Genomic DNA, 57671 nt, shown 5'->3' on the forward strand with positions numbered 1-57671 from the left:
AGGACGCCATAGGAGTTCCCATGCTGTGCCTGGGGTTCAGCCGTGTCCTCTCCCGTTCTCCGGGCGCCCCCGCCGGGCCGCCCGCGGGTGCCCGGCCCGCGTACGGTCGGCCGGGGCCGCCGTCTCCGGGCCCGTGGGAGGCGCGGCCGCCGGTCGCGCCCGCCGAGCCGCCGCGGCCGACGCCGGGCGGGTTCGCGCCTCCCCAGTGAGCGGCGCGCCTACTGCGTCTGCGGGTTGAGCGCCTTGAGCCGCTTCCCGGCCGCGGACGCCGTGCGCGGGTCCTTGATGCGCAGCACGTCCAGGCCCTTGCGGATGTCGCTGCTGTAGATGTGGCCGTTGTAGTAGTACGCCGACCAGGAGCCGCCGAAGTCACGCGGCGAGACCGGGCCCCGGTCGAAGTAGGCGATCTCCTGGGGCTTGGCGGCGTCGGTGAAGTCGAAGACCGACACGCCGCCCTGGTACCACGCCTGGACCATGATGTCGCGGCCCTTGACCGGGATCAGCGAGCCGTTGTGGGCGACGCAGTTCTCGCCGGTGCCCTGGTGGCGCGGGATCTTGTAGTAGCCCTGCTTGACGAGCTGCCCGTTCTCGACGGTGTAGATGGCGTCCGCGCCGCGCTGCGGGCCGACGGCCTTGGTGCAGACGGCGCCGAGGCCGCCGCCGAGCTCGTCGGTGAAGACCACCTTGTCGCCCCTGGCGTTGAACGTGGCCGAGTGCCAGAAGGCGAAGTTCTCGTCGGTCACCCGCGCGGTGACCTTCGGGTGCTCCCGGTCCGAGATGTCCATCAGGACGCCGTCGCCCATGCAGGCGCCCGCGGCCAGGTTCTTCCTGGCGTACACCGTGATGTCGTGGCAGCCGCTGGTCGGCGCGAGGAGCGTCTCCTGCTGCTCGTTGCCGCCGTCGGGGAAGAGCACCGGCCTGGAGACCACCTTGGCGGCCTTCGGGCGGTCCAGCGGCACCTTGACCACCGAGATGCCGTCGTGGGGCGGCTTGCAGCCGGGGAAGTCGCTCGACGGGCCGTACGAGGACACGTACAGGTAGACCGCCTTACCCGTCTTGTCCGGCACGAGCGTGTGCGTGTGCGAGCCGCACGCGGTCCTGATGGCCTTGATGTACTTCGGACGGGACTTGTCGGAGATGTCGAAGACGCGGATGCCCTCCCAGGCGGACTTGAACGCCGCCGACGTCGGCTCCGCGTCGCACGAGTCGCCCTTGAGCGGCTCGTCCACGGACAGGAAGAGCAGGTCGCCGTGGACCGACACGTCGTTCTGCGCGGCGGGGCAGGAGACGCGGCTCACCACGGCGGGCTTGGCCGGGTTCCGGATGTCGTAGACGGTGAAGCCGTAGTAGTTGCCCTGGTAGGCGTAGTTCCCCTGGAAGGCCAGGTCCGTGCTGAAGGCGTCGGACGCGGCGAACGGGCCCTTCTTGGGGACGGTGGCCACGTGCTCGATGTTCGAGCCGGCCTTGACACCGTCGTCGCGGGCCTGGGCCGGTCCTGTCACGAGAGCCAGCACCGCTCCCGTCAGCACGAGGACGCGGCCGATTCTGGACGCCACTGAGGACCTCCTGGTCGGGGATGAAGTCAGCGGGCCCCACTATGGCAGGAAATATCATCCTTCGCGGCGTACCCGCCGGAAGACCGCGAGGGCCGGCCCGTGGAGGAGACGGGCCGGCCCAGCGCGTGGGGGGATGGTCAGTCGTGGCCCCAGCCGCCGCCGCGGTAGGACTCCTGGGTCTGGACGTTCAGCCGGTCCGTGCGGACCCGCTGGGCGCCGTCGGTGAGCGGGTCACTGATCTTGAGGACGTCGAGCCCCTGGTGGAAGTCGGCCGCGTAGATGTGGCCGTTGTAGTAGTACGCCGACCAGACGCCGCCGCCGCTGCCGTCGGCGCGCGGGCCGCGCTCGAAGTAGCCGATCTCCTTGGGCTTGGTGGAGTCGGTGAAGTCCCAGATCGAGACGCCGCCCATGTACCAGGCCTGGACCATGATGTCCTTGCCCTTGACCGGGATCAGCGAGCCGTTGTGGGCCACGCAGTTCTCGCTGTCGGCCTGGTAACGGGGGATCTTGAAGTAGCTCTTGAAGACGAGCCGGCCCCGGGTGATGTCGTAGATGGCGTCGGCGCCCCGGTTCGGGCCGGTGGCCTCGTTGCAGGTGGCCGCGCCGCCGCCGCCGAGCTCGTCGGTGAAGACGACCTTCCTGGCGTCGTTGCTGAACGTCGCCGAGTGCCAGAAGGCGAAGTTCGGGTCGCTCACCCGGGCGGTGACCTTCGGGTTCAGCCGGTCGGAGATGTCGAACAGCACGCCGTCACCCATGCAGGCGCCCGCCGCGATGTCCTTCTCGGGGTACGCGGTGATGTCGTGGCAGCCGCTGGTCGGCAGGAGCAGGCCGGGCTGGGTCTCGTTGCCGCCGTCGGGGAAGACGACCGGCGTGGCCGCGACCGCCGCCGCGGTCGGGTCGTCCAGCGGCACCTTGATGATGGAGATCTTGTCGTGCGGCGGCTGGCAGTCGGGGAAGGTCGCCGACGGGTTGTACGACGAGACGTACACGTAGACGTTGCGGTTGCGGTCACGGCCTTTGCCCGGGACGAGGGTCAGGGTGTGGGAGCCGCAGTTCGTCTCGACCGACTTGACGTACTTGGGCGCGGACTTGTCGCTGATGTCGAAGATCCGGACGCCCTCCCACGCCTCCTTGTGGTCGGCCGAGAGCCCGGTGCTGTTGCAGGAGTCGTCGCTGCGCGAGCTGTCCACGGCGGCGAAGAGCAGGTTGCCGTGGACGCTGACGTCCATCTGGCTGCCGGGGCAGACGACCGAGCTGACCGGTTTGGCCTGCTTCGGGTCGCGGACGTCGTAGATGGAGAAACCACCGTAGTTGCCGACGTACGCGTAACCGCCCTGGAACGCGATGTCGGTGTTGATGGTCCCGGCGATGGGCGCCGGCTTCGGGATGTTGAGCACGTGGGAGACGTTGGGGCTGGTCACCACGGTGTCAACCGGAGGGATGTCCGCGGCCGACGCGGGCAGCGCCATCGCGCCTAAGGCGACGGCGGCCGCCGCGGCGACGAGACTCCTTCGCAGGGTGAGCACTCGGGCTCCTCTCGGAGGATAAAGCCTATATAAAGAGAACATTCTGACTGGTGTTGTCATATGTCGCCAAGCGAGCAGTGTGTCAAGAAATTTGATGACATGAGGTGTTTACGGAGTGTGCCCGAACCGTCTACAGTGCAACGTCGCAACATCCCGCGGTCAAGCCCTGGGTCAAGGAGGTCGGGTGCGCAGCGCACTCATCGTCGGCGCCTGCGCCTTCCTGCTCGTCGCCGGCTGCACGGAGGCCCCTGCCGCCGCTCCCCCGGCTGCCACGGCCACCGAGACGGCGCCCGTCATCGCGCCCGGCCGGCCGGGCGAGGAGGCCCGCACGCTGTCGCCCAGCGAGGCCGCCACCGCCGTGCCGCCCCAGAAGGCCAACGCGGCCGACGTCCGCTACCTGCAGAACATGATCGTGCACCACCGCCAGGCGCTGGACATGAGCCTGCTGGCCGGCTCCCGGGCCGCGAGCGACGCGGTCAAGCGGCTGGCCTCCCGGATCAACGACGTCCAGGGCCCCGAGATCGCGATGATGACGGACTGGCTGAAGACGGAGGGCCAGCAGGTGCCGGACCACCACGCCGCGCACGAGGGCATGCCCGGGATGGCCACGCCCGAGCAGATGGAGTCGCTGAAGGCCGCCCGGGGCGCCGCCTTCGACCGGCTGTTCGTCCAGCTCATGACCGCCCACCACCAGGGGGCCATCACGATGTCGACGGAGGTCCTGAAGCAGGGCTCGCACCTGCGCGTCCAGGAGATCGCCGAGGACATCTCCGTCAGCCAGGCCGCCGAGATCCGCCGCATGTCCGCCCTGCGCTGACCACCGGAGACGCCGGCGGCCGGGAAAGGGTGGGTCAGGAGCCGGCGCGCCAGGAGTGGAGGTAGGACTCCTGCTCCTCCGTGAGCGCGTCGATGCCGATGCCCGTGGCCGCCAGCTTGAGCCGCGCCACCTCCTGGTCGATCGACTCCGGCACGTCGTACACCCCGGGCGCGAGCCCGGCCCGCTCCCCCGCCAGCCAGGCGACCGCCAGGGCCTGCGCGGAGAACGACATGTCCATGACCGCCGCGGGATGCCCCTCCGCGGCCGTCAGATTCACCAGACGGCCCTCCGCCAGCAGCAGCAGCCTCCTGCCGTCCGGCAGGACGTACTCGTCGGTGTTGGGCCGTACGCCGCGGTGCACCTCGACGGCCAGCTCGTCCAGCGCCCGCACGTCGATCTCCACGTCGAAGTGCCCGGCGTTGGCCAGGATGGCGCCGTCCTTCATGACGGCCAGGTGCTCGCCCCGGATCACGTCGCGGTTGCCCGTGACCGTGATGAACAGGTCGCCCGTCCGCGCCGCCTCCGCCATCGGCCGCACCTCGTAGCCCTGCAGGGTCGCGTCGAGCGCCTTGACCGCGTCGATCTCGGTCACCACGACCCGCGCGCCGAACCCCTTGGCCCGCTCCGCGACGCCCCGCCCGCAGAACCCGAACCCCGCCACCACCACCGTCCGCCCCGCCAGCATGGTGTTGGTGGCCCGCATGATGCCGTCGAGCGTGGACTGCCCGGTGCCGTAGCGGTTGTCGAACATCCGCTTCGTCCGCGTGTCGTTCACCGCCACGACCGGGAAGCGCAGCGCGTCCTCCGAGGCCATCTGCCGCAGCCGGATGATCCCCGTGGTCGTCTCCTCGCACCCGCCACTCACCCCGCCGAGCAGGTCGGTGCGCTCGGTGTGCAGCGTGTTGACCAGGTCGCAGCCGTCGTCGAGCACCAGGTCGGGCGCGATGTCGAGGGCCTGGTGGATGTGCCCGTAGTAGGTGGCCCGGTCCACGCCGGCCCGCGCGTGGACCGCGATCCCGTAGCCGCGCAGCGCCTCGGCCACGTCGTCCTGCGTGGACAGCGGGTTGGAGGCGGCCAGCGCGATCTCGGCGCCGCCCGCCTTGAGCGCGCCCAGCAGGACCGCGGTCTCGGCCGTCACGTGCAGGCACGCCGCGATCCTCAACCCGTCAAGCGGCCGTTCGAGCGCGAACCGCTCACCGATCGCGGTCAACACCGGCATCGAACGAGCGGCCCAGGAGATCTGCCGCTCGCCGCTTTCACTGACGTCCATGGGATGCCTTCAACCGAAGAACACGGCCGGGAACGCGCTCGTCACGGCGAGTGCGCCGTGAGCCTTCACGACCGGCCATGACAGACGGAAGCGACGTCGGCGAGTGCGGGTGACCTGGCCTGCCGTAAAAGATCATGAAACGGATCGGCTCCGAAGGGGGAGAAACCCTCCGGAGCCCCACACGGAAGGATCAGTACCGGTAGTGGTCGGACTTGTACGGGCCCTCGACGTGGACGCCGATGTAGGCGGCCTGCTCCTTGGTCAGCTCGGTCAGCTTGACGCCCAGGGCGTCGAGGTGGAGCCGGGCGACCTTCTCGTCCAGGTGCTTGGGCAGCGTGTACACGCCGATCGGGTACTCGTCCGTCTTGGTGAACAGCTCGATCTGCGCGATCACCTGGTTGGTGAACGAGTTGGACATCACGAAGCTCGGGTGGCCGGTGGCGCAGCCGAGGTTCATCAGGCGGCCCTCGGCGAGCACGATGATCGAGTGCCCGTCGGCGAAGACCCACTCGTCGACCTGCGGCTTGATGTTGTTCTTGACGATGCCGGGCAGCTTGGCCAGGCCCGCCATGTCGATCTCGTTGTCGAAGTGCCCGATGTTGGACACGATCGCCTGGTGCTTCATCTTCGCCATGTGCTCGGCGGTGATGATGTTGAAGTTGCCCGTGGCGCTGACGAAGATGTCGGCGATCCCGACGACCTCGTCCAGCGTGGTGACCTGGAAGCCGTCCATGGCCGCCTGCAGGGCGCAGATCGGGTCGATCTCGGTGACGATGACACGGGCGCCCTGGCCGCGCAGCGCGTCGGCACAGCCCTTGCCGACGTCGCCGTAGCCGCAGACCACGGCCACCTTGCCGCCGATCAGCACGTCGGTGGCCCGGTTGAGGCCGTCGATGACGGAGTGGCGGCAGCCGTACTTGTTGTCGAACTTCGACTTGGTGACCGAGTCGTTGACGTTGATCGCCGGGAACAGCAGCTGGCCGTTCTTGTGCATCTCGTACAGGCGGTGGACGCCCGTGGTGGTCTCCTCGGTGACGCCCATGATGCTCTCGGCGATCCGGGTCCACCGCTTCTCCTCGCCGACCGTGCGGGTCAGCAGGTCGACGATGACGTGCCACTCCTCCGGGTCTTCGGCGGTGGCGGCGGGCACGGCGCCGGCCTTCTCGTACTCGGCGCCCTTGTGGACGAGCAGGGTGGCGTCGCCGCCGTCGTCGAGGATCATGTTGGGGGCGTCACCGCCGGGCCAGGTCAGGGCCTGCTCGGTGCACCACCAGTACTCCTCCAGCGTCTCGCCCTTCCAGGCGAAGACCGGCACGCCCTTGGGCTCGTCGACCGTGCCCTCGGGGCCGACGACGACCGCGGCGGCGGCGTGGTCCTGGGTGGAGAAGATGTTGCAGCTCACCCAGCGCACCTCGGCGCCGAGCGCGACGAGGGTCTCGATGAGGACCGCCGTCTGGATGGTCATGTGCAGGGAGCCCATGATCTTCGCACCGCGGAGGGGCTGCGCGGCCGCGTATTCCTTACGGATCGCCATGAGCCCGGGCATCTCGTGCTCGGCGAGCCTGATCTCCTTGCGGCCGAAGTCGGCAAGTGAAAGGTCGGCGACCTTGAAGTCCATCTGTTACCCCTCGCGTCGGGACGGTGTCGCCGACGAGTTTAGGCGCCCCGCGGGAGAGGTCGCATCCCGGCGCCCCCGAAATTGACGTAAGAATGTAAGGATGCGTATCACGGAGGCCGCGCGGCGGCTCGGCATGTCCCCGCGGATGCTGCGGTACCGGGAGGCGCTCGGCCTCCTGCCCCCGGTCCGCGAGCAGGGCGCCCACCGGCGCTTCGGGCCGGAGGAGCTCGCGGCCGTGGCCCAGGGCGTGGAGCTGGAGAAACAGTTCGACGTCTCCCCCGCCGAGCTGGCGTTCGCGCTGCGCGTGCTCAGCGAGCCGACGGTCGCCGCGGCCGTGCGCGACCTCGGGGTGCGGATCGGGCGCATCCCGGTGCCACGGCGGGCGCTCGACTTCGAGAAGGAGAAGGCGCTGCGGCTGCTTCGAACCAGCGCCCCCGTCCATACGTCAAAGAAATCATGAAAGAGCTCTTGATGGCCTCCGTGCTCGCGCTCTCCCCGGCGCAGGCCGCCTCCCCGGCGGCGCACGCGCCGGACTTCGCGGCCCAGGCCGCCCAGGCCGGCGCGGCCGGTGAGCCCCGCGAGGTCAAGGTGTACTTCTCCAAGGGACACGGCATCCCGGGCAAGGTGGTGGCCGTGACGCGCAAGGCCCCGGACCAGGGGGTGGCCAGGTTCGCCGTCCGGCAGCTGATCACCGGCCCCACCAAGGCCGAGCGCGGGCGCGGCCTGCACTCGGAGCTCACGGGCAAGCTGCGCGGCCGCTCCGACTGCGGCAGCGACTTCGCCATCAAGATCAAGAACGGCACGGCGACGCTGCGCTTCTGCCGCACCGTCGTGGGCGACGGCATCGGCAGCGACGCCCGGGCCCTGCGCACGATCGACAAGACGCTCAAGCAGTTCAGCGGCGTGCGCAAGGTGGTCACCCTCGACAAGAAGGGCCGCTGCCTGTTCGACCAGAGCGAGAGCGGCAGGTCCTGCCTGACGGCCCACGAGTAGGACATCCCGTGCGGTGGCACCCCCGGGCGGGTCACCCGGGGGTGGCGGTCGCAGCCGGAGCCGCGCCGCCGGGGGCGTGGAGCTGCTGAGCCAGCCACGGCAGGGCCTGCGGCAGCTCCCTGTTCCAGGTGTTGAAGTTGTGACCGCCGCTGGGCAGGATCAGTGAGGACGCCTGCATGGGCGGCTTGACCGCGGCCAGGAAGGCGCGCGTGGAGCGGTAGTCGCTCTCCCCCTTCCTGCTGCTGGTGACGAGCACGCTGACCGCGGGCGCGGGCAGCGTCGCCAGCCGCCACATCAGGTCGTTGTCGTGCTCGACCGCCTGCTGCCCGCCGAACAGGTCGCCCGTGGTGCCGTCGATGATCGTCTCGTAGTAGCCCGACAGCGACACCGCCGCCGAGAACGCCTGTGGATGCGTCATGGCGAGCTTGAGCGCGCAGTCCCCGCCGGTCGAGCCGCCGATGATCCCCCAGGACTCCGCGCCCGGCGCCACCCGGTACGCGGTCGTCATGTCCCGCCGCACGTCGTCGGCGAAGTACTTCTGGACCTGCGGCCCGCCCGGGACGTCGACGCACTCGGTGTCGCGCGGCAGCACCACACTCGGCCGCATCATCACCAGGACCGCCGGGGGGACCTGGTGGCGGCTGATGGCGGTCGCGAGCCGTCCGGGCAGGTCCAGCCTGGTCATCAGGTTGCGCGGGTCACCCGGGTAGCCGGTCAGCGCGAGGATCGCGGGAAAACGCCGCCGCTGGTCCCTGAGGTAGGCGGCAGGCAGGAACACGTACGCCTGCTCGCTGAGGTGCGTGGTGGGGCCGGGCATGATGACCTGCTCGATCCGCCCGCCGCGCACCGCGTGGCTGTCCAGCACCTGGAGGCCCTGCCCGGCGATCGTGATGGCCGCCGTGCCGGGGTCGGTGCCGAGCAGGTCGTCCCACGAGCCGTAGAAGCCGAAGTAGTTGTTGACGAGCAGTCCGAGCGCCGCCAGGGTCAGGAGCTGGTCGCCCGCCAGCACCCCGGTCCGCGCCAGCACCGCGGTCCAGCGCCGTCCGCCCGGTCGTCCGGCCAGGCGCGGCCACATCCACACCGTGGCCGTCAACGCGCCGATCGCCAGCACGGCGGCCATGAGCTGGAGGGGCAGCGAGGTGAGTCCCATCCTCCAGATGATTACCCGCCACGCTGTAAGACCGTGGTTAACGCGCGGATTACCACGACGGGCGTTGAATCCGAAGGGTGAAGCAGATCTCGCGCTCCTGGGTGCCCGCTGTCGCGGGCTACGCGGCCCTGATGGTCGGGCTCCTCGACATCGTCAAGGCCGTGGCCCCGCGCCTCGGCCGCAGCGGGGTGACCGCGTGGTCGGAGGCGCTGCCCGGGATCGTGACGACGGTCGCCCGGGCGACCTCCCTGGTGGTGGGCATCCTGCTCATCATGCTCGCGCACGCCCTGCGCCGCAGGAAGGCGCGCGCCTGGCGGGCGGTCGTGGCGCTGCTTCCGGTCAGCGCGATCCTGTCCCTCGTTCATCTCCGCCACCCCGTCACAGCGCTCACGAGCCTGCTCTTCCTCGTGGCGCTGCTCGCGAACCGCCGCGAGTTCTACGCGCTGTCCGATCCGCGCAGCCGGTGGCGGGCGCTGTGGAATCTGCTCGGGTTCGGCGCCCTCGACCTCGTCCTCGGCTATGTGATCGTCGGCCTGCGTCCCCACGCCATCGCGGGGGACCCCGGCGTCCTCGACCGACTCGAACACGTGGTCCTCGGCCTGGTCGGCATCGAGGGCCCCGTGACCTTCACCGCGCCGCGCGTGGGTGACCTGGTCTACTTCTCGCTGCTCGCGCTCGGCACCGTGACCGCCGTCACCACGGCCTACCTGGCCCTGCGCCCCGAACGTCCGGTCTCCGAGCTGACGGAGCAGGACGAGAACCGCCTGCGCGAGCTGCTCGACAGGCACGGCGCCCGCGACTCGCTCGGCTATTTCGCGCTCCGCCGCGACAAGAGCGTGATCTTCTCCCCCTCCGGCAAGGCGGCGATCGCCTACCGGGTGGTCGCCGGTGTCATGCTGGCCAGCGGCGACCCCATCGGCGACCGGGAGGCGTGGCCGGCGGCGATCAGGGTGTTCATGGCCGAGGCGAAGCGGCACGCCTGGGTGCCGGCCGTGATCGGCTGCGGCGAGACGGGCGGCGAGGTGTGGACTCGCCAGGCCGGGTTGTCGGCGCTGGAGATCGGGGACGAGGCGGTGGTCGAGGTCGCCGACTTCACCTTGGAGGGACGGGCGATGCGTAACGTCCGCCAGATGGCCAACCGGACGGAACGGGCGGGTTACACCTGCATGGTGCGCAGAGTCGGCGAACTCACGGAGGACGAGAAGGAACGGATCAGGGCGGCCTCCGCCTCCTGGCGCGGCACGGAGACCGAGCGCGGCTTCTCGATGGCGCTCGGCCGCTTCGGCGACCCCGTAGACGGTCGCTGCGTGGTGGTCACCGCGCACAAGGACGGCGAGATCAGGGCCGTGCTGCACTTCGTGCCGTGGGGGCCGCGCGGCATCTCGCTCGACCTGATGCGCCGCGACCGCGACGCCGATCCCGGCCTCAACGAGCTGCTGATCGTCAAGACCCTGCAGGCGGCGCCCGCGATGGGCATCGCGCAGGTCTCGCTCAACTTCGCGATGTTCCGGGCGGCCCTGGCCCGCGGTGAGCGGCTCGGCGCCGGGCCGGTGCTGCGAGCCTGGCGCGGCCTGCTGCTCTTCCTGTCGCACTGGTTCCAGATCGAGTCGCTCTACCGATTCAACGCGAAGTTCCGCCCGATCTGGGAGCCGCGTTTCCTCGTCTACCCGAACGCCCGCGACCTACCGCGCATCGGCGCGTCAGCGCTGCAGGCCGAGGCGTTCATCACCCTCGGCCGGCCCCGCCTCAGGCGCGCGAGCGCGCGCCTGATCGGCAACAGGGCGGCGCCGCTCACCTGAGCTCCGGCGCCCGAGCCGGCAGGGCCGGACTCCGGTGCCGAGTTGCAGGAGTTCAGGCCGTGGTGGTGCGGGAACGGTCGAGGTCCGGTTCCAGGTAGATGACCCGGGCGATCGGCACGGCCGCGCGGATGCGCCGCTCGGCCTCGTCGATGCCCCTGGCCACCTCCGACGCCGTGTCGTTGTGGGCCACCGCGATCTTGGCGGCCACCAGCAGTTCCTCCGGCCCGAGGTGCAGTGTCCGCATGTGGATCACCCGCTCGACCTCGTCCGCGGCTTCCAGCGCCTCGCAGATCTGGCGCTCCATCTCAGGGGTGGCGCTCTCGCCCAGCAGCAGCGACTTCGTCTCGATCGCCAGGATGATCGCGATCACCGCGAGCAGCAGCCCGATCATGATCGTGCCGATGGCGTCCCAGACCGGATTGCCCGTGATGACCGCCATCGCCACGCCGAACAGCGCGAACAGCAGGCCGAGCAGCGCGCCGAGGTCCTCCAGGAGGATGACCGGCAGCTCGGGCGACTTGGACCGGCGGATGAAGGTGAACCACGGCTGCTTCCCGCGCTGCGGGTTGGCCTCCTTGACGGCCGTGCGGAAGGAGAAGCCCTCCGCCACGATCGCGAAGATCAGCACGGCGAACGCCCAGATGGGCGACTCCACCCCCTCGTCGGAGGAGAGCTTGTGGATGCCCTCGTAGAGCGAGAACACCGCGCCGATCGTGAACAGCACCACCGCCACCACGAAGGCGTAGAAGTAGCGCTCGCGGCCGTAGCCGAACGGGTGCTCCCTGGTCTGCCCGCGCTGGGCCCGCTTGCCGCCGATCAGCAGCAGCAACTGGTTGCCCGAGTCGGCGACCGAGTGGATGCCCTCGGCCAGCATCGACGACGAGCCTGTGAAGAACGCGGCCACGAACTTGGACACGGCGATGGCCAGGTTGGCCGCCAAGGCCGCGATGATTGCCTTCGTACCGCCGCTCGCGCTCACCGGTCTGCTCCGCTCATAAAGATCATGTACTCATTGCCCTGGGGAGGGGTTCTTACTCCGCAATCCTGGCCTTCAGCTCCGTGATGGCCGACACCGGGGTGGGGTCGATGCCGTACCCGAGAGCGAGATAAACACTCGCGTAGTCGGCGAGCCCGATGAGCGAGGCCATCCGCACCAGCGGATGCTCCCCCTCGGCGGCGAGCTCGCTGACCGGCACGCCGCGCTCGTGGGCGAGCCGCGCCGACGCGTCGCGGCGGCGCGTCACCTGGGGATGCTCCTCGGTGTCGCGCACCAGCACCAGGCGCAGACCGTGGCCGGGGTCGTCGGCGAACACGTCGCGCTGGGCCAGCGGCCCGTCGAGGGCGACGACCTGGTTGTGGTTGGCCTCCGGCAGCTCGCCGAAGACCGCCGGGTACTTCGCGTTCTCGTTGAGCTGGCAGGCCAGCCGGTAGGCGGCGACGGCCGACAGCGGCGAGGTGCCCCAGATCATCGGCACGGTCTCGGCCAGCTCCATGGCCAGCGTCTTGCCCGGGTTGATGAACGACTCGCTGGAGGGCCGGCACCGGTGGGAGATGGCCTCCAGCTCCTTGGCCACCTCCTCGAACAGCTCCGCCTCGGCCTGGACCAGGCCGAGCGCGGCGGCGGCCACGATCAGCGGGACGGTCAGCAGCCAGACGTTCGCCCGGGGCTGCCCGGTGGCGGGGACCGCCACGAACGGCGCCGACGCCTGCCTGGCGACCGCCTCCAGCGGCGAGTCCGCGCCGCCCACCGCGAGCAGCTGGCAGCCGCGCCGCACGGCCTCCGTGGCCACGGACAGCGTCTCCTCGGTACGGCCCGAGCAGGAGACGGCGATGACCAGGTCGGCCGCGCCGACCCAGCCGGGAAGCTGGTAGGAGCGCACGGTGACGATCGGCAGCGGGACGCCCCGGCCGCAGACCGCGGCGAGGATGTCGCCCGCGATGGCCGAGCCGCCCATCCCCGCGATCACGACGGCGCGGGGCCGGGCCTGGCCGGCGAGGCCCGGCAGGCCCGCCTCGACGGCGACGCGGTAGCCGGTGCGCACCTGGGCCGCCGACGCGGCGACCGCGAGCAGCATGCCGCCCGGGTCGGCCTCGGTGAGGTGGTGCTGGTCGTCGAGCCGCTCGGGCTCCCAGATCACGGCTTCCTGGCCTCGTCGACGAGCAACACCGGGATGTCGTCGCGGACGGGGTAGACGAGCCCGCAGCCGGTGCAGGCGAGCTCCCCGCCCTCACCGCCGGCCTCGCCCTCGACCCGCAGGGATGACTTGCACGCCGGACAGGCCAGGATCTCCAGCAGCCAGTCGTCGATCTTCACTCTCACACCCTTCTCACGATGGCGAGCACCTCGTCGGTGACCGCCTTCATCATGGTCTCGTCGGCCGCCTCGGCGTTGAGCCTGAGCAGCGGCTCGGTGTTGGACGCGCGCAGGTTGAACCACCAGCCGGAGCCGGTGACGGTCAGCCCGTCGAGCTCGTCGAACTCACCCCTGCCCGTGAATTCCTCGCGCACCCGGCGCAGCGCGGCGGCCTGGTCGCCGACCGTGCTGTTGATCTCGCCGGAGGCGTGGTAGCGGGAGTAGGACTCGACCACCTCGGACAGCGGCCGGTCCTGCTCGCCGAGCGCGGCGAGCACGTGCAGCGCGGCCAGCATGCCGGAGTCGGCGTACCAGAAGTCGCGGAAGTAGTAGTGGGCGGAGTGCTCGCCGCCGAAGACCGCGCCGGTGCGGGCCATCTCGGCCTTGATGAACGAGTGGCCCACGCGGGTGCGCACCGGCCGCCCGCCGTGCTCACGGACGATCTCGGGGACGCCGAGCGAGGTGATGAGGTTGTGGATGACCACGGAGCCGGGGTGCTTGGCCAGCTCCCGCGTGGCGACCAGCGCGGTCACCGCCGACGGGGAGACGGACTCGCCGCGCTCGTCGACGACCCAGCAGCGGTCGGCGTCGCCGTCGAAGGCCAGACCGAGGTCGGCGCCGCTGTCGACGACCGCGCGCTGCAGGTCGACCAGGTTGGCGGGCTCCAGCGGGTTGGCCTCGTGGTTGGGGAAGGAGCCGTCGAGCTCGAAGTAGAGCGGCACCGCCTCGATCGGCAGGCCGTCGAGGACGGCGGGCACCGTGTGGCCGCCCATGCCGTTGCCCGCGTCGACGGCCACCTTGAGCGGCCGGATGCCGGACAGGTCGACGAGGGTGCGCAGGTGGCCGGCGTAGCCCTGGAGGAGATCCTTCTCGATGAGCGACCCGCTCGCCCCGCCGCCGGCGAGCGCGCCGCCGGGCCGGGCGAGCAGGTCGGCGGCCCGGTCGCGGATCTCGGTCAGGCCGGTGTCGCCGCCGATCGGCACCGCGCCCGCGCGGCACATCTTCATGCCGTTGTAGCGGGCCGGGTTGTGGCTGGCGGTGAACATCACGCCGGGCAGGCCGAGGCTGCCGCTGGCGTAGTAGAGCAGGTCGGTGGACCCGAGGCCCGCGTAGACCACGTCGACGCCGCGCGATCGCGCGCCCCGCACGAACGCCATGCTCAGCGGCACGGAGGAGTCGCGCATGTCATGGGCGACCACGGCCGACCCCGCCCCGGTCACCTCCGCGAACGCCGCTCCCACGGCCTCCGCCGCCGGCTCGTCCAGCTCGTCGGGCACCACTCCGCGTACGTCGTAAGCCTTGAAGATCTTGGCGAGGTCGCCCACTCTCCAGCTCCGCCCCTAGGTCTGCTACGTCTGGACGAGCCTACCGGTCACGGTGCTGCTGGGCGGAACGAAGAACGCGCAGATGCCCGCGGCGGCCGACCTCGACGCCCTGTCCGACCGGCTCGCCACCGGCGGGCGTGGGCCGGGCGGCCTCACGGACGGCGTTGGCCAGCGCCTCAAGGTCGTCGGAGCTCGGCGAGGCGCCGTCCGTCGGCAGGCGCACCACCTCCCAGCCGCGGGGAGCGGTCAGCCGCTCGGCGTGTTCGGCGCACAGGTCGTAACAGTGTGGCTCCGCGTACGTCGCCAGAGGGCCGAGAACAGCGGTCGAGTCGGCGTATACGTACGTGAGCGTGAAGACGGCAGGCTGGCTGCAGGCGGTGCGGGAACAGCGGCGGACGGGGCTCACGGAGGGACCGTATCCGGTAAGGGGGCGGGGCGCCACTATCTGAGCGCTCTTAAAGAGCGTGTCGCCACAATTCGGACAGCTGTCGCAGCCTTTCCACCCACATGCACCGATGCCTGCCATCCTCTGCCCCCGCGCCGTGTCCCCTTAGACTTGCCGTGTGACACATGAGCCGGGCCCGAGGCGGCGCGAACGGCGGAGGGATCGGCACGGTCGCGGTCTGCGCGGACCGCTGGCGCCGTCCCACGTGCCCATCGCCCGCTCGCGCAGCGAGCGGTTCGACGACCTGGTGCTCGACGCGGTGGACCGGCTGCGCCCGCAGTGGGGCAAGCAGTTGTCGGCGGTGGAGTTCGCGGTGGAGGACGTGCCGCCGCTCAGCGAGCTGGGCGACGGTCCGGCGATGGGCGCCGAGCCGGTCCCGTTCGGCCGGGCCGAGCCGGCCAAGGGCGCCGACCCCGCGGCGATCGTGCTCTACCGGCGCCCCCTGGAGGCGCGCGCCCGCGACCGCGACACGCTCGGGGCGCTCGTCCACGACACGGTCGTGGAGCAGGTGGCCACGCTGCTCGGCCTGTCGCCGGAGACGGTCGACCCGGGCTACGACGACCGGCGCTGAGCGGGGAGAAGACGGGCATGAGAAAGGGTCACGCGGTGTTCCGCGTGACCCTTTCGACAGATATCCCTAAACGGCCTGGCGCTTGATCCTTCTGCGCTCCCGCTCGGACAGCCCACCCCAGATGCCGAATCGCTCGTCATGCTCAAGTGCATATTCCAGGCACTCTGCACGTACTTCACACGACCGGCAGACCTTCTTGGCCTCTCGGGTGGAGCCGCCTTTCTCCGGGAAGAACGCCTCAGGATCAGTCTGCGCGCACAGGGCGCGCTCCTGCCATCCGAGTTCTTCAGCGTCAAGCTGATCCTGTGCGATGACCAGATCGGTCACTGCACACCTCCCTGCCGCCCGCCCGCAATGGAGCCCCCCATGAACGCCTCCCTATTACCCACCCACGGAGAGGCGTAACAACATGGTGGTAATTACACGCGTGTGCTGTGCGTGACGTCAAGCGGCATGCCGGTATCCGGGGAAAGGCCAGCTCTCGCCCCGGTGTGCATGGCATGTGATGTTCGTACCTGACCTATCACCACGGGTTCCATGGCGTTGGCCTGGCGTGTTCAACGCTGTCAGCGGTCGGAACCGTACCAGGGCGGTATAGAGCCCCGCCCGTGGCCCACCTACTCTCTGGCCTTTGCTTTGCCGCTTTCTTACCTGCGTGGCTCGTTGGGCGTGTAGATCGCCGTGGGGTCGATCGGGTCGTCGCCGTCGCGCGGCTGGTCGGCGCCGCCCGGCGCGTAGTGCTGGTGCTGGTCGAGCCGCACCGTCGACTCCGGGCTCGCCTGCTCCCAGCCCTGCGCCGGGGGCTGCTGCTGGTAGGGCTGCGGCTCGTAGTGCGACGGCTGGGGCTCGTAGCCCTGCGGGGCGGGCTGCCCGTACCCCTGCTGCGGGCCGGCGTGGTGCGCGCCGGTCTGCTGCTGGGGCTGTTGCGGCTGCTGGGAGTGGCCGAACAGGTCGTCGTACGGCTGCCGGGGCTGCTGCCCTGAGTGCTGACCCGGGTGCTGGCCGGTCGGCCGGCCCGGCTGCTGGCCCGTGTGCTGATAGGTCTCGGCCTGCTGGTAGGCGTCGAGGAGCTGCTGGGAGCGCGGGTCCACGGGCGGGTCGGGCTCCTGGTAGGCGGGCTGGGCCGCGTACTCGTGGCCGGAGTAGCCGGTGAACGGCTGGCCGCCCTGCTGCTCGTACGCCGGGCGCTGCTCCTGGCCCGCCGGGGGGTACGGCACGCTCGGGGAGGTCTCGCCGGCGGCGTAGACGGGGTCGACGGGGGCGTTGAAGGCGTTCGGCTGCTGGACCGGGGCCTGCGGCTGAGCCTGGGACTGGGCCTGGGGCTGGTACGCGGCGCCGGTGTCGTGGGCCGGAGGGTACGGGGCGGCGGGCTGGACGCCGCTCGGGGGCTGCGCGCCGTAGGACCCGTACGGGGTGCCGGCCTGGGGGTCCGTGGCGTAGGGGTTCGCCGGGGAGTCGGGGGCCGGGGCGTAGACGTCGGGCTGCGAGTGGGCGGGGGTGTAGCCGCCGGGCCGGGAGTCGGCCGGCGGGTAGCCGCCCGGCTGGGAGTCCGCGGGGGCGTAGCCGCCGGGCTGGGAGTCGGCCGGCGGGTACGGGGCGAGCGGGGTGTCCAGGGTCGGGTACGTGCCGGGGCCGGAGTCGGCCGTGGAGTAGACGTCCGGCGAGGAGTCCAGGGACGAGTAGGGACTCGACTGGCCGTAGGCGCCGGGGTGGCTGTCGGCCGGGACGTACGGGGCCGGCTGGTACTCCGACGGCTGCTGGTGACCGCCGGGCGCGGTGTCGGCCGGGGTGTACGAGGACGGGGCCTGCCCCGGCTGGCCGTAGGCCTGCTGGCCGGACTGCGGGGGGAACGCCTGGGTGGGGCTGGTCTGGCCGAAGCCCTCCTGCTCGGCCGCCTGGCCGTAGGGCGCCTGCTGCCCGCTCTGGCCCACCTGCCCGTAGAGGGGCTGGTCCTGGCCGTACGCCGGCTGCTGGTCCTGGCCGTACGCGGGCTGCGGGTCGGGCTGGCCGAACGGGGCCTGCTGCCCGTGCCGGCTTCCGAACGCGGCGGGCTGCTCCGGCTGACCGTAGAGGGGCAGCTGCTCCGTCTGGTTGGCGAAGGGAGCCTGGTGGTCCGGCTGAGCGCCGTAGGAGGGCTGCTGGTCCGGCCGGCTCCCGAACGGCGACTGCTGGTCCGCCTGACCCGGGAACGGAGGCTGCTGGTCGGAGGGGCCGTAGCCCGGCCGGCCGTGCGGCGGCTGCTGGGCGTCACCCTGGCCGTAGGGGCCGCCCGGCTGGGCGTACGGCTGCTGCTGGTCGCCATGCGCGTACGCGGGCTGCTGGTCCTGGCCAGCCTGACCGTAGGCGGGCTGCTGGTCGCTCTGGCCGTAGGCGGGCTGCTGGTCCGGCTGGGAGAAGCGCTCGTCCTGCTGGGGGTAGCCCGGGTCCGGCTGTGAGAAGCCCGGGTCGGGCTGGGGGAAGCCCGGCTCGGGGTGGCCGTGCGGCGGGGTGTCCTGGCCGGCGTCCGAACGGCTGTCGCCCGGCGCGGCGGGGAGCGCGGCCCGCGGCTGCGGAGCGTGCTGCTGCGGGCCCCCCGGCTGCTGGTAGGGGTCCTGCGGGCCGTAGGGAGCGCCGTCGCCGGGACCGCCGAAGTCCTGCTGCTGCCCGTAGCCGGGCTGGTGCCCGTAGTCGGGCTGCCGGCCGTACGGGCCGGGCCCCTGACCGGGCCGGCCCTGGTGGTCGTACCCGGGGCCGAACGCGTCCGAGCCGCTGCCGTGCGCGGCGTTGCCGTACGACTGCGGCGCGAAGCCGGGCCGCCCACCCTGGCCGCCCGAGGTCGCGGCCAGCGCCTGCGGGAGCAGGTAGACCAGCGCGATGGCCGTCAGGCCGAGCAGCGGCAGGCCGGAGAGCAGGAACTCCACCGTCGAGCGGGGCCCATTGCCCGAGAGCAGGCCCAGCAGCAGCGCCAGCGCGCCGAACAGCGTCGCGAGGCCGAGCGCGCCCGCCGCGCCGAGCGTGACGAACCGGGCCTTGGGCGACGGCGGCCCGAACCGGGTGACCAGCAGCACGGAGCCGATGAGCAGGGCCGCGGTGACGGGGCTGGTGAGGCTGGAGAAGTGCATGAAGGCGCGGTCCATCAGGGACGAGCCGCCGCCGTACGCCGTCGTCGTGCCGATCAGCAGCCTGCCGATGGACAGCAGGACGTTGATCGCGCCCGCGGCCAGCATCAGCCAGGCGGCCGGCTCTCTCAGCCGAGCTGCGTCAAGTTTGCTCACAACTACTCCCATCGGACCCTTTAGCCCGAAGGGAGTTTGCCACATGACCGCCATGGATGACGGGAGTCCCGGCAACCACTTATCCCTCAAAAGCCCCAGATCGCCTTCTATGACGTGATTTTCGGAGGATTGCGGATCGGCAACGCCCAGCCCGGCTCGGGCGTGTCACAGGCCGGTGGAAGACTGGTCCGCATGCACATCGTGTCCCTCGCCGGCGGCATCGGCGGCGCGCGCTTCCTGCGCGGACTGCGCGAGACCGCGCCCGACGCCCGGATCACCGTGATCGGCAACACAGGCGACGACATCACCCTCTTCGGCCTGCGGGTCTGCCCCGACCTCGACACGGTCATGTACACCCTCGGCGGCGGCATCGACGAGGAGCAGGGCTGGGGCCGGGCCAAGGAGACCCACGTGGTCAAGGAGGAGCTGGCCGCGTACGGCGTCGAGCCGCAGTGGTTCGGGCTGGGCGACCGCGACTTCGCCACCCACATCGTCCGCTCCCAGATGCTGGAGGCCGGCTATCCGCTCTCCCAGATCACGCGGGCGCTGTGCGCGCGCTGGCAGCCGGGTGTGGAGCTGCTGCCGATGAGCGACGACCGCTGCGAGACGCACGTCGTCGTCACCGACGAGCGCGGCCGGCGCGCCGTCCACTTCCAGGAGTGGTGGGTACGGCTGCGCGCCTCGGTGCCGGCCGAGTCGATCGCGCTGATCGGCGTCGACAGCGCCAAGCCGGCCCCCGGCGTGCTGGAGGCGATCGAGGAGGCCGACGTGGTGATCCTGCCGCCGTCGAACCCGGTGGTCAGCATCGGCACGATCCTCCAGGTGCCCGGCATCCGCGAGGCGTTGCTGCCCAAGACCGTCGTGGGCGTCTCCCCCATCATCGGCGGCGCCCCCGTGCGGGGCATGGCCGACGCCTGCCTCACGGCGATCGGCGTCGAGACGTCGGCTCAGGCGGTGCTCGACCTGTACGGCCCGGAGCTCGTCGACGGCTGGCTGGTGGCGCCGGAGGACTCCGGCGTCCGGCTCGACGGCGTGCGCGTGGTGGCCCGGCCCATCCTCATGCGCGACCCCGGCACGGGGGCCGACGTGGCGGCCGACATCGCCCGCGCCGCGCTCGACCTGGCCCTGGAGCTGGCCCGATGAGCGCCGGACGGGTCGAGGTCATCCCCGTCACCGGCCTCGGCGAGGTCCGGCCGGGCGACGACCTCGCGCTCCTCCTGCGGGACGCCGGTCTGCGCGACGGCGACATCGTCGTCATCACCTCCAAGATCGTCAGCAAGGCGGAGGGCCGGGTGCGGCGGGCGCCCGACCGCACGGCCGCCATCGAGGAGGAGACGGTCCGCGTCGTCGCCAGACGCGGCGACACCGTGATCTCCCAGACCCGCCACGGCTTCGTGATGGCCGCGGCCGGCGTCGACGCCTCCAATACCGAGCCGGGCACCGTCCTGCTCCTGCCCGAGGACTCCGACGCCTCCGCCCGCCGCGTCCGGGCCGGGCTCGCCGCTCTGCTCGGGGTGCGGACCGGGGTGATCGTCTCCGACACGTTCGGCCGTCCCTGGCGCAACGGGCTGACCGACGTGGCCATCGGCGCGGCCGGGGTCCTCCCGCTGGAGGACTTCCGCGGCGGGACCGACACGCACGGCAATCCGCTGAACGCGACGGTCACCGCGCTCGCCGACGAGATCGCCGCGGCCGCCGAGCTGGTCAAGGGCAAGCTGGCGGGTGTTCCCGTCGCCCTGGTCCGCGGCCTCGCGCACCTGGTCACGGACGAGGACGGACCGGGCGTCCGCCCGCTGATCCGGCCGGCCGACGACGACCTGTTCCGGTACGGGTCGCGGGACGTGGTGTTCGCCCGCCGGACGATCCGCGCGTTCTCGGACGAGCCCGTGGACCCGGAGGCGGTGCGGCGGGCGGTCGGTGCGGGCATCGCCGCCCCGGCGCCGCACCACACGACGCCGTGGCGGTTCGTGCTGGTGGAGTCGGCCGCGACGCGGCTGAAGCTGCTCGACGCCATGCGTGAGGCGTGGATCGCCGACCTGCGCGGCGACGGCTTCGGCGAGGAGTCGATCGCCAAGCGGATCCGGCGCGGCGACGTGCTGCGCGACGCGCCGTACCTCGTGGTGCCGTGCCTGGTGATGGAGGGCTCGCACACCTACCGCGACGACCGGCGCAACGCCTCCGAGCGGGAGATGTTCGTGGTCGCGATGGGCGCGGGGGTGGAGAACCTCCTCATCCAGCTCGCGGTCGAGGGGCTGGGGTCGGCGTGGGTGTCGTCCACGATGTTCTGCCGTCCCGTGGTGCGCGAGGTGCTGGACCTGCCGGACTCGTGGGACCCGATGGGGTGCGTGGCCGTGGGCCACGCCGCCGCCCCGCCCCGTGACCGCGCCCCCCGCGATCCCGCCGACTTCATCGTGACCCGCTGAGGTCTGACAGGGGATGTCAGCGGCCATTTACCGATAGGAAAGTTTCCTTTACATTTGGGGCAACCCCCCACGTAAAGGAGCACTTTCATGCGAAGGACGCTCACGTTACTGGCCGTGGCGGTGATCACGATCGCCGCCACGGTGTTCGTGGCCGAGCCCGCCCTGGCCCACGGGTACGTCAACTCGCCACCGAGCCGCCAGGCGTTCTGCGCCCGCGGTCAGGTGCCGAACTGCGGCGACATCATCTACGAGCCGCAGAGCGTCGAAGGCCCCAAGGGCCTGCGCAACTGCCACGCCAACGTCGCCCGCTTCGCCCAGCTCAGCGACGAGAGCAAGCCGTGGCCCGCCACCTCCGTCGGCACCAGCGTGACGTTCAACTGGACGTTCACCGCCCGGCACGCCACCAGCACGTACGAGTACTACATCGGCAACACCAGGGTGGCGGTCTTCAACGGCAACGGCCAGCAGCCGCCCGCGACGGTCTCCCACACGGTGAACCTCTCGGGCTGGTCCGGCCGGCAGAGGGTCCTGGCGATCTGGAACATCTCCGACACCGCCAACGCCTTCTACTCCTGCATCGACCTCCAGATCGGCGGCGGTGGCGGCAACCCGACGCCCACGCCCACACCCACGCCGACCGTCACGCCGACCCCCACCCCGCCGCCGACCTCGAACCCCGGCGGCACGTGGAAGGCCGGCACCGCCTACTCCGTGGGCGCCGTGGTGACCTACGGCGGCGCCTCCTACCGGTGCCTCCAGGCCCACACCGCGATCGCCGGGTGGGAGCCGCCCAACGTCCCGGCGCTCTGGCAGCGCGTCTGATCCAGCGGCCCCTCCCATGACGAGGCGCCGCCCCGCGCACGCGGGGCGGCGCCTTCCTCACGAACGACCCGACATGTACGCCCCGACAGGAACCGCTACGCCCCGACAGGAACCGCCCGGCAGGTCAGGGCGTCGGCTTGCAGGTGGGGTGGCACAGGCGGCGGGCCAGGGCGGCGAGGAAGACGTCGATGATCTCTCCTGGCTGCTGCGCCACGTGCAGGGAGCCGTTCGTCGCGGCCGTGATCCGGCCCAGGCTGTCGCGGTCCGCGCCCGCCCCGAACGCGATGATGACGATCTGCACGGGCTTGTCCGGCCGCCACTCGTCGTGCAGCTCGTCCACCAGGCTCTGGAGCGACGTGCCGTGCCCGTCGTCCTTGCCGGAGGTGATCACGAGGAGCGTGTTGTTCATCTCCTCGCGGTACTCCCCGGTCAGCGTGCGGAAGCCGCCGAGGATCGCGTCGTAGAGCGAGCTGTCACGGTCGGGGTGCGCGGTGATGGTGCTGGTCAGCTCGTCGAGGACGCTGCGCCGGATCACCTGGCCGGTGTCGGGCCGGGTGATCGGCCCGAGCCCCACCCGCTCCTGGTAGCCCTTGGGCCCGCCCAGCCCGTCGGCGAACTCCCACATGCCCATGTGCGTGGAGTCGGGGAACAGCCGCAGCCCGATCTTGGCGGCCTGGAGGGCGATGGCGACCCGGGTGGTGCCCTTCACCCGCTCGGCCATGTGCCGGGAGGTGTCGGCCAGCACCAGGATGTTGGTCGGCGGGGCGAGCCTGCTCCACGCCTGGAGCGCGTCGTCGATGTCCTCGGGCGACACCGAGGGACGCGCCACCGGCGTCTCCGCCGGCAGTTGCGGCCCCGGCGAGACCGGGCCCCGGGCGCCGTCGCCCGACCAGAACCCGGCCCGCCGCACGAGGTCCTGCGCCTCCTCGCCGCGCAGCCAGTCGGCGAAGGCCCGCGACGCCTCCGCCACGTCCGGGTCGGTGGCGGTCACGACGTACGGGTAGTCGAGGATGATCGTGCCCTCGCGCGGGCGCAGCGCGACGACCGGGTCCGGCGAGGGCTGCTGGTTGTGGCTCCACACCGACTGCTCGGGCACGATGACGACCGGCCGCTTCCAGAACGAGCGGTCGTCCACGGCGGCCATCATCGTGCGGTAGTCGGGCGCGGATCCGGCCTGCGCCCAGCGCACGAAAGCCGTGAGCGCCTTGTCCGCCTCCGGGCCGGTGCCGACGACGTCGCGGGCCGCGGCGACGGTGGCGATGCCCGCGCCGGCCAGGGACGGATCGGGCACGCGGACGACGTCGGGCTCCTGGTCGGTCGGCAGCAGCCGCCCCCGCACGGTCGCGGGGAAGACCATGCGCCAGTTCATCTGCGTGCCGCCGACGGAGAACGTCCGCGCGAGCGAGGACCGGGTGGCGAACACCAGCGGCGAGGTCGCCACCACGCTCTCCCCGGCGGGCAGCGCGCTCGCGCCCTGCTTGCGGGCCAGCCGGATCCAGGCGGAGGAGTCGGCGATCCAGCCGTCCGGCCGCTGGCGCAGCACGCCCGCCCTGTCGCCGATCAGCGTGCGCAGCACCGTGGCGGGCGGCTGCTCGGTGACCTGGACGAGCACGCAGCGGCCACCCGAGGAGGTCCTGGTCTCGTTGAAGCGGGAGGCCGCCCGCATCGCCACGGGGGCCACGTCGACCGCCGCCGCGACATTGACCAGAACAGGCTCTCGCGTAGCGCACAGCGCCCCGCCCCCGCCGAAGAGCACCACGAGCGTGCCCGCGACCAGAGCCACGGCGGTGATCCCGGCCAGCGAACCTCGCTGGAGTGCCTTCCTCCGCCGCAGCTCAGCGCTTAACGCGGCGCGGTGTCGACCCAACCGCACGGTGAACCTCTCTCCACAGGAGTGACGATTCTCCCAGCGCCTCCGGGGCGAGACGCAAGTGCAATCTAGAACATGTTATATCTCCACCGTCGGCAAGACCCTTCGCACGCTCTGGCAGACGCCGTCGCTCGCCGCCGAGGCGGCCAGACGCTCCTCGCCCGGCCGGCCGTACTCGGTGGTCCGCTGCCGGACCGGCCGCCCGGTGGCGCCCGCCATCGCGCGCAGCTCGCTGATGGTCTTGTACGAGCCGTTCTCCGACCCGGCCATGCGGCTGATCGTCTCCTCCATGAGGGTGCCGCCGAGGTCGTTCACGCCGCCGTCGAGCACCTGGCGGCACAGGTCGTCGCCGAGCTTGACCCACGAGCACTGGATGTTGGAGATGGCGCCGTGCAGCAGAATTCTGGCCAGCGCGTGGACGGCGCGGTTCTCCTGCGCGGTGGGACCGGGCCGGGCGATCCCGGCCAGGTAGATGGGCGCGCTGGTGTGCACGAACGGCAGCAGCACGAACTCCGAGAAGCCGCCGGTCTCCTCCTGCAGCCGCCTGATCAGCTTGATGTGCCTGACCCAGTGCCGGTGGGTGTCCACGTGGCCGTACATCATCGTGGAGGTCGTCGGGAGGCCCACCCGGTGGGCCGTGGTGACCACGTCGATCCACTCGGCGGTGGGCAGCTTGCCCTTGGTGAGCACCCAGCGGACGTCGTCGTCGAGGATCTCGGCGGCGGTCCCGGGCAGCGAGTCCACCCCGGCCTCCTTGGCGGCGTGCAACCACTCCTCGATCGACAGGTCGGCCCGGCTGGCGCCGTTGACCACCTCCATGGGGGAGAACGCGTGGACGTGCATGTCCGGCGTCCGCTCCTTGACCGCCCTGGCGATGTCGAAGTACGCCGTGCCGGGCATGTCGGGGTGGATGCCGCCCTGCATGCACACCTCGGTGGCGCCCGCCAGCCACGCCTCCTCCGCCCGGTCGGCGACCTGGGCCAGGCTCAGGGTGTACGCGTCGGCGTCGGTGCGGCGCTGGGCGAACGCGCAGAAGCGGCAGCCGGTGTAGCAGACGTTGGTGAAGTTGATGTTCCTGTTGACGACGTACGTGACGTCGTCACCGGCGCTCCGGCGGCGCAGGTCGTCGGCGATGGCGGCCAGCTCGTCCAGGGCCGGCCCGTCGGCCGACAGCAGCGCCACGGCCTCCTCCTCGCTGAGCCCGGCCGGGTCGCGCTCGGCCTGCCGCAGCGCCTGCCGGAGTCCGGCGGGCGTGCCGCCGCCGGAACCCGCCCCGGTTCCGGCTCCGGCCGTCGCCGCGGGTCCGGTCGCGGCGTCCGGGTCCAGGCGGTCGCGCAGGGCGTCCCAGTCCCCGTAGACGTGGTCGAAGTCGTCGCGCCGGTCGTGGGTGCGGCCCGTGGTGTCCACCTCGACGTGCAGGTCCACCCGGCCCGAGGCGGTGAAGCCGCCGTCCGGCTCCTGCCACGGCAGTCCGCGCGGCGTCACGTCCTCGCGGGCCAGGCCGGTCTCCGGGTCCGCCAGCGCCTGGACGTGGGCGAACAGGCGGGGGTCCAGCCACGGCTCCCCCGCCAGCACGTACTCGGGATAGATGGTCAGCCGCTCGCGCAGCCGGAAGCCGGCCTCGGCCGTGCGGTCCGTGAGCGCGTCGATCTGCGGCCACGGCCGCTCCGGGTTGACGTGGTCGGGGGTCAGCGGCGACACGCCGCCCCAGTCGTCGATGCCGGCGCGGATCATCAGCTCGTACTCGGCGTCGACCAGGTTCGGCGGCGCCTGGACGCGCATGCGCGGCCCGAGCACCAGCCGCGTGACCGCGATCGTGGCGGCCAGCTCCTCCAGGTCGGCGTCCGGCATGCCGCGCATCGCCGTGTCCGGCTTGGCGCGGAAGTTCTGCACGATGACCTCCTGGACGCCGCCGTACTCGCGCGCCACCCGCCGGATCGCGAAGATCGACTCGGCCCGGTCCTCGACGGTCTCACCGATGCCGATGAGGATGCCCGTGGTGAACGGCACGTTGGAGCGGCCGGCGTCCTCCAGCACGCGCAGCCGCACGGCCGGGTCCTTGTCGGGCGAGCCGTAGTGGGCCTGCCCCTTCTCCTCGAACAGGCGGCGCGAGGTGGTCTCCAGCATCATGCCCATGGACGGGGCCACCGGCTTGAGCCGCTGGAGGTCGCGCCAGCCGAGCACGCCGGGGTTGAGGTGCGGGAGCAGCCCGGTCTCCTCCAGGACGCGGACGGCCATGGCCCGCACGTACGACAGCGTGTCGTCGTAGCCGTGCGCGTCCAGCCACTCCCGCGCCTGCCGCCAGCGATCCTCGGGCCGGTCGCCCAGGGTGAACAGCGCTTCCTTGCACCCCATCGCCGCGCCCTGCCGGGCGATCTCCAGCACCTCGTCGGGGCTGAGGAAGGCCGACGGCACCTTGTGCGGCGCGGTCGCGAACGTGCAATAACCACATTTGTCGCGGCAGAGCCTGGTCAACGGGATGAATACCTTGCGGCTGTAGGTGATCACGCCTGGCCTGCCCACCGCCGCGAGCCCGGCGTCCCGTACCCGGGAGGCGTGCTCCAGCAGCGTGTTCAGGTGGTCGCCGCGCGCGTGCAGCAGCACGGCGGCCTCGGTGAGGTCGAGGGCCTTGCCGTCACGGGCGCGGGCGAGCGCGCGGCGGAGCGCGCTGTCACTGACGAGACTCATACGAGGCACACTACGTCGGCCTGAGTTCGCGCCCCGCACCCAGGGGCATGTACGCGCAGGTCAGAAGGACCGGTAGTCGCGGGCGGGCATCCTGGGGCCGCGCGCGGGCGGGCGCAGGCCCGTGAGCATGACGAGGACCGCGGCCCGGTGCCGGTGGCCGGCGTACGGCTCCAGCAGGCGCAGCATCCCGGGGTCGTCGGTCTTCTCGCCCGTCAGCGCGTAGCCGACGAGCTTGGCCAGGTGGAAGTCGCCCACGCTGACCGCGTCGGGATCGCCGAGGGCGCGCTGGCGCACCTCCGCCGACGTCCACACGCCGATCCCGGGCAGCGCCCGCAGCAGCCGGTCCAGCTCCTCGGTGGTGGCGGCGGCCTCCAGCTTGGCGGCGTGCCAGGCGGCCGTGGCGATGGTCCGGGCGCGTACGGCCTCGGCCCCCGCGCGGTGCCAGTGCCACGACGGGATCTGCCGCCACACCTCGGCCTCGGGCACGACCCGCATGCCCTCGGGGGCGGGGCCGGGCGCGGGCTCGCCGTAGCGGTGCAGCAGCCATCGCCAGGCCCGCCACGCCTCGCGGCCGACGACCTTCTGCTCCAGGACGGCCGGCACCAGGGCCTCCATGACGCGGCCGGTGCGCCCGATGCGCAGCCCGGCGTGCCGGCGGGCGGCCTCGGCCAGCACCTCGTGCCGGGCCGCGAACCCGGACGCGTCGTCGTCGGCCCCGAGCCAGGCCGGGAGCATCTCCAGCAGCCATCCGGCCCCGGGGCCCCACGCCCGGCCGAGCACGACGCCGTCGGCGGCACTCATCCGCAGGGTGCCGGGGCCGTCGGGGGTCCTGGAGGTGCGCCACACGGCCCCGTCGGGGGTGCGCCGCCAGGCGGGGTCTCCGGAGCCGCGCCGGTGCGGGGCCAGCGCCAGCCCCACGTCCAGCGGCCCACCGGGCTCCCACCTGCGCTCCACCACCCGTCCAGTGTGCCGCGCCGCGACACGCACCCGCGCCCGGGGGCGCCGGTCGGCGGCCGGTCGGACGCCGGTGGAGCGGCGGGGGGCGGACGCCGGTGGAGCGGCGGCGAGGTCAGACGTCGGTGGAGTAGCGGACGGCGCGCTCGGGGAGCTCGACGCCCGGCCACACGCGCACGCCGTGCTGGAGCTCGTTGCCCGCGCCCACCACGGCCCCGTCGCCGATCACCGCGTCACGCACCACGGCGCCCGCGCACACCCGGGCGCCCTGCCCGATGGCGGAGTCGACCACCGTCGCGCCGGAGTGCACCACGCAGCCGTCGCTGAGCACACTGCCCGACACCACCGCGCCGGCCTCGACGACCGTGCCGGCGCCGATCGCGGAGCCGCCGTTGACCTTGGCCTCCGGCGAGACGCGGGCGCCGTCGAGGGCGAGGTACTCGCCGGGCGGGCCCGGCAGCGCGGGCGAGGCCAGACGGCCGAGCACCAGGTCACGAGAGCCCCGCACGAACGCGGCCGGGGTGCCGACGTCGAGCCAGTAGGTGCGGTCGGCGTAGCCGAGGACCAGCTCGCCCGACTCGATGAGCCCGGGGAACGTCTCGCGCTCGACGGAGACGACCTCGTCGCGCGGGATCCGGTCGATGACCGAGCGGGTGAAGACGTAGCAGCCGGCGTTGATCCGGTTGGTGACGGGATTGGGGGTCTTCTCCAGGAACGCGGTGACCCGTCCATCGTCGTCGGTGGGGACGCAGCCGAACCGGGTCGGGTCGTCCACCTCCGTCAGATGGAGCGTTACAGAGGCGCCCCTGGAGGTGTGGGTGCGCACCTGGTCGCCGATGTCGTGGCCGGAGAGGATGTCGCCGTTGAGCACCAGCACGGGATCGGAGGGGCCGCTGGTGAGGGCCTCGGCGGCGTTGCGGATGGCGCCGCCCGTGCCGAGCGGCGTCTCCTCCGTCATGTACTCCAGGGAGAGCCCGAAGGCCGAGCCGTCGCCGAAGGCGGGCTCGAACATCGACGCCTTGTAGGAGGTCGCGAAGACGATCCGGCGTACTCCGAACGAGCGGGCGCGGGCGAGCTGGTGCGCCAGGAAAGGCACGCCGGCGGTCGGCAGCAACGGCTTGGGCGTGCCGAGTGTCAGCGGACGCAGGCGCGTGCCCTGGCCGCCGACCAGGAGGATCGCCTCGAGGTCTGGCAAAGAGCTCTCCATCACTCCGCGAGGTTACCGAACTATTCGACCGCGCGTTGATAGGAGGCGAGATGCGCCTGCGCCGATGTCTTCCACGTGAACTCGCGGGCCCGCGCGAGGCCCGCCTCCTGGAGCGCCCGGCGCCGCTCGGGCGAGTCGAGGAGCCGGCCGAGGGCCAGGGCGATGCTGTCGGCGTCCGGCTCGGTGTAGGCGACGGCGTCGCCGCCCACCTCCGGCAGCGACGCGCGGTGCGTGGTGAGCACGGGCGCGCCGCACGCCATGGCCTCCAGCACCGGCAGCCCGAACCCCTCGCCGCGCGACGGGAACGCCACCACGAGCGCGCCCCCGAGGAACCCCGCCAGGTCCGGCATGCGCAGGAACCCGGGCCGCACCACCTTCACCGTGGCCTCGACCTCCCGGCAGGCGGTGTCGACGTCGTCCTCGTGGACGCCGCCGCCGAGCACCAGCGCGGGCGGCTCGTCGAGGTTCTTGACGGCGGCGGCGAAGCCGCGGATGAGGTTGGGGACGTTCTTGCGGGGGTCGAGCGCGCCCAGGAAGGCGACGTACGGCCGGCCGTGCAGGCCGAACCGCTCGGCCGCCCGCCTGCGCTCCACCTCGCTCGGCGGGTGGAACAGGTCCTGGTCGACGCCGTGGTAGGCGACGTCGATGCGGGTGGGGTCGGCGGCCAGCACGCGGACCAGCTCGTCACGGGTGGCCTTGGACGGCACGATGAGGCGGGTGGCGTGGCGCACGGCCGTGCGGGTGGCCGAGCGGAAGAACGCCGCCTTGCTGGGACTGTCGTGCTCCGGCTCGGTGAACCAGGTGACGTCGTGGACGGTCGCGACCGTGGGCAGGCCCGCGCCCAGCGGGATCGTGTAGTAGGGCGCGTGGATGACCTCGGCTCCCGCCTGGCGGGCGACCAGCGGCAGGCCGGTCTGCTCCCAGGTGAGCCGGGCGGCGCGGTTGGTGAGCGAGACGGGACCCGGCCGGATGTCGGCCGAGGGCGCGAGCCGGCGGTACCGGTCCGCGTCGGGCCGCTGGCAGACCACCACGAGGTCGGCCCCCGCGGCGTCCAGCCCGGCCACCAGTCCGTCCACGTAACGGATGAGGGCGCCGCGGTCCGTGGGGACGGCCGCCGCGTCGACGAGCACTCGAGGCATTACGAAGATCTTCTCCCCTCAAGATCGTCGTGGGAGCCCTGGCGTCCCCCTCTGGGTTCAGCTTATGACCAGCCTCCCCCAAATCGAGGCTCAAATCACACGCCGCCACGCCGTGCAGCTATTCCCGCCAAACCCGCGCAGATCAGGTCCCCGATCACGATGATCATCCGGGAGCAGAGGGCCATCGCGATGGCCGGTCCCTGGGCCAGCACCGGGGACAGCACGGCCACCATCGCCACCTCGCGCACCCCCGCCCCGGCGGGCACGACGAAGGTCAGGATGCCGAGGCACCACGACAGCGCGAACGCCCCGACGGCGAACAGCAGGCCGCCCTGCGGGACGAGGAAGTACAGGTGCAGGCCGTAACACGTCCAGCCGGCCAGCGCCCAGCCGAGCGCGGTGAGCATGCCGCGGCGGGTGAGCGGCCGCTCCAGCGGCTCCTTCTTGAGCCTGCGCAGCCCGAAGCCGATCAGGGCGTTGATCACCTTCGGCTCCAGCAGCACCAGCAGCACCGGCACCAGCAGGAGCAGCCAGCCGAACCGGTCCCAGCCGAGCGTCACCAGGGTGACGAGCAGGCCGGTGGCGAGCTGGATCGGCATCGTCAGGAAGAACGCGGCGGCGCTGCGCGCCCGGGGCACGCCGAGGTCGCGGCCCATCTCCATCTGGGCGAGCACCGGCCAGACCGTGCCGGGGATGTACTTGCCGAGCTGGCCGACGAAGAACACCTTGGCGGCCGGTCGGAACGGCAGCGGCGAGCCGAGGTCGGCCAGCAGGGTGCGCCAGGTGAGCATGCCCCCGAGCAGCGCGGCGACCACGCCGGCCAGCGAGGCGGCGAGCATCGGCCAGCTCAGCGTGGACAGCCCGGCCACGACGTCGTCCCACCGCGAGGCCACGGCCCAGCCGCCGAAGCCGAGGGCGATCAGCAGGAACCCGAGGCGGACCACCCGCCGGGCGACCGGCCGCCGCCCCACGCCGGCCTCGGTGCTCACAGCGGCTGCGGGGGTTGCGGGAGCGCGGCGCCCGCGGGGCGGCGCGGCGTCTTGGTGGCCACCCACAGGTACGTGGGCACGAGCGGCAGCGTCAGCCGCAGCACTCCGCGCGGCGTGCGCGCGAGCACGGCCTGCGCCGCCCGCCCCACCGCGCCGGGGAACAGCTCCGAGCCGGCGAAGCGGGTGGGGGTGGCCAGCACCGGGAGCGTGTAGTCCCACACGTGGAAGGCCCGCAGCATCCGGCGCAGCCCCCGCCGGGTGCGGTAGCGCTCGTAGTAGTGGTCGGCCCGGCCGAAGGCGCGCACGTAGCGGTCGGCCAGCGCGGGCGGCAGGTAGGACAGGAACGGCAGCTTGTAGTGGGGCTCCATGATGCCGAGCCGGTTGCCCAGGCCGAGGTACAGGACGCCCTTGTCGGACAGCACCCGGTGCATCTCGGCCACCACCGCGTCGGGGTCGACCACGTGCTCGTAGATGTGGTTGAACACCAGCACGTCGATCGACCCGTCGGGGAACGGCAGAGCGGTGCCGTCACCGCAGACGAACGCCACCCGCCCGCCGAACCGGTCGGCCGCCCTGCGCAGCCCCGGCACGTCGATGTCCACCCCGAGGGTGTGCCCCGCGCCCGCGCCGGCCAGCTCGTCGGCGATGAACCCGGCCGAGCATCCCACGTCGCCCACGACCAGGCCGTCGAGCGAGCCCTGGAAGTGCTCCAGCACCGCGATGATCTTCGCGGCCTTGCGCCTGCGCTTGGCCTCGTCGAGCATGGCCGACTGGAACTCGGAGTACTCCAGCTGCGCGACCCGTTGCTTTCCCACGGCTTGCTTTCCCACGGGGCCCAACAGTACCCGCGACCGGGCCGCCGTTCGCCCGGCCGAGCGTGCCCCCTACCCGGTCCGGCTGATCACGCGTACCCTTGGCGGATGCTCCGCCGCCTGCTGCGCGTCGTGCTCGCGCTGGTCGCGCTCGGTTTCCTCGGCTACGGCCTGGCGCGCAACTGGGACGAGACCACGACGGCCGTGGCGCGGCTGTCGCCCTGGGCGCTGCCCGGCGCGTTCGCCGCGGTGCTGGCCGGTCAGCTCTGCAGCCTGCTCGCCTGGCGCCGGGTGCTGGCCGGGCTCGGCTCGCCGCTGCCGCTGCGGGTCGCCGGCCGCATCATGTTCGTGGGCCAGCTCGGCAAGTACATCCCGGGCTCGGTCTGGGCGTACGCCGCGACGATGGAGCTGGGCCGCGACCACGGCAGCCCGCCGCGCCGGACGTTCGCCTGCATCTCGCTGTCGCTGGTGATCAACCTCGGGGTGGCGCTGTCGATCGCCGCCGCCACGCTCGCCACCCAGCAGGTCCTGCGCCAGGCGTGGTACCTCCTGCTGCTGGTCCCGGTGATCATCGTGTGCCTGCACCCGAAGGTGCTGACCTGGGGTCTCAACCTGGCGCTGCGCCTGGCCCGCAAGGAACCGCTGGAGAGCGTGCTGCCCGGCCGCGCGGTCGTGGCCGCGGTGGGCTGGACGGCGCTCGGCTGGTTCGTGTACGGCATCCACACCTGGCTGCTCGTCGGCCGCTGGGACCTGTACGTGATCGCCACCGGGGCCTACGCGTTCGCCTGGGCCACGGGGCTGCTCGCGTTCTTCGTGCCCGCCGGGGTCGGGGTGCGCGAGGGCGCGATGGTGCTGGTGTTCACGCCCATCATCGGCACCGGGCCCGCCCTGGCCGCGGCGGTCGCGTCGCGGCTGGTGTTCACGCTGTCGGACGTGGCCGCCGCGGGGGTCGCGTTCCTGCTGGGCCGTCAGAGCGCCAGCAGCTCCGAGGCGTACGCCGACCAGAACGGCTCGGGGTCGACCGCCTTGACGCCCGACCGCAACCTCTCCGGCTCGCCCGAGGCGTAGAAGCGCTCGATCGCCGCGCGCAGCGCCGCCACGTCGCCCGGCTCCACCAGCAGCCCGTCCACCCCGTCGGTGACGTGGTCGGCCAGCGCCCCCACCCGGGTCGCGATGACCGGCACGCCGTGCTCGTGGCCGAGCCACACGTTCTGGCTCGCGGTCGCGCTGCGGTACGGCAGGACCAGCGCGTCGGCGCGGGCGAACAGCCCCGGAACGTCCTCGGCCGCCACGTAGCCGGGCCGCAGCTCCACCCGGTCGGCGACGCCCAGCTCGTCGATCAGCGCCCTGGTCTCGTCCAGCCCGCCCCAGAACTCTCCGGCCACGGTCAGCGCCACCCCCTCGGGCAGCGCGCGCAGCAGCAGGTCCAGCCCCTTGTACGGCCGCACGAGGCCGAAGAACAGCAGCCGCCGGTGAACCCCCGAGGACGGCTCGGCCCGGGTGGAGGGCAGGTGCGGCGGCAGCCCGGCCACGCGCACCGGTGTGGCGGCCAGCGTCCTGGCCAGATCCGCCTGCTGCCCGGAGTGGGCCAGCACGCCGTCCACCCGCCGCAGCAGCGCCCGCATCAGCGGCCGGTCGTACGGCTTCGGCTCGTGGGGCAGCACGTTGTGGCAGAGGGCGACGACACGGGCTCGGCGGCGCAGGCCGTACAGGATGCCGAGGTAGGCGGGCACCTGCACGGGGCTCAGCACGGCGAGGACGACCAGGTCGGCGGAGCGGAGCCGGCGGCCGGCGGCGACCCACCCGTCGGGGCGGCGCCAGTCGAGCCGGCGCTCGGTCCGGGGGTACGGCGTGCCCTCGGGGGCGTCGATCGTCTGGCGGCCCGGGTAGAGGAACGACGGGTACTGAGCCCGCCAGGACTCGATGACCACGTCGTGGCCGAGCGCGGCCAGCCGGTGCGCCAGCTCGGTGGTGTGCTGGGCGCCGCCCCCCTTGTACGGATAGGTGGGGCCGACGATCGCGACGCGCACGCTACTCGCCCCGCGACCGCACGATCAGGTCGGCCAGCAGCGCGACCGAGCCGATCAGCAGGCCCGACAGGAAGATCATCACGGTGTTGGCCGGGAAGTAGAAGGGGTTGCGCACCATGTCGTAGACGCCCTTGGCCAGGCCGATCGCCACCAGCCAGAGCGCCGGCGGCATGAGCACCTTGAGCGGGTTGAAGTACATGATCATCCGCAGCACCTGCAGGATGTAGCGGTAGGCGTCGGAGACGAAGCTGAACTTCGACGTGCCGGCCCGCTTGGCGTACTCGATCGGCAGGTAGTGGATGTCGTGCTGGTTCATCAGGAACGACAGCGTGATCGTCGTGACGCAGGAGAAGCCGGGGGGCAGCAGCCGCAGGTAGGGCCTGGCCACCGACTTGCGGAAGGCCCGCAGCCCCGAGTTCAGGTCCGGGATCTTCTGGCTCGCGAGCATCTCGGCCACCTTGCGGATCACCCACTTGGCCGGCACGCGCAGCACCTTGTGGGAGCCCTCCTCGGTGGTGCGGGCGCCGACGACCTGGTCGATCGTGGCGTCCTTCTCCAGGAGCTGCACCAGCTCGGGGATGCGCTCGTTGGGGTAGGTCATGTCCGCGTCGGTCCAGACGACGATCTCGCCGCGCGCCTCCTGAGTGCCGATGCGGCGCACGGTGCCCGAGCCGCCGTTGCGGTGGAAGGCGCGGATCCTCAGGCGCGGGAAGCGGGGCGCCGCCTCCTGCAACCGGGCCAGCGTGCCGTCGGTGGAGCAGTCGTCGACCGCCACCAGCTCGTAGGTGTAGCCGCTCGTGTCCATCGCCCGCGTGATGCGCTCGACCTCGTCGATGACGTGGTCCTGCTCGTTGTAGCAGGGCAGGACGATCGTGACGTAGGGCGCTTCATCCACGGTGGTTCCACTCTGGGCGATCTCAGGCGTGCTCACGTGCGTCGAGGGTACTCTGCCCCGCGACGGCCCGGGTCCACATCGGCTCGCCCCGCCGCTGCTCCACGCGCCTGCGGCCGTCCTGCGGAGGTCAGCCGGCGGCCATCCACGCCGTGATCCGCAGCGTCCACGTGGCGTCGGGCGGGCCGGTCAGCGAGCGCTCGTCCTGGCGTGTCACCAGGCCCATGACCTGCCTCGGCGTGCCGTACGGCGCGACCTGGGCCGCGTCGGCGGCCAGCACGACCGGCACGCGCCCGGCCGCCCTGATCCTCGCCGTGAGCCGCCGCACCTCGTCCGCGGGCGCGACGTCCCCGTCCGTACGGCGGGCCTCCGCGACCGGCACGCCGCAGGAGCCCCGCACGACCTGCATGAGCCGGTCACCGGTGACGCGCTCGACGACCAGCACCGACGCGTTCGCCGGGAACCGCGCGCACATGGCGGCCACGGCCGCCCGCTCGCCCCGCTCCACCGGGTCGAACGCCGTGCCGATGGACGTCACGACCGGCGGCACCAGCAGCAGCGCCACGCCCGCGGCGGTCACCCATCGAGGGCCGCGGGCGCCGTACCGGCGCCACCGGGGCCTGTCGCGCAGCCACCGGACGCCCCAGACCGCGAGCAGGACCATCCCGGGGATCACGACGGGCACGAGGCGGCGCGACGCCCACGGGTGGTCGGGGGTGATCTCGGGGCGCAGCAGCGTGGTGACCGTGGTCCAGCCGATCACCGCCAGCGGCAGCAGCCAGGGGAACGGCCTGCCGTCGCGCAGCAGCCGGCGCACGAGGACGGCGGCGGCCAGCGTCGCCAGCAGCACGGCCGGCACGCCCACGTACCACACGACCCAGTGCAGCGACTGCTCGAAGTAGAGGTGCTCGCCGTCCAGCGGCAGGCCGTTGGCGCGCTGCGTCTCCTCGATGAACCGCGCGGTGAGCCGGTCCTCCTGCGTCACAGGCACCCGCCGCACCGTCTGGAACAACGGCCGCGCCGCCAGCCCCGCCATGAGGAGGACGGTCAGCGCGGCGCCCGCCGTCGGCAGCCACCGCGCCAGGCGTCCCGGGCGCGGCAGGCGCGCCACCCACGGCGCCACCGCCGTGCCCAGCACGGTCAGCGCCAGCACGGCCGCGCAGACCAGCAGCAACGGCTGGACGGACCGCGACAGGTAGGCCAGGTACGGCCGGGCCAGCTCGTACGCCGCGTACAGCCCCAGCCCGGCGCCCACGGCGACACCGGCCAGGAGCGGCGGCCCCGCCACGCCCTCCGGCCGGCCGGAGCGGCGCATCGCCACCAGCAGCCCGGCGAACGCGAGCACCGGCAGCACGTCGCGCAGCCCGTCCACCCGCACCAGCACGGCCAGCCCGAACACCAGCCCGGCCATCGCCGCCTCCGCCCACCTCCGGCCCGGCGCGCCCGGCGCGGCCACGGCCCGCGACAGCGTGTCGTGCAGCAAGGCCAGGCCGCCGAGCAGCAGGATCAGCGACGGGATCTCGCTCAGCGTGGTGCGCGAGGTGTAGAGCACCGGCTGGCACACCGCGAACGCCAGCGCGGCCGGGGCCGCCCACCGCGCCCCCACCAGCCGCGCCGCCACCCCGGCCACCGTGAGCACCGCCAGCGCCCCCAGCACGGCAGGGGTCACCAGCAGCCCGCCCGCCCACTGACCGGCGGCGAACAGCAGCGGCGGGCCGGGCATGAACTGCGGCACGACCGCGCCGCCGACCTCGTAGAAGCCCACGCTCTCGAAGACCAGGGACGGGTCCGGCCCGCCGAACGCCGCCGCCTGCGAGGGGATCGGGAGCGAGCCGTGGCCGGCCAGCCAGACGGCGTACTGGGCGTAGGTGGCGGGGTCGCGCCGGACCACGAGCTGCTCGGAGTGCAGGACGGCGTTGAACACGCCGGAGGCGAGGGCCACCCCGGCGACCCCGGCGACCTGCCACCGTCCCGCCCTCAGCCCCTCGGCCTCGGGCTTTTCGGGGTCGCCCGCCGACACGCGGAGGGCGGCCAGGCACAGCAGCGCGATCACGGGCAGGCCGAGCGCCAGCGCGGGCAGCGGCCGGTACACGCCGGCGAGCAGCAGCGGGAGACCGGCCAGCAGCCAGCCCGCCACGACGAGGGCGGGCAGCACCGAGGCCACGGCGAGCACCCTGCCCGCCGACGGCCTTCGCACCTGGTCGGGCCCGCCGGATCCCATCGTGATCGCGAGGGTATCCGACCTGCGGGTACGACCGGGCCGGGTAGCGTACGCGACGTGCGTCATCGTCCAGCGTCCCACCGGCTCTCCCGCCCAGCCGGGCGCACGGCCCCGGCGGCCCGTCGTACCCCCAGGACGGTCCTGGCGGCGGTGCGGCGGCACGGGTGGTTCCTCGGGGTGTTGGCCCTCGGCGCGGGGCTGCGGGTGCTGACCATGCTGGGCTACCGGCCGGTCCTGTGGTTCCCCGACTCCTACACCTACATCGTCACCGTCTTCCGCCCCCGCCCCGACCTGGTGCGCCCCGCGGGCTACTCGGCGTTCCTCAAGCTGCTGGAGCCGTTCCACTCCTTCGCGGTGGTGGCGGCGGCGCAGCACCTGCTCGGGCTGGCGACGGGCGTGCTCGTGTACGCGGTCGCGCGCCGGGCGGTGCCCCGGTGGGGGGCCACCCTGGCGGCCGCGCCGGTGCTGCTCGACGCCTACCAGGTCGAGCTGGAGCACCTGCTGGTCTCCGACACGCTGTTCATGTTCCTGCTGGTCGCGGCGGTGGCGCTGGCCATGGGCGGAAGGCGGCGGGCCCTGGCGATCGGGCTGCTGCTGGCCGCGGCGACGCTGACCAGGACCGTGGGCCAGCCGCTCATCCTGGTCCTCGCGGTGTGGTTCGTGCTGGCCGGGCGACTGCGGCGGGCCGCGGTGGTGCTCGCCGCCGCGCTGATCCCGCTCGCCGCGTACGGCGCCTGGTTCTACGGCACGTACCAGCGCACGGGCCTGGTCGGCGCCAACGGCGCGTTCCTGTACGCGCGGACGATGTCGTTCGCCGACTGCGCCAGGATGGATCCGCCCGCCGACCTGCGGGTGCTGTGCGACCCGCGCCCGCCGGAGCGCCGGCCGCCCTCGCAGGAGTACCTCTGGGCCGCCGACTCCCCGCTGGTCGAGCTGCCCGGCATCACCTTCACCAAAGCCAACGACGACCTGGCCGCGCGCTTCGCGACGCTGGCGATCCGCTCGCAGCCGCTCGACTACGCCGGCTCGGTGCTGTCGGAGCTGGGCCGCACGTTCGTGTGGGGCCGGCCGGTCTACCCCGACCAGGAGGTCTACGGCTACTACGAGCTGCCGTCGGCCTCCCCTGCTCCGCCGGGGCGCTGGGCGGCGCAGCTCGGCGTGGACATGGGCAAGAGGTACGAGCAGGGACCGATCGGTACGGAGGTGGTCGAGCCGTATGCCGGGTGGATGCGCGCCTACCAGGGGACGGTCCGCCTGCCCGGCGCCGTGCTGCTGGTGATCCTGCTGGCGCCGCCCGCCCTCGGCGCCGCGCGGGCGGCGAGACGCCGGAGGAGCGCGACCGGGAGCCCGGTGACGGGGCGGCCGAGGCGGTTGCCGCTCTGGGTGCTGCCCTGGTCGGTGGCCGTGGTGCTGCTCGTCGTGCCGCCCGCCGTGGCCGAGTTCGACTACCGGTACGTGCTGCCCGCCGTGCCGCTGGCCTGTCTGGCGGCCGCTGTCTCTACCCGGGCTGAGCTGGCCAAACCCTAAGAGTTTGAAGATGATATTCCACGAATTGTCTAGCTCTGAGTATGCTCTTGGCCGATAACATCACGCCCGGGTCACGGCGAATTCCGCCGGTCATGGCTACGGGTACGCCGTACGTGACCTAGTCTCGTGGCGCAGAACGACCATGCCGACGCGTGAGGCGCGCGCAGACCAGGCGAGGGGGCGTATGAGTGACTACAGGAGCGTGTCCGTGCAGGACCGCAGGGTCGCCCCGGCAGAACCCGGCCACCGGATGTCCCGCCGAGCGGCGGCGGCCCCCCCGCCTCCCCCTCCGCCGGGTGACGAGCCCCCGCGAGGCGGCCGCAGGGCCGCTCCGGGCAAGGGCGGCGGCGGCGTCAACAAGATGCGCGTCCTGGCCTGGATCAGCATCGGCGCCACGACGGTGATGGTCGCGGGCGCGCTGACCGGCTACACGGTCTACCGCGACGCCTTCGGCAACATCCACCAGAAGCCCGTCAAGATCCTCACCCCGCGGCCGCCGAGCACCGGCGCGCTCAACGTGCTCCTGGTCGGCTCCGACACCCGCGCTGGCGAGGGCAACGCGAAGTACGGCCAGAAACTGGCCCGCACCGCCGACGCGGGCGGCAAGCGCACCGACACGATCATCCTGTTGCACCTGTCGCCCAACCGCGACAAGGCCCAGCTCATCAGCTTCCCCCGTGACTCGATGGTGCAGATCCCCACCTGCCAGAACGAGACCACCAAGCAGCCCATGCCGGGCTACCGCGGCCAGATCAACGCCGCCTACAGCTCCGGCGGCATCTCCTGCACGATGTCCACGCTGGAGACCCTCACGGGCATCCGCATCGACCACTTCGTCGAGGTCGACTTCAGCGGGTTCAAGAACATCGTCAACGCCCTCGGCGGCATCCAGATCTGCCTCAAGTCCGGCGTCGACGACAAGTTCTCCAAGCTCAAGCTGCCCCCGGGCAAGAGCCTGCTGAACGGCGAGCAGGCCCTCGGCTACGTGCGGCTGCGCCACTACGGCGACGGCAGCGACATCCAGCGCATCAAGCGCCAGCAGATCTTCCTGAGCAAGGTCGTGGCGAAGGCGACCAGCGGCGAGCTGCTCACCAACCCCGCCAAGCTGACCGGCTTCATCAAGGCCGCCGCCCAGTCCGTGACCATGGACCCGGCGCTGGCCGCCGACACCGGGAAGCTCCTGGAGATCGCCCGGAGCGCCGAGAAGCTCACCGCGAACGGCGTCAAGTTCACCACGATCCCGTGGGTCCCCGACCCCGAGGACAAGAACCGGGTCGTGTGGAAGGAGCCCGACTCCACCGAGCTGTTCAACGCCATCAAGAGCGACATCGAGGTGGCCAAGCCGGAGCCGTCGACCAGCACCGGCACCGCGCCCAAGGTCGCGCTCAAGCCCGAGCAGGTGCAGGTCCAGGTGCTCAACGGCACCACCACGTCAGGCCGGGCCCGCACCGTCGCCGACCAGCTCAGCAAGCAGGGCTTCAAGGTGGTCGGCCTGGGCAACTACCAGGCCCCCGACGGCAAGTCCCTGGCCAAGACCGAGGTCCGCTACGCCAAGAAGGCCGCCGACGGCGGCGACTACGCCGGCGTGCTGGCCGGGATGGTCGTCCCCAAGCCCGCCCCCACGGCCGGCAAGATCAGGCCCACGACCACGGACGTCTACACCTCGCCGGTCGCGCTGCCTTCGGACGGCGCCAAGGCCGCTGGCACGCCGGTGATCCAGCTGATCGTCGGCGAGGACTTCCAGACGGTCAAGGTCGAGAAGCTTCCCGACAGCGTCAAGAACAGCACCATCGTCGCCGCGGACCAGAAGAACGTCTGCACGTGACCTCCGAGTTCCCTGTGTAAGCGGGCTTTCGGATGCGTCTCGAGAGACAGGACCGTCCTGGCCGGGATATCGTGGTGCGGGTCGGCGACACCGCTCGTCCTCCGCCGTCAGGGCGTCTGTAAGGCGTGGCGGCCGTCGCGTTCCCCCGACCCCGAGCGAAGCTGAGCGACTCCGTAGTGTCTGAGACCAAGCCGTCCGCCCCGGTCACCACTCCCCCGGCTCCCGGGGGTCCCGGCGAGGCCGCCGGCCCCGCGAGCACGGGAGCCAGCTGGCCGCTGCCGGAGGAGACGTTCTGGAGCGAGCAGACCGACCCCCACGGTGTCCGCCCCGGCCCGCCGGCCCTCGGCGCCGCGCCGCCCGCCACGCACCCCCCGAGGACGGCTCCCCGGACCCCGAGCGCTCCTCCCAGCGCCCCGAAGGCGGCTCCGGGTGACCAGGCGGCGCCGGTGACGGCGGTGACGGCGGTGGCCGAGGCTCCCCAGGCGCAGGGCGCGCCGGAGCAGCAGCCCGAGCCGCCCCGCCGCAAGCGCGACCCTTACCTCGACAACGTCAAGTTCCTCCTGATCGCCCTGGTGCCCATCGGCCACTCGCTGGTGCCGACGCTCGACGCCGACTCCTCACGCGCCGCGTACATCTTCATCTACGTCTTCCACATGCCGCTGTTCGTGGTCATCAGCGGCTACCTGTCCCGCAACTTCTGGAACTCCAACGCGAAGACGAACAAGCTCGTCGACACGTTCGTCGTGCCGTACGTCATCGTGGAGGTCGGCTACGCGGTGCTGCGGTCCGCGCTGGGCCAGAAGTGGTCGCTGACGATCATCGACCCGGCCTGGCTCAACTGGTACCTCCTGGCGCTGCTGTTCTGGCGGCTGTCCACTCCGGTGTGGAAGCGGATGAAGTACCCGGTGCCGGTGGCCATCGCCATCTACCTGTTCGCCGGGTTCTCGCAGATCTCCGGCGACTTCAGCATGGACCGCTTCTTCGGCCTCATGCCGTTCTTCGTCATCGGCCTGGTCATGCAGCCCGAGCACTTCGAGCTGCTCAACCGGCGCTGGATCAAGATCGTCTCCGTGGGCGTGCTGGCCGCCGCCGCCGCGGTCGCCATCTACATCGCACCGAAGGCGACGCTCAAGCCGTTCTACTTCAAGCACAGCTACGCGGACATGGACCTGTCCTGGTGGATGGGCCTCGGCGTGCGCACGGGTCTGCTCGTCTGCTCGCTCGCCGTGTGCCTCGCGGTGCTCGCGCTCGTGCCCCGGCGCGAGACGTGGTACTCCGACCTGGGCACCCGCACCCTGTACTGCTACCTGCTGCACGGCATCCCGGTGCTCATCGCCAAGGAGATGGGCTGGCTGGAGCTGCCCTGGCTGCACGGCCCGCTCGGTGTGCTGGCGATCAGTTCGAGCTGCTTCGCGCTGGCCATCGTGCTGTGCCTGCCGGAGACCCGCACGGTGTTCAAGTGGGTGCTGGAGCCGCGCCTGACCTGGTTGTATCGGCGCCCATCTGGAAGTTAAGCGGTAGTTCGACCCGCATTAACGTCATCGACCTGGTCAGCACCGAGCATCTACGCATGCGGGTATGCGTAGCCACCACCGTCCACCATCCCGAGGACGCCCGGATCATGCACCGGCAGATCAGGGCGCTGCTCGACGCGGGCCACCAGGTGACCTACGTCGCGCCGTTCACCTATTTCAACGTCACGCCGCCGATGGGCCTCGACCCCGTCGACGTGCCGTACGGCGGGCACTTCGGCCGGGCCGCCGCCGGGCTCAGGCGCGGCCTGCGCGGCGCGGACCTGCTGCTGGTCCACGACCACGCGCTGCTGCGCCTGCTGCCGCACCGCCGCCCGCCGGTCGTGTGGGACGTGCGTGAGCCCGTCGCCCCCCGGCGGCTGGCGCGGGCGGAGCGGCGGTACCACGTCTGCTCCTCCTCCGTGGTGCCGGAGGCGACCGTGGTGTCCCCGAACCCGCCCGCTCCCGGCGACACCCGGGTGGTCCACCTCGGCCGGCTGTCGGCCGAGCGCGGCCTGGCGGAGCTCATCCGGCTGGCCGAGCGGCTGGCGCCGCACGGCATCCGGATGGAGCTGATCGGCGCCGCCGAGCCGGGCGTCCGCCCGCTGCTGCGCGACGCCCAGCGGGTCGGGCTGCTCGACTGGTACGGCCATGTCCCGAACCGGCACGCCCTGCGGATGGCCGAGGGCGCCCTCGCCGGCCTCTCCCTGGCCGCCGAGACGGTCACGGGGGTGCCCACCAAGGTCCTCGACTACATGGGCCGCGGGTTGCCCGTGATCACCACGCCGCAGGCGGCACCGCTGGTGGAGGGAGTCGGCTGCGGGATCGTGGTGCCGCTGAACGTGGACGCGGTCGTGGACGCCGTGCTGGACCTCAAGGAGGACCCCGCACGGCGGGTCGCGCACGGCGCGCGCGGTCACGCGGAGGCCCGGCTGCGGCACCACTGGCCGGACCAGGCGCCGACGTTCGTGGCCCGGATGGAGGCGTGGGCCGGGCTCACCGCCCCGGTCCGGCACCGCGCCGTCAAGACTCCCCTGTCGCGCACGGCCTAGCGCGCACGGTCGAGGTCGAAGGCCACATCGGCCAGCCGGATGGTGCGCACCCTCGGGTCGTCGAGGAGCTTGCGCAGGTCCCCGACCGAGGCCAGGTCATCCACGTAGGCGTACACGAGACCGTCCTTCGCGGCCTTGCGCAGCCGGGCCAGCGACAGGTCGAAGCGGCGGAGATTGGCCTCGTCGTAGTCGCGCAGCATGCCGACCCAGCGACGGAAGATCTCCAGGTTCTGCTCGGGCTCCTTGCCGCACGGAGGGCCCAGTTCCAGGTCCGGGTAGGCCCGGTCGTAGGTGGTGTTGGTCCAGGTGATCGGGACCGAGCCGGGCCGCCGCTCGTAGACGGCCGGCCCGCCGCACCCCTGGCCGAACTTCGCGAACTCGGCCGGTGTGAGCGGCTCGGCGAACTCGACGACGGCCATCGCGTTGAGCGCTTCTGGCAGCCTCGCCAGCACCCGGCGCACGTCCTCCTTCCGCTGGAGGTCCGTGCCGACGTCGGCCAGAGAGGTGGTGAGCCGCGTGTTGGCGTAGTTGCCGAGGGGCAGCCGGCCGACCCGGCCGAAGAAGTCCTGGGTGATGGTGTAGAAGCCCGTGGCGCCGCCCTCGAAGCCCCCGGCGGCGCGCCGCTGGCGGGCGCCGACGGTGAACGACATCGACAGCGGCGTGGTCTGGCAGCAGTCCTGGACGTCGATGGCGTACGCCGGGTTGTAGATCTTGAAAGCGGTGGCCAGCACGTCCGTCATGCGCCGCTCACGGTCGCCGCGCTGCTGCACCGCCGCCGACCCGAGCGTCGCGACGAGCACGACCGCCACCAGCACGGCCAGCACCACCGTCGCCGTCCTGACGATCCCCCGGCGCACCGACCTGCGGGTCGCCCTGGGGTCGAAGTCCGGCAGCTCCAGCACCGGCTCGTCCTCGTTCATCGCACTCCTCCGCTTTTCTCGACTCCGTACGTCTCGGCGAACGCGGCCCGCGCGCGCCACACCGCGGTCTTGATCGTCGCGTGCTTGGCGCCGGTCATCGTGGCCACCTCCACCAGCGAGAAGCCTTCGAGGTAGACCAGCGTGAGCAGCCTGCGGTGCCGCTCCGGCAGCCGGTCGAGGGCGTCGCGCACCTCCAGGGCGGCGACGTGCAACGGCGGCGCGCCGAGCTCGTCGGCGTCGGGTAAGGCGAGCTCCCGGCGGGAGCGCCGGACGTGGTCGATGAGCACGTTGCGGGCGATCGTGAGCAGCCAGGCGGCCGGGTTCTCGCCGCGCCAGCCGAGCAGGGCCCGGGTCGCCTTGACGAACGTCTCCTGGGCGAGATCCTCGGCGAGATGGGGATCGCGGGTGCGGCGCAGCAGGAACCCGCACACGAGCGCCCAGTGCTCGCGGTAGAGCTCCTCGATGACAGCCTCCGCGTGGTCAGAATGGTCACATCAGCACAGACGGGGGCCGCCCGGGAATGGTCACATCGCTTTCCGGTTGATGTACTGGACGCATGGCATCGCATGTGATCCAAGGGCGTACGGTCAGCATGCCTGTCGAGGTGAGAGACGCGACCGTCTGCAGCGCGATGTTCCCCGTGCGGGCCGACGCGGCCCGGGCGGTGATCGCCTATTCCGGGCTGGACGTGGCCGAGGTGTTCCCGGGCAAGGCCGTCTGCGTGCTGACGTTCGTCGACTACCGCGACGGCGACCTCGATCAGTACCACGAGTTCGGCATGGCCTTCATGGTCAGGCCGCCGGGCGTGGCGGGGTCGGCCGGGCTGGCCGACCTGAGGCAGGCGGGCGTGTTCATCCACTGGCTGCCGGTGGACCAGCGGTTCACGCTGGAGGCCGGGCGGTCGATCTGGGGGTTCCCGAAGGAGCTGGCGGACATCGAGCTGCGGCTGTCGTCGCCGTACAAGCGCTGCATCGTGCGCAAGGACGGCCGGCTGGTGCTCGACCTGCTGCTCCGGCCGGGCCTGCCCGTGCCCGGTTCGGGGCCCATGACGCCGCTCGACGCCTACACGCACCGCGACGGGCTGACGCGGCGCGTGCCGTGGTCGGTGCGTCCGCGGGGGGTCAGGGTACGGCCGGGCGGGGCGCTGATCCGGCTCGGCAACCACCCCATCGCCAAGGAGCTGAGCGAGCTGGGCCTGCCCAAGCGGGCCCTGACCTCGACCACGGTGGCGCGGGTGGAGATGACCTTCGGCGAGGCGCTCAACCCCTAGGCGGACCGTGCCTCCGGACGGGCCGGAGGGCTGGTCAGACGATCGGGGGGCGGCCGAGCTTCACCATACGCCAGGCGGTCCGCCACGCCATCGGACGGCGCTCGCCGGCGGACGTGCGCAGCCCTTCGAGGAAGCCGGCGAACCACGCCTTCAGCGCCTCGGAGGAGCCGCGCTCGCGGATCACGGTCAGCACGATCCAGTCGAGCAGGTAGAGGGCCGCCAGCGGCCACGGCAGGTTGCGGCGGGCCAGCCAGACCCGGTTGCGGGCGTTGAGCCGGTGGAAGTCGGAGTGCCGGGTCGGCGGGACCTGCGGGTGGTACATGACCGTCTCGGCGTCGTACTCGATCCGGTAGCCCTCGCCGAGCAGCCGCCAGGCCAGGTCGGTCTCCTCGTGGGCGTAGAAGAACCGCTCGGGCAGCCCCCCCACCTGGAGGAAGGCCGAGCGTCTGATGGCCGAGGCGCCGCCGAGGAACGTGGTGACCGGCGAGGACCGCTCGGGATCGCCCGCGCGCAGCCGGGGCACGTGGCGGCGCTGGCCGGTGCCGCCCTCCGGGTCCATCACGCGGAACGAGATGACGGCGAGGTCGGGCTCGGTGGCGAACCGGTCGCGCACGTGCGAGACGACCTTCTGGTTGGCGTACCAGCCGTCGTCGTCGAGGAACAGCACGACGTCACCGGAGCACTCCTCGACGCCGCGGTTGCGGCCGGCCGGGATGCCGGTGTTGCGGTCGAGCCGGATCGTCTTGACGATCGCGGCCGAGCCCTCGGGTGGCGTCGCCGACACCTCGGGCACGTCGGCGCCGTTGCCGACGATCACCACTTCGACGTCGCCGTCGATCTGGTTGAGCGCGGACTCGACCGCCCGGTTCAGCTCCGCGACCCGGTTGCCCATGGTGAGGATGACGCACGAGATCTTCAACGAATCATCGTCCTGACGCGTTGAGAGCACGAGCGGAGCATTCTTTCATGATCACCGAGTCTGCTGGTCGCATGGTCCTGATGTTGGTGGAGCTAAGCGTATCGGAACCGGTCGTGAACCCCCGCCGAACGACGGAGGTCCGATCTATACGACGGCCGAGACGGGCAACCGGTTCCGGGCTTCTGATCAAGCAAGCCGCCTCGACGCCATGATGCTGACCAGATGGAGCACGACCTGGAGGCAGGCCGCCACGAAGCAGGCGACCAGCAGCACCCGGGTGGCCGTGAAGCCGCCGATCACCATGTCGATCACCGTGGTCACCACGACGAGCAGCGAAAGCTCGATCGGCTGCACGATGCGGTGGAACTTCGTGGCCCCCAGCACCCGCCTGCCCAGCCCCAGCAACCCGGAGCGGAACTGCGCCACGGACGCCTCGGTGGCGGCCGGCAGGCCGCCCTTGGCCCGCGCCACGTCCACGAGGTCGGTCTCGGCCTTGATGAGGATCGCGCCGAGCGCGGCGGCGACCCCCAGCACGGTGTACCAGTCGGGCAGGACGGCCGAGACCCGCCAGCCGAGGCCGACGAGCACCGCGGCCTCGGTGAAGTAGGCGCCGACGCGGTCCAGGTAGACGCCGGTCAGCGAGGTCTTGCCGGTCCAGCGGGCCAGCTCGCCGTCGGAGCAGTCGAGCAGCAGGTAGACCTGCACGAGCAGGGCGGCGACCACGACGGCCCAGAACCCCGGCAGCGCCAGCACGACCCCGGCCGCGACCCCCGCCAGCGTCATCACCCAGGTGAGCTGGTTGGGCGTGACGGGCGTCTTGGTCATCAGCCAGGTGACGTAGATGGACATCCGGCGCATGTAGAGCACGCCTGCCCAGTGCTCGCCGTTCCTACGCTCCAGGTGGCCCGCGGGCTGGGCCACCCGCCGCAGCTCAGCTACCGAAGGCCCGGACATAGTCCTCCACCCGATCGCGGATCTCGGACTCCCCCATGCGAAGATGCTCCAAGATCGTGTAGCGGCCGGGACGCGTGGCGGGGGCCAGCGCGACGGCCTCGGCGAACTGCTCCGTGCTCAGCCCGATCTCGGCCGGCGACACGGGCAGCTTGTGCCGGCGCAGGCAGCCCGTCACCTGCGCGAGCCGGGCGTCGTCCTCCCTGAGGAAGAAGCAGAAGGCGGCACCGATGCCGGCGAGCTCGCCGTGGTTGGAGGTGCCCGGGAAGAGTTGGTCCACGGCATGAAGGATCTCATGGTCGCCGCCGCTCGAAGGACGTGAGGACCCGGCGATCACCATCGACATCCCCGACAGGATCAGGGATTCGGCGAGGACCGTCAGGAACGCGTCGGACTCGATCGAGTCGGGGCGGCCGATCAGCGCCTCGGCGGAGGTGCGCGCCATCGAGCAGGCCAGGCCGTCGATCGGCTCGCCGCGCTCGACGTTGCTGAGGATCCAGTCGTCGATGGCCGACAGGTTGCTCACCACGTCGCCCACGCCCGAGCGGACCAGCGACTCCGGCGCGTTGTGCACGAAGTCGAGATCCACCAGGATCGCCAGCGGCATCGGCACGCCGAAGGAGCCCTTGCCGCCCTCGTACGTCAGCGAGGCCGTCGGGGAACAGATGCCGTCGTGGGACAGGTTGGTGGCCACGGCGACCATCGGGATGCCCGCCAGGGAGGCGGCGTACTTCGTCGCGTCGATCGTGCGCCCGCCGCCGACGCCCACGACCACCTCGTAGGCGCCCTTACGCAGGTCGGCGCCGAGCGAGACGGCGGCCTCGACCGACCCGTCGGCGACCCGGAACACCTCGGCCTCGTCGAGCGTGGGCGCGATCAGGCCCTCGATGTGGTCGCCCTGGCCCGGCCCGACCGCCACCGCGACACGGCCGGAGGTCGCCACCCGGCTGTCGGCGAGCAACGCGCCGAGCTGCGCCACCGCGCCCCGCCTGACCTCCATGGTCAGCGGCGCCGGCAGCATCCGCGCTAGCAGCGGCATGCGGCCCCCTCAGGAGCGGCTGGAAGCGGCATCCAGGCCCCCTCAGTAGCGGACGGCGATGGTGCGGGCCTTGGCCAGGTCGTCGTGGTTGTCCACCTCGACCCAGTCGACCTCGCCGATCGGCGCGACGTGGATGCCCTCGCCGCGCTCGATCATCTCCTGGTAGCCGTCCTCGTAGTAGAGCTGCGGGTCGCGCTCGAACGTGGCGCGCAGCGCGTCGGCGAGCCGTTCGGCGGCGCCCGGCCGGATCAGCGTCGCCCCGATGTACTCGCCGTACGCCTCGGCCGGGTCCATGAGCTTGGTGATCCGCTTGACCGCGCCGCCGTCGAGGGTGACCTTCATCTCCTCGTCGGCCAGCTTCTTCACGTCGTCGACCGCGAGCAGGATGTCGCTGGTCTCGGGAGCCGACAGGAGCGTCTTCTCGACCGAGACGGGGTGGACGGTGTCGCCGTTGACGAGCAGCGCGCCCTGCGCGAAGTACTCGCGGGCGCACCACAGGGAGTAGGCGTTGTTCCACTCCTCGGCCTTGTCGTTGTGCACGAGGGTGAGCTTGACGCCGTGGCGCCGCTCCAGCTCCTCCTTGCGCTCGTGCACCGCCTGGGCGGCGTATCCCACGACGACCACGACCTCGCGCAGGTCCACCTCGGCGAGGTTGCGCAGCGCGATGTCCATGATCGTCGTCTCGCCGTCGACCGGCACGAGAGCCTTGGGCAGCGTGTCGGTGTACGGCCGCAGACGTCTTCCGGCTCCAGCGGCCAGCACCATTCCCAGCAACGTGCACTCCTCAGTCGAGCATGACTCCGTACGGACGGACCCCGTCCCGGCGGCGGATCGCTGAACGCGCCCCACCGTACGCACGGACTCCGTCACGTGGTGGGTCGCCGGACGCGCACCACCGTAGGCCCAAAGGTTAGTTGGCTTTGGGCCCTGTGCGGGTAATCCGGCGTCAGTCTTGTGTTCCCATGTCGGCCACCTCGGGCGCGGGCTCCGGTCCGGAGCGGGGCGCGGCGAGCCAGCAGGTGAGGCTCTCCCACGCGAACAGGCCCCACAGATAGAGCGCGAGGAGCGCGTAACCGAACGTCATCACGCCGGCGACGCCCGCCAGCGCGATCACCAGCATCCGCCCCTCCCACCCGAGTCCGAACTTGGACAGCCACGGCGGCGGGTAGACCCGCTGCCGCAGCCGGTACACCAGGTCGTAGTGGTGGAAGGCGAGCGCGCCCAGCAGCACCACGATCAGCACCGGATGGACGCCGTGGGCGAACCCGCAGGCGGCGACGAAGGAGTACTCGATCACCCGCAGGATCGGCGGCACGAGCCAGTCGAAGCGCCCGTCGTGCGGGTGGGAGCTGCCCGGCCCGGCCAGCAGCAGCGTCACGGCCGGCGCGAAGAGCGCCAGCCCGTCGCTGCCGGCCACGCCCAGCATCAGCAGCACGCCGGTGACGAACGCGCCCGCGACGACCGGCGGCAGCGGCGGGAGCTGGCCCGCCACGAGCGCGCCCATGCCGCGCGAGAGCGACCCGTCGTCGCGGTAGGCGACGACCGTGCTCCTCGGCACCGGTGTCATGTGCACGGTGATCATCGCGTCGACCTCGCGATCCGCCCGGTGAGCTGGTAGAGGGCCGCGACGCTGCCCCAGGTGATGAGCGCCGCGAATGTCACGCGGGCGTTGAACAGCGCGGCGGTCACGGCGATCAGCGCCATCCGCTCGCCGATGGGCAGGACGATCATCTTCTTCGCCCAGCGGACGATCGAGTCGCGCTCCAGCCGGTGGGCGATGCCCAGCACTCCCGGCGCGGGAGCGCCGGCCCGCCCGTCGGTCTCCTCCAGCAGCGAGCGCACCGGCTTGGCCCACATCGCGCCGATGCGGTTGGCGTCCGCCACCGATCCCCCGAACGCGAAGTCGATCGCGTGCCGGACGACCTGGAGGATCATCGCGGCGATGGCGAGGTACCAGATGCCGTCGGGTCCGCCGTTCTGCCACGGCAGGCCGTCGGCGTAGCCGAGCGCCAGACCGGCGTAGACGACGTACTCCTTCAGCCGGTCGGCCATCCCGTCCGCCCACGCCCCGAGCGGGGTGAACGCGCGGGTGTAGCGGGCGAGCTGGCCGTCCAGGCAGTCGAGCACGAACGACAGGTAGACCAGCGCGGCCCCCGCCACCTGCCCGCCGCGCGTGCCGGCCGAGAACCAGACCGCCGCGAGGACGGCCAGGGCGACGGAGCAGCCCGTGACGGTGTTGGGCGTGAGCTTGAGCCGGGCCGCGGGGCGCACCAGATGGCGTGACCAGGTGGAGACGAAGAACGTGGTGAAGAAGCCGTCGCGGTCCTTGATCGCGGTGTCGAGGCGTACCTGGTCCTCGTCCACCTCCGCGAGGCGGGCCATCGCGCCGTCGCAGGTGGACTGCCCGGTCACCCGGTCGGCGTGCAACCGGCCGAGCCGGGCGGCGCGGACCCGCGCGCCGGCCCTGACCATGCCCACCAGGAGCAGGTCCACGGCCTCGATGGTGCTGACCGGGCCGAGCCGCCCGCTCTCGGCGAGGTCGGCCAACTCCTCCGCGACGTCGGCGAGCGAGGCGAGGTCGCCCTCGCCCGCCTGGAGCACGCCGCGGAAGGTGGCGTTGGCCTGCGGAACCGTGTGGAAGGAGCTGCCCGCGGCGACCACCCGGCCGCCCTCCACCCGCACGGGCGGGCGCAGCGGCCCGCCGTCCGCGTCGGACGAGACGAGCGCGGCGGAGCCGCGCGCGGGGTGCTGGAGCAGCAGCCCCAGCGCGTCGGTGTGGGCGACGAGGTCGGCGGGCAGCACGACGACGGCGCCGGTCGAGCCGCGGGCCAGCTTGGCCACGGCCCGCAGGTCGGCGCCGAGCCCTCCGGCGTTTTCGGCATGCTCCGCGTCGGGCTGCTCTCCGTGCGTGAGCAGCGCACCGCCTGGCGTCAGCACCTGTACGTCGCGGACGGAGAGCGTCGCGAGCTGGTCGCCGAGCCGGTCGAGCAGTGTGCCGTCCGCGCAGGAGAGCCTGCATGCCGGAGTCGTGGCGAGCAGGACCACCGAGGCGGCCGAGCTCGCGCGGGTCAAGGAGTCGGTCAAAGCGCAGGTCCTCCCGGTAGTGAGGGAGTGCGTGGACTCAGCGTAGCGACAGGGCGACGGGATATCACGGACCCAGACCGTTACGCTCCGGGTATGGATTCTGGGTTGCGCGCCGTCGGGGTCGTTCTGGCGGGCGGAGTGGGGCAGCGGATGGGGCTCGGGCGGCCCAAGCAGCTCGCCACGATCGCCGGGCGGACGGTCCTGGAGCACACGATCGCCTTGTTCGACGGCTCCCCCGACATCGACGAGGTCGTGGTGCTGATGACGCCGGGCCTGGCGGACGAGGCCAGGGAGCTGGTCGGGCGCGCCGGGTTCCGTAAGGTCAGCCAGGTCGTCGAGGGCGGGGCGAGCCGCACGGAGAGCACCTGGCGGGCGCTCCAGGCGATCGGCACGGAGGAGTGCGACGTGCTGCTGCACGACGCCGTCCGGCCCCTGCTGGAGCCCCGGATCATCACGGACTGTGTGCGGGCCCTGCGGACCCACCGCGCCGTCGAGGTGGCGATCCCCAGCTCCGACACCATCTTCACGGTCGACCAGGGCCCCGCCGGGGAGACCATTGCGGAGGTTCTGGACCGGTCCCGGCTGCGGCGCGCGCAGACGCCGCAGTGCTTCCGGTTGTCGGTCATCAGGGAGGCGTACGAGCGGGCGTTGGCGGACCCGGACTTCGGCAGCCGGCCGGCGACGGACGACTGCGGGGTGGTGCTGCGGTACCTGCCGGACGTGCCCATCCACATCGTGCCGGGCAGCGAGCGCAACCTGAAGATCACTCATCCGGTGGACGCGCGGATCGCGGCCGGCCTCCTCGCGACGTCGCCGGTGCCGGTGGTGCCGGAGGCGGGTCTGCGGGCGGCGCTGGCGGGGCGGACCGTGGTGGTGCTCGACGCGGGAGCGGGTCCGGGGGGCACGGGTCCTGAAGGCGCGGACGCGCGGGTGACGGCGGAGCTGGCCGAGCTGGCCGCCGGGCACGGCGCGGTGGTGCGGGTCCTGTCCCGCGAGCGGGACGGACTGCGGCTGGACGACCATGCCGCCGTGGCCAAGGCCCTGGCCGGGGTGGGGCGGATCGACCACCTGGTCCTGGCCGTGTCCCCGGGACGGGCGGGGAGCCTCGTGGACGCCACGGACGAGAGCGTGGCCGAGGCGGCGGTGTCCGGCTACCTGGGGCCGGTCAACGTGGCGCGGGCCGCGTACCCGCGCCTGCGGGAGAGCGGCGGGGGGCTGCTCCTGTGGGCCCCGGCGCCGCCGGACGCCCCCGGCATGGTGGACGCGGCTGGGGCTCTGCCGGGCCCGGGGGACGCGCTGCGGGCGCCGGCCGGGGCGGCGGTGACCGCGCTCGCCCGGTCCCTGGCCGCCGAGTGGGCCGTCGAGGGCGTGCGGGTCAACTGCGTCACCGCCGGCGGGACGGCGGGCGAAGCGGCGCGGGCGTCGCTGGCCGTGCTGGCGTCCGGCCTCACGGGCCAGGTCGTGGACCCGTCACTCGGCGACGGCTGACGCCCTCTCACTCGGGGACGGCTGACGTCCTCTCGCTCGGGGACGGCTGACGCCCTCCGCGAGCGCCCGGCCATCCGTACGGCACGGACCGGCTCGTACGGGGCGCGGACGGCCCTGGACGGGCGCGTGCACCTCGTGGTGCGCGCGCCCGTGGCGGTCGTCAGTGCAGCGCCAGGTCGCCCTGCTGGGGCGACGGGCGGGCCAGCTTGCGGGGGCTGGTCAGGAAGCCCCAGCCCCACGAGAGGTGCATGGTGGCGTACACCAGCGGCAGTTTCGCCTTGACCGCCGCCGGATGGCCGCTGCCCGTCAGCACCGAGCCGACCACGATGGCCAGCGCGTACCCGCCCGGGATCACCAGCCCGAGCGGGAAGAACGGCGAGACGACCAGCCCGAGCGCGATGGCCAGCACGGCGGCGGGCGGCGCGAGGTAGCGCAGGTTGATCGTGCCTTCATGGGTGCGCGAGACGACGCGGCGCCAGCGGCCGTAGTGGAAGTACTGCTTGGCCAGCGCCTTGACGTTGGGCCGGGGCCGGTAGGACACCCGCATGCGCGGCTGGAACCACACCAGGCCGCCGCTCTGGCGGATGCGGTGGTTCATCTCCCAGTCCTGGGCGCGCAGGAAGTGCTCGTCGTAGCCGCCGACACGGTCGAGCGCGGAGCGACGGAACACGCCCAGGTAGACCGTGTCGGCCGGGCCGGCCGTGCCGCCCACGTGGAAGGCCGCGGCGCCGACGCCGATCTTGGAGGTCATGGCGCAGGCGACGGCCTGCTCGAAGGCGGTCACGCCCTCGGCCGCCATGACGCCGCCCACGTTGTCGGCGCCGGTCTCCTCCAGCGTCTCGACCGCCACCCGCAGGTAGTCGGGCGGCAGCATGGCGTGCCCGTCGACCCGGGCGACGATGCCGTTGCGCGAGGCCGCGATGGCGGCGTTGAGCGCGTTGGGCGTGCGGCCCGTCGGGTTGGGCACCACGACGACCCGCCGGTCGGCCGCCGCGATGGCGTCGGCGACCTCCTGGGTGCGGTCTTGGGAGGGTCCCACGGCGAGGATGACCTCGATCTCGCCCGGATAGCTCTGGGCGAGGATCTGGTGGACGGCCTCGCGAAGATGCCGCTCCTCGTTGAGGACCGGCATGACGACGGAGATGGGCGGCCAGCTTCGGGTCTCCGCTGGCGCGTGCGGCGAGTCGGGGAACTGCTTCATGGCGGGGCTCACGCTACTGTACGGGCAGGGGAGGAGGGCAATCGAAGGCCCGATCCTCGCGGCGGCACATGAGGGGGACGGGATGCGCGACCCGGGCGAGGAGGACGCTGGGGTGCATGTGGGCGGAGACGCCTACGGCGGCGTCAGGCTCGCGCCAGGTCGTAAGCGCAGGCAGGGCCGCGGCGCGCGGGCGCGTCGGCGCAACCTGATCCTGTCCGGCCTGTTGTCGGCCGGGGTGCTGGTCGGCACCGGCGTGGTGTGGGCGACCCCCAGGCAGATCGGCACGGTCGACGCGGGCGTGACCGAGCCGGTGTCCCGCGGCGCGATGAACGTCCTGCTCGTCGGCGTCGACAAGCGCGACGACCTCACCCGTAAGCAGCAGAACCAGCTCAAGCTGGGCCGTGAGGTCGGGCAGCGGACCGACACGATGATGGTCATCCACCTGTCCGAGGACCACAGCAAGGTGACCGTCGTGAGCCTCCCCCGCGACACCTGGACGACCATCCCCGGCAAGGGCCAGCACAAGATCAACTCCGCGTACCAGTTCGGCGGGCCGAAGCTCGCCAAGCAGACCGTGGAGCAGGTCACGGGGCTGTCCATCAACCGCTACATCGAGGTGAACGTCCTCGGCTTCATCGACGTCGTGGACGCGCTCGGCGGCGTCACGGTGTGCACCCCGGTCGCCATCAACGACCCCAAGGCGGGGCTCACGCTCACCGCCGGGACCCACGAGCTGCACGGCGCTCAGGCGCTCGGCTACGCCCGCACCCGCGCCACGGCCCGCTCCGACCTCGACCGCATCGACCGGCAGCAGCAGGTCATCTCCGCGCTGCTGAACCGCGCTCTCAGCGCCGGCACGCTGGCCAACCCGGCCAAGCTGGCCGCGTTCGTCGACTCCACGCTGCGCACGATCAAGGTCGATCCCGACGACGGGCTGATGGGGCTGGCCACGCAGATGCGCGACGTCTCGCTGGACGACGTCGCGTTCGCGGACGTGCCGTTGAAGAACGTGGACTTCAAGGCGCCGACCGGCGAGTCGGCGGTGCTGTGGGACGAGACGGCGGCGCGCGAGCTGTTCCGGCGGATCGGCGCCGACGAGGACCTGGTCAAGCCCAGTGCCTCGCCCTCCGCCTCCTCCTCGGCGAGCGCCACCGCCAAGCCCGCCGGCGAGGCGATCCCGCCGGAGCGCATCGCGGTCACGGTCAAGAACGGCACGCTCGTCACGGGTCTGGGCGCCCGGACGAAGGAGGCGCTGGTGGCGGCCGGGTTCCGCGTGCCGGACCAGCCGGGCAACACCCCGCGCAAGGACTACAAGAAGACGGTCATCCGCTACGCCGCCGACCGCGAGGACTCCGCCCGCACCGTCGCCGCCGCGATCCCCGGGGCGGAGCTGCGCGAGGCGGCGGATGTGAAGGGCGTCGAGGTCATCGTGGGCAGCGACCAGCCGAAGATCTCGAAACCGGCCCAGACGGCGACCCCGGGGGTGAAGCCCACGTCAACCGCTACACCGACTGCGAAAACGGCAACTCAGAACATATGCAAGAAATAGGTATAAGTATCCTAACTTCGGGCACTGGACCGTCATGGTGGTCAAGTACTGGCGGGAGGACCTCTGCACGGTTGTGCGCGTTGTCGGTGATCTCGACGTGGCCGGAGCCCCGCGTCTGCGGGCGGAGCTGGACCACATCCTCACCAGGACCGACTCAAGCAACGTGGTCATCGACCTGACAGCGGTCCCGTTCTGCGATTCGGTAGGGCTCGGCGTTCTGGTGAGCGCGTTCAACCATGTTCACCACGTGCATGGCAGACTCATCCTCGTGCTGGCGGACGGCATGATCAGCCACCTCCTCACCATCACCAACCTGGACCGTCACTTCGAGACGGCCTCGTCGGTCGAGGAGGCGTGCTCGGCGGTGTCGGCGGCGGCCTGACTCCGGGCGGCGACCTGAGACCGGATGACCGCGGCCTGGCTCCGTACTGGATACTCGGATGCCGATCGGCCGCCGCCCTCTACCGGCAGGCGGCCCGTGGAGGCGATCATTCCTGGGAGGCGTGGCACGCCGCCGGGGATGGTCGTGCCGCCCGACGGTGACGACACAGGAGGCCGCTGTGAGGCTCGGAGTGATGTTCGACCGCGACCTGGCGCCGGAGCTGCTGGTGCCCTTCGCGCGGGAGCTGGACGGCCTGGAGGTGGCCGACCTGTGGGTCGTGGAGGACCTGGGGTGGACCGGCGCCGTGTCCGCGGCCGCGACCGCGCTGGCCGTGACCGAACGCCTGCGGGTCGGCATCGGCATCACCCCCGCTCCCCTGCGCAACCCCGCGCTGCTGGCGATGGAGCTGGCCAACCTGGCCCGCCTGCACCCCGGCCGGCTCGCCGCCGGCATCGGGCACGGGGTACAGGACTGGATGCGCCAGGTCGGCGCCGCCGTACCGTCGCCGCTGGCGCTGCTGGAGGAGACGATCACCTCCGTACGGGCCCTGCTGCGCGGTGAGACCGTGACCCTGCACGGCCGGGCGGTGCACCTGGACGGCGTCTCGCTCGTCCACCCGCCCGCCGAGCCGCCGCCGGTGCTGGCCGGGGTGGTCAGCCCGCGCTCGCTCGCGCTGTCGGGCCGCGTGGCCCAGGGCACGATCGTCCCCGAGGGGCTGCGGCCCGACCGGTTGCCCGCCATCCTGGAGCAGATCGGCGCGCCGGAGGGGCACGAGCTGGTGGCGTTCACGTTCCTGTGCGTCGGCGACGACGCCCGTGAGGTGATGCGCCCGGCGGCGGAGGGCCAGGCGGCGTTCCTCGACGTGACGCCCGAGGAGGTCGTCATGGCCGTGGGATCGCCGGAGGAGGCCGCCGCGCAGGTGCGCGAGCTGTGGGAGGCGGGGGCGACGACGGTCGCGGTACGGCCGATGGGCGCCGACCCGCTGTCCCACGTTCGCAAGCTCCTCGCCGCCTTCTGACCCGGCCGGCGGGAAGACTCTTCTGACCCGTTTCGCCGGTGAGACCCTTCTGATCCCTTCGCCGGTGAGGCCCTTCTGACCCGTTCGGCGGTGAGGAGCGCGGCATTGTCCGGTCACGGAGGGAAATGCGGCCGAACGGCGGAGCCGGACTCGGCCGGATGGCCGATGGCGGGGCGGCGCCGCCGGACGACGATCTTCCCATGAGACGCATCACGGGGACGATGGCGGCGGTGGCGGTGACCGTGCTCGCGGTGGCGACGGCCGGCTGCGGGATCGAGCTGGACGCCAAGGAGGTGCACGGCAGCCGCGCGTTCGCGCACTCGGGCGGGCAGCTCACCATCCGCAGCTCGACGGGCGGCCTGCGCATCCTGCCCGGCGACCCGGGCGGGGTACGCGTGGACCGGTGGGTGCGCGGCAAGGCCGCCGGCGACGGCAACGCGTCCTGGTCGCTCAAGGACGGGGTGCTGCGGCTGGGCGCCGACTGCACGACGGTGTTCGGTGACTGCGGCGCCCGCTACCACGTACGGGTGCCGCCCGGCGTGCGGATCGTGGTGCAGGCGGCGGAGGAGGGCGTGATCCTCGACGACCTCGCCCAGGACGTGGACGTGTCGACGCACGGGCCCATCACGGCGCACCGGACGTCGGGACGGCTGCGGCTGCTGGGCTCCGACGGGGTGGTCGCGGGCGAGGGGCTGAAGTCGGCGAGCGTACGGGTGCGGACGAGCTCAGGGGCCGTCCGGCTGACGTTCGCCGCGCCGCCGACGGAGGTGGACGTCATGTCGCGTGACGGCTACGTCAGGACGACGGTGCCCCGGGGGGCGTACGCCGTGACGGCGCAGAGCCGGTACGGCGACGAGCGGTCGCAGGTCAAGGACGTCCGGAGCGACCGGACCATCGTCGCGAAGAGCACCTCCGGCGACATCCGAATCCTCACCCGCTGACCGCATTCTCATGGGGGAGATTTCGGGGATGAGCGCAGCTCCGCCTCCTTGCAGCGGGGTCGCGTTGTGCCGGTCGAGGTCCTCCTGCGAACGCCAGACCCCGTAGAGGAAGAACCGGCCGTCCTCCTGCTATCGCCCGCGGCCGACCGGTTCCCGCCATCCCGGACGTCGCGTAGGCCATCTCCGACAGGAGTCGATCCCGGGTGGCCGGACCGATCAGTTTTGGAGAAGCACAGGTCACCGGGCCCCGGATACCGTGACAGCCATGGA

51 protein-coding genes and 1 pseudogene (1 of these 52 running past the window's edge) are annotated in these 57671 nt (G+C 72.2%); 21 read left to right on the top strand and 31 right to left on the bottom strand.

Annotated features, from left to right (window positions below; all coding sequences use genetic code 11):
- Positions 1-209: pseudogene (locus MTP10_RS06855) on the top strand (hypothetical protein); the annotation flags it as partial.
- A 9-nt stretch (positions 210-218) separates the two neighbouring features.
- On the opposite strand, the gene MTP10_RS06860 reads toward MTP10_RS06855, so the two are convergent.
- Both MTP10_RS06860 and MTP10_RS06865 read right to left on the bottom strand, forming a co-directional pair.
- Positions 219-1556: a hypothetical protein gene (locus tag MTP10_RS06860; RefSeq protein WP_310708169.1), complete on the bottom strand. Its 1338-nt coding sequence runs from the start codon at positions 1554-1556 to the stop codon at positions 219-221.
- Positions 1557-1693: 137 nt separating this feature from the next.
- A complete protein-coding gene (locus MTP10_RS06865) occupies positions 1694-3124 on the bottom strand; it encodes an LVIVD repeat-containing protein (RefSeq protein ID WP_397334428.1) in 1431 nt (476 codons plus the stop codon).
- Between the two features lie 142 nt (positions 3125-3266).
- Between MTP10_RS06865 and MTP10_RS06870 the strand changes: the two genes are divergently transcribed.
- Complete coding sequence (locus tag MTP10_RS06870) at positions 3267-3899, top strand: DUF305 domain-containing protein (protein ID WP_310708171.1); 633 nt, start codon at positions 3267-3269, stop codon at positions 3897-3899.
- 34 nt (positions 3900-3933) lie between these two features.
- Here the strand turns inward: MTP10_RS06870 and MTP10_RS06875 are convergent, their stop codons facing one another.
- Entirely contained in the window at positions 3934-5169 is a 1236-nt protein-coding gene (locus MTP10_RS06875) for an adenosylhomocysteinase (RefSeq protein ID WP_310708172.1), read from the bottom strand.
- Positions 5170-5359: 190 nt separating this feature from the next.
- Positions 5360-6787 carry an adenosylhomocysteinase gene (gene ahcY, locus MTP10_RS06880; RefSeq protein ID WP_310708173.1) on the bottom strand — a complete coding sequence of 476 codons (1428 nt, stop codon included), beginning with the start codon at positions 6785-6787 and terminating at the stop codon, positions 5360-5362.
- A gap of 100 nt (positions 6788-6887) precedes the next feature.
- On the opposite strand from ahcY, the gene MTP10_RS06885 reads away from it, so the two are divergent.
- Positions 6888-7247 (top strand): MerR family DNA-binding transcriptional regulator, encoded by a 360-nt coding sequence (locus MTP10_RS06885; protein ID WP_310708174.1) that lies wholly within the window; start codon positions 6888-6890, stop codon positions 7245-7247.
- Positions 7244-7780 carry a GerMN domain-containing protein gene (locus MTP10_RS06890; protein WP_310708175.1) on the top strand — a complete coding sequence of 179 codons (537 nt, stop codon included), beginning with the start codon at positions 7244-7246 and terminating at the stop codon, positions 7778-7780. The genes MTP10_RS06885 and MTP10_RS06890 overlap by 4 nt, the downstream gene beginning before the upstream one ends.
- A gap of 31 nt (positions 7781-7811) precedes the next feature.
- Here the strand turns inward: MTP10_RS06890 and MTP10_RS06895 are convergent, their stop codons facing one another.
- Positions 7812-8930 (bottom strand): alpha/beta hydrolase-fold protein, encoded by a 1119-nt coding sequence (locus MTP10_RS06895; protein ID WP_310708176.1) that lies wholly within the window; start codon positions 8928-8930, stop codon positions 7812-7814.
- A gap of 77 nt (positions 8931-9007) precedes the next feature.
- On the opposite strand from MTP10_RS06895, the gene MTP10_RS06900 reads away from it, so the two are divergent.
- Positions 9008-10729: a phosphatidylglycerol lysyltransferase domain-containing protein gene (locus tag MTP10_RS06900; RefSeq protein ID WP_310708177.1), complete on the top strand. Its 1722-nt coding sequence runs from the start codon at positions 9008-9010 to the stop codon at positions 10727-10729.
- A gap of 52 nt (positions 10730-10781) precedes the next feature.
- On the opposite strand, the gene MTP10_RS06905 is transcribed toward MTP10_RS06900, so the two are convergent.
- The 5 genes from MTP10_RS06905 to MTP10_RS06925 are packed head-to-tail and all read right to left on the bottom strand — an operon-like array spanning position 10782 to position 14813.
- A complete protein-coding gene (locus MTP10_RS06905; RefSeq protein ID WP_310708178.1) occupies positions 10782-11708 on the bottom strand; it encodes a cation diffusion facilitator family transporter in 927 nt (308 codons plus the stop codon).
- A 52-nt stretch (positions 11709-11760) separates the two neighbouring features.
- A complete protein-coding gene (locus MTP10_RS06910) occupies positions 11761-12867 on the bottom strand; it encodes a bifunctional phosphoglucose/phosphomannose isomerase (RefSeq protein WP_310708179.1) in 1107 nt (368 codons plus the stop codon).
- Positions 12864-13049 carry a Trm112 family protein gene (locus MTP10_RS06915; protein ID WP_310708180.1) on the bottom strand — a complete coding sequence of 62 codons (186 nt, stop codon included), beginning with the start codon at positions 13047-13049 and terminating at the stop codon, positions 12864-12866. The genes MTP10_RS06910 and MTP10_RS06915 overlap by 4 nt, the downstream gene beginning before the upstream one ends.
- Positions 13046-14407 (bottom strand): phosphomannomutase/phosphoglucomutase, encoded by a 1362-nt coding sequence (locus MTP10_RS06920; RefSeq protein ID WP_310708181.1) that lies wholly within the window; start codon positions 14405-14407, stop codon positions 13046-13048. The genes MTP10_RS06915 and MTP10_RS06920 overlap by 4 nt, the downstream gene beginning before the upstream one ends.
- Positions 14408-14447: 40 nt before the next feature.
- Complete coding sequence (locus MTP10_RS06925) at positions 14448-14813, bottom strand: DUF3499 domain-containing protein (protein ID WP_310708182.1); 366 nt, start codon at positions 14811-14813, stop codon at positions 14448-14450.
- A gap of 157 nt (positions 14814-14970) precedes the next feature.
- On the opposite strand from MTP10_RS06925, the gene MTP10_RS06930 reads away from it, so the two are divergent.
- Positions 14971-15423: a metallopeptidase family protein gene (locus MTP10_RS06930; RefSeq protein WP_310708183.1), complete on the top strand. Its 453-nt coding sequence runs from the start codon at positions 14971-14973 to the stop codon at positions 15421-15423.
- A gap of 66 nt (positions 15424-15489) precedes the next feature.
- Here MTP10_RS06930 and MTP10_RS06935 read toward each other — a convergent pair whose 3' ends face one another.
- Together MTP10_RS06935 and MTP10_RS06940 are read right to left on the bottom strand one after the other, a co-directional pair.
- Complete coding sequence (locus MTP10_RS06935; protein WP_049564653.1) at positions 15490-15750, bottom strand: WhiB family transcriptional regulator; 261 nt, start codon at positions 15748-15750, stop codon at positions 15490-15492.
- A 320-nt stretch (positions 15751-16070) separates the two neighbouring features.
- Entirely contained in the window at positions 16071-18677 is a 2607-nt protein-coding gene (locus tag MTP10_RS06940; protein ID WP_310708184.1) for a hypothetical protein, read from the bottom strand.
- A gap of 192 nt (positions 18678-18869) precedes the next feature.
- Between MTP10_RS06940 and cofD the strand changes: the two genes are divergently transcribed.
- The 3 genes from cofD to MTP10_RS06955 all read left to right on the top strand — a co-directional run bounded on the left by cofD (position 18870) and on the right by MTP10_RS06955 (position 21922).
- Entirely contained in the window at positions 18870-19820 is a 951-nt protein-coding gene (cofD, locus tag MTP10_RS06945) for a 2-phospho-L-lactate transferase (RefSeq protein WP_310708185.1), read from the top strand.
- Positions 19817-21100: a coenzyme F420-0:L-glutamate ligase gene (locus MTP10_RS06950; protein ID WP_310708186.1), complete on the top strand. Its 1284-nt coding sequence runs from the start codon at positions 19817-19819 to the stop codon at positions 21098-21100. Before cofD ends, MTP10_RS06950 begins: the two co-directional genes overlap by 4 nt.
- A gap of 87 nt (positions 21101-21187) precedes the next feature.
- The gene (locus MTP10_RS06955) at positions 21188-21922 is read left to right on the top strand and encodes a lytic polysaccharide monooxygenase (RefSeq protein WP_310708187.1); all 735 of its coding nucleotides are present in this window, start codon (positions 21188-21190) and stop codon (positions 21920-21922) included.
- A gap of 124 nt (positions 21923-22046) precedes the next feature.
- Here the strand turns inward: MTP10_RS06955 and MTP10_RS06960 are convergent, their stop codons facing one another.
- The 7 genes from MTP10_RS06960 to MTP10_RS06990 form a co-directional block, all read right to left on the bottom strand.
- Positions 22047-23705 carry a substrate-binding and VWA domain-containing protein gene (locus MTP10_RS06960; protein WP_310708188.1) on the bottom strand — a complete coding sequence of 553 codons (1659 nt, stop codon included), beginning with the start codon at positions 23703-23705 and terminating at the stop codon, positions 22047-22049.
- Positions 23706-23870: 165 nt separating this feature from the next.
- Positions 23871-26480, bottom strand: a complete 2610-nt coding sequence (locus tag MTP10_RS06965) for a bifunctional FO biosynthesis protein CofGH (RefSeq protein WP_310708189.1) — start codon at positions 26478-26480, stop codon at positions 23871-23873.
- Positions 26481-26540: 60 nt separating this feature from the next.
- Positions 26541-27437, bottom strand: a complete 897-nt coding sequence (locus MTP10_RS06970) for a DNA-3-methyladenine glycosylase 2 family protein (protein ID WP_310708190.1) — start codon at positions 27435-27437, stop codon at positions 26541-26543.
- Positions 27438-27549: 112 nt separating this feature from the next.
- Positions 27550-28641, bottom strand: a complete 1092-nt coding sequence (locus MTP10_RS06975) for an NDP-sugar synthase (RefSeq protein ID WP_310708191.1) — start codon at positions 28639-28641, stop codon at positions 27550-27552.
- 20 nt (positions 28642-28661) lie between these two features.
- Positions 28662-29780: a glycosyltransferase family 1 protein gene (locus tag MTP10_RS06980; protein ID WP_310708192.1), complete on the bottom strand. Its 1119-nt coding sequence runs from the start codon at positions 29778-29780 to the stop codon at positions 28662-28664.
- A 95-nt stretch (positions 29781-29875) separates the two neighbouring features.
- Positions 29876-30769: a lysylphosphatidylglycerol synthase domain-containing protein gene (locus MTP10_RS06985; RefSeq protein WP_310708193.1), complete on the bottom strand. Its 894-nt coding sequence runs from the start codon at positions 30767-30769 to the stop codon at positions 29876-29878.
- Positions 30766-31584 carry a class I SAM-dependent methyltransferase gene (locus tag MTP10_RS06990; RefSeq protein ID WP_310708194.1) on the bottom strand — a complete coding sequence of 273 codons (819 nt, stop codon included), beginning with the start codon at positions 31582-31584 and terminating at the stop codon, positions 30766-30768. Before MTP10_RS06990 ends, MTP10_RS06985 begins: the two co-directional genes overlap by 4 nt.
- Positions 31585-31689: 105 nt before the next feature.
- Between MTP10_RS06990 and MTP10_RS06995 the strand changes: the two genes are divergently transcribed.
- Complete coding sequence (locus MTP10_RS06995; protein WP_310708195.1) at positions 31690-32649, top strand: lysylphosphatidylglycerol synthase transmembrane domain-containing protein; 960 nt, start codon at positions 31690-31692, stop codon at positions 32647-32649.
- Here the strand turns inward: MTP10_RS06995 and MTP10_RS07000 are convergent.
- From MTP10_RS07000 to MTP10_RS07010, 3 genes are all read right to left on the bottom strand, one after another.
- On the bottom strand, positions 32550-33611 hold the full coding sequence (locus MTP10_RS07000) for a glycosyltransferase family 4 protein (protein WP_310708196.1): 1062 nt from the start codon (positions 33609-33611) through the stop codon (positions 32550-32552). The two genes, MTP10_RS06995 and MTP10_RS07000, sit on opposite strands and share 100 nt — an antisense overlap.
- Position 33612: 1 nt before the next feature.
- Positions 33613-34506 (bottom strand): glycosyltransferase family 2 protein, encoded by an 894-nt coding sequence (locus MTP10_RS07005; RefSeq protein ID WP_310708197.1) that lies wholly within the window; start codon positions 34504-34506, stop codon positions 33613-33615.
- Positions 34507-34633: 127 nt separating this feature from the next.
- Entirely contained in the window at positions 34634-36724 is a 2091-nt protein-coding gene (locus tag MTP10_RS07010; protein WP_310708198.1) for a hypothetical protein, read from the bottom strand.
- A 57-nt stretch (positions 36725-36781) separates the two neighbouring features.
- On the opposite strand from MTP10_RS07010, the gene MTP10_RS07015 reads away from it, so the two are divergent.
- The 4 genes from MTP10_RS07015 to MTP10_RS07030 all read left to right on the top strand — a co-directional run bounded on the left by MTP10_RS07015 (position 36782) and on the right by MTP10_RS07030 (position 42639).
- On the top strand, positions 36782-38251 hold the full coding sequence (locus MTP10_RS07015; protein WP_310708199.1) for a hypothetical protein: 1470 nt from the start codon (positions 36782-36784) through the stop codon (positions 38249-38251).
- Between the two features lie 184 nt (positions 38252-38435).
- Positions 38436-40076 (top strand): LCP family protein, encoded by a 1641-nt coding sequence (locus MTP10_RS07020; RefSeq protein WP_310708200.1) that lies wholly within the window; start codon positions 38436-38438, stop codon positions 40074-40076.
- Positions 40077-40252: 176 nt separating this feature from the next.
- Positions 40253-41590, top strand: coding sequence for an acyltransferase family protein (locus MTP10_RS07025; protein WP_310708201.1), 1338 nt, complete (start codon positions 40253-40255; stop codon positions 41588-41590).
- Between the two features lie 56 nt (positions 41591-41646).
- Positions 41647-42639 (top strand): glycosyltransferase, encoded by a 993-nt coding sequence (locus tag MTP10_RS07030; protein WP_310708202.1) that lies wholly within the window; start codon positions 41647-41649, stop codon positions 42637-42639.
- Here MTP10_RS07030 and MTP10_RS07035 read toward each other — a convergent pair.
- Entirely contained in the window at positions 42636-43559 is a 924-nt protein-coding gene (locus MTP10_RS07035; protein WP_310708203.1) for a hypothetical protein, read from the bottom strand. The genes MTP10_RS07030 and MTP10_RS07035 overlap by 4 nt on opposite strands.
- Positions 43556-44023: an RNA polymerase sigma factor gene (locus MTP10_RS07040; protein ID WP_310708547.1), complete on the bottom strand. Its 468-nt coding sequence runs from the start codon at positions 44021-44023 to the stop codon at positions 43556-43558. The genes MTP10_RS07035 and MTP10_RS07040 overlap by 4 nt, the downstream gene beginning before the upstream one ends.
- A 128-nt stretch (positions 44024-44151) precedes the next feature.
- Between MTP10_RS07040 and MTP10_RS07045 the strand changes: the two genes are divergently transcribed.
- Entirely contained in the window at positions 44152-44829 is a 678-nt protein-coding gene (locus MTP10_RS07045; protein ID WP_310708204.1) for an acetoacetate decarboxylase family protein, read from the top strand.
- A gap of 34 nt (positions 44830-44863) precedes the next feature.
- On the opposite strand, the gene MTP10_RS07050 is transcribed toward MTP10_RS07045, so the two are convergent.
- The 6 genes from MTP10_RS07050 to MTP10_RS07075 all read right to left on the bottom strand — a co-directional run bounded on the left by MTP10_RS07050 (position 44864) and on the right by MTP10_RS07075 (position 50822).
- Entirely contained in the window at positions 44864-45748 is an 885-nt protein-coding gene (locus MTP10_RS07050; RefSeq protein ID WP_310708205.1) for a glycosyltransferase, read from the bottom strand.
- 186 nt (positions 45749-45934) lie between these two features.
- Positions 45935-46702, bottom strand: a complete 768-nt coding sequence (locus MTP10_RS07055; RefSeq protein WP_310708206.1) for a CDP-alcohol phosphatidyltransferase family protein — start codon at positions 46700-46702, stop codon at positions 45935-45937.
- Positions 46680-47720, bottom strand: a complete 1041-nt coding sequence (locus tag MTP10_RS07060; RefSeq protein ID WP_310708548.1) for an iron-containing alcohol dehydrogenase family protein — start codon at positions 47718-47720, stop codon at positions 46680-46682. The genes MTP10_RS07055 and MTP10_RS07060 overlap by 23 nt, the downstream gene beginning before the upstream one ends.
- A gap of 60 nt (positions 47721-47780) precedes the next feature.
- On the bottom strand, positions 47781-48512 hold the full coding sequence (locus MTP10_RS07065; RefSeq protein ID WP_310708207.1) for a phosphocholine cytidylyltransferase family protein: 732 nt from the start codon (positions 48510-48512) through the stop codon (positions 47781-47783).
- Positions 48513-48684: 172 nt separating this feature from the next.
- Positions 48685-49320, bottom strand: a complete 636-nt coding sequence (locus MTP10_RS07070) for a DUF5941 domain-containing protein (RefSeq protein WP_310708208.1) — start codon at positions 49318-49320, stop codon at positions 48685-48687.
- The gene (locus tag MTP10_RS07075; protein ID WP_310708209.1) at positions 49317-50822 is read right to left on the bottom strand and encodes a CDP-alcohol phosphatidyltransferase family protein; all 1506 of its coding nucleotides are present in this window, start codon (positions 50820-50822) and stop codon (positions 49317-49319) included. Before MTP10_RS07075 ends, MTP10_RS07070 begins: the two co-directional genes overlap by 4 nt.
- Before the next feature lie 93 nt (positions 50823-50915).
- On the opposite strand from MTP10_RS07075, the gene MTP10_RS07080 reads away from it, so the two are divergent.
- Positions 50916-52310, top strand: a complete 1395-nt coding sequence (locus tag MTP10_RS07080) for a bifunctional cytidylyltransferase/SDR family oxidoreductase (RefSeq protein WP_310708210.1) — start codon at positions 50916-50918, stop codon at positions 52308-52310.
- Between the two features lie 160 nt (positions 52311-52470).
- Here the strand turns inward: MTP10_RS07080 and MTP10_RS07085 are convergent, their stop codons facing one another.
- Positions 52471-53511 carry a glycosyltransferase family 2 protein gene (locus MTP10_RS07085; protein ID WP_310708211.1) on the bottom strand — a complete coding sequence of 347 codons (1041 nt, stop codon included), beginning with the start codon at positions 53509-53511 and terminating at the stop codon, positions 52471-52473.
- Positions 53512-53623: 112 nt separating this feature from the next.
- Here MTP10_RS07085 and MTP10_RS07090 point away from each other — a divergent pair, with 112 nt between their 5' ends.
- The 5 genes from MTP10_RS07090 to MTP10_RS07110 form a co-directional block, all read left to right on the top strand.
- Positions 53624-55060, top strand: a complete 1437-nt coding sequence (locus tag MTP10_RS07090; RefSeq protein WP_310708212.1) for an LCP family protein — start codon at positions 53624-53626, stop codon at positions 55058-55060.
- Positions 55061-55094: 34 nt separating this feature from the next.
- Positions 55095-55442 carry an STAS domain-containing protein gene (locus MTP10_RS07095; protein ID WP_310708213.1) on the top strand — a complete coding sequence of 116 codons (348 nt, stop codon included), beginning with the start codon at positions 55095-55097 and terminating at the stop codon, positions 55440-55442.
- 178 nt (positions 55443-55620) lie between these two features.
- Positions 55621-56460 carry an LLM class flavin-dependent oxidoreductase gene (locus MTP10_RS07100; protein WP_310708214.1) on the top strand — a complete coding sequence of 280 codons (840 nt, stop codon included), beginning with the start codon at positions 55621-55623 and terminating at the stop codon, positions 56458-56460.
- Positions 56461-56660: 200 nt separating this feature from the next.
- Entirely contained in the window at positions 56661-57401 is a 741-nt protein-coding gene (locus MTP10_RS07105; RefSeq protein WP_310708215.1) for a DUF4097 family beta strand repeat-containing protein, read from the top strand.
- A gap of 265 nt (positions 57402-57666) precedes the next feature.
- Positions 57667-57671, top strand: the beginning of a protein-coding gene (locus MTP10_RS07110) for a VOC family protein (protein WP_310708216.1). The gene runs 406 nt beyond the window's last position; 5 of the gene's 411 nt are visible here — the first part of the coding sequence; the start codon lies at positions 57667-57669; its stop codon lies off the right edge, out of view.

The organism is Nonomuraea sp. 3-1Str (assembly GCF_031570565.1).
Classification (GTDB): Bacteria; Actinomycetota; Actinomycetes; order Streptosporangiales; family Streptosporangiaceae; genus Nonomuraea.

What these genes read in the sequence shown, in the direction of transcription:
- MTP10_RS06995 (WP_310708195.1), top strand. Translation starts at nt 31,690, where the DNA reads ATGCTCCGCCGCCTGCTGCGCGTCGTGCTCGCGCTGGTCGCGCTCGGT.
- MTP10_RS07055 (WP_310708206.1), bottom strand. Translation starts at nt 46,702, where the DNA reads ATGTCCGGGCCTTCGGTAGCTGAGCTGCGGCGGGTGGCCCAGCCCGCG.
- MTP10_RS07035 (WP_310708203.1), bottom strand. Translation starts at nt 43,559, where the DNA reads ATGAACGAGGACGAGCCGGTGCTGGAGCTGCCGGACTTCGACCCCAGG.
- MTP10_RS06980 (WP_310708192.1), bottom strand. Translation starts at nt 29,780, where the DNA reads ATGCCTCGAGTGCTCGTCGACGCGGCGGCCGTCCCCACGGACCGCGGC.
- MTP10_RS07080 (WP_310708210.1), top strand. Translation starts at nt 50,916, where the DNA reads ATGGATTCTGGGTTGCGCGCCGTCGGGGTCGTTCTGGCGGGCGGAGTG.
- MTP10_RS06965 (WP_310708189.1), bottom strand. Translation starts at nt 26,480, where the DNA reads ATGAGTCTCGTCAGTGACAGCGCGCTCCGCCGCGCGCTCGCCCGCGCC.
- MTP10_RS06955 (WP_310708187.1), top strand. Translation starts at nt 21,188, where the DNA reads ATGCGAAGGACGCTCACGTTACTGGCCGTGGCGGTGATCACGATCGCC.
- MTP10_RS06890 (WP_310708175.1), top strand. Translation starts at nt 7,244, where the DNA reads ATGAAAGAGCTCTTGATGGCCTCCGTGCTCGCGCTCTCCCCGGCGCAG.
- MTP10_RS07045 (WP_310708204.1), top strand. Translation starts at nt 44,152, where the DNA reads ATGCCTGTCGAGGTGAGAGACGCGACCGTCTGCAGCGCGATGTTCCCC.
- MTP10_RS07095 (WP_310708213.1), top strand. Translation starts at nt 55,095, where the DNA reads ATGGTGGTCAAGTACTGGCGGGAGGACCTCTGCACGGTTGTGCGCGTT.
- ahcY (WP_310708173.1), bottom strand. Translation starts at nt 6,787, where the DNA reads ATGGACTTCAAGGTCGCCGACCTTTCACTTGCCGACTTCGGCCGCAAG.
- MTP10_RS06885 (WP_310708174.1), top strand. Translation starts at nt 6,888, where the DNA reads ATGCGTATCACGGAGGCCGCGCGGCGGCTCGGCATGTCCCCGCGGATG.
- MTP10_RS07010 (WP_310708198.1), bottom strand. Translation starts at nt 36,724, where the DNA reads ATGGGATCCGGCGGGCCCGACCAGGTGCGAAGGCCGTCGGCGGGCAGG.
- MTP10_RS06865 (WP_397334428.1), bottom strand. Translation starts at nt 3,124, where the DNA reads ATGTTCTCTTTATATAGGCTTTATCCTCCGAGAGGAGCCCGAGTGCTC.
- MTP10_RS07030 (WP_310708202.1), top strand. Translation starts at nt 41,647, where the DNA reads ATGCGGGTATGCGTAGCCACCACCGTCCACCATCCCGAGGACGCCCGG.
- MTP10_RS07060 (WP_310708548.1), bottom strand. Translation starts at nt 47,720, where the DNA reads ATGCTGCCGGCGCCGCTGACCATGGAGGTCAGGCGGGGCGCGGTGGCG.
- cofD (WP_310708185.1), top strand. Translation starts at nt 18,870, where the DNA reads ATGCACATCGTGTCCCTCGCCGGCGGCATCGGCGGCGCGCGCTTCCTG.
- MTP10_RS07105 (WP_310708215.1), top strand. Translation starts at nt 56,661, where the DNA reads ATGAGACGCATCACGGGGACGATGGCGGCGGTGGCGGTGACCGTGCTC.
- MTP10_RS06975 (WP_310708191.1), bottom strand. Translation starts at nt 28,641, where the DNA reads ATGGAGAGCTCTTTGCCAGACCTCGAGGCGATCCTCCTGGTCGGCGGC.
- MTP10_RS07070 (WP_310708208.1), bottom strand. Translation starts at nt 49,320, where the DNA reads ATGATCACCGTGCACATGACACCGGTGCCGAGGAGCACGGTCGTCGCC.
- MTP10_RS06895 (WP_310708176.1), bottom strand. Translation starts at nt 8,930, where the DNA reads ATGGGACTCACCTCGCTGCCCCTCCAGCTCATGGCCGCCGTGCTGGCG.
- MTP10_RS06875 (WP_310708172.1), bottom strand. Translation starts at nt 5,169, where the DNA reads ATGGACGTCAGTGAAAGCGGCGAGCGGCAGATCTCCTGGGCCGCTCGT.
- MTP10_RS06950 (WP_310708186.1), top strand. Translation starts at nt 19,817, where the DNA reads ATGAGCGCCGGACGGGTCGAGGTCATCCCCGTCACCGGCCTCGGCGAG.
- MTP10_RS07020 (WP_310708200.1), top strand. Translation starts at nt 38,436, where the DNA reads ATGAGTGACTACAGGAGCGTGTCCGTGCAGGACCGCAGGGTCGCCCCG.
- MTP10_RS07085 (WP_310708211.1), bottom strand. Translation starts at nt 53,511, where the DNA reads ATGAAGCAGTTCCCCGACTCGCCGCACGCGCCAGCGGAGACCCGAAGC.